The sequence below is a fragment of the Caulobacter sp. Root343 genome (assembly GCF_001425745.1).
In the GTDB taxonomy this organism is placed as follows: Bacteria; Pseudomonadota; Alphaproteobacteria; order Caulobacterales; family Caulobacteraceae; genus Caulobacter.
Map to the genome: position 1 here is coordinate 228,457 of NZ_LMDF01000007.1, position 53,336 is coordinate 281,792.

Consider the following 53,336-nt stretch of genomic DNA (forward strand, 5'->3'; position numbering starts at 1 on the left):
CGGGGCGATCATCGCGCCGCTGGACCTGGTCGAAGCCCCGGCCTGGCGGGAGCGGGTGCGGGTGATCCGACCGACCGGCTTGCCGCTCTGCCTCAATACCCTGCATCTGTTGGGTCTCGGCGCGATGCTGGCGTCGGCGGATGCTGACATGATCCGGTCCGCGGTTGGCGACAGTGCGCGTATGGAGGGAACCCGCGGATGACGAATACGATGATCGACCGACGCGGGGCGCTGGCCGGCGGCCTGGCGCTCGCCGCGCTTTCGTCCAAGACCCAAGCTCAGGAGAAGAGGCCCATGTACGGACTGATCGGCCAGATGCTCGCCGCCCCGGGCAAGCGCGATGATCTGCTGGCGATCCTCGGCGAGAGCACGGGTGGCATGCCCGGCTGCCTGAGCTACGTGATCGCCAAGGACCCGACCAACGCCGATGCGCTCTGGATCACCGAGGTATGGACCGACAAGGACGCCCACGCCGCCTCGCTGAAGCTGCCGGCCGTGCAGGCGGCGATCGCCAAGGCCCGGCCGATCATCGCCGGCTTCCCGCAGCATTTCGAGACCATCCCGGTCAGCGCCCACGGCCTGAAGAGTTAGTCAAAAAGAAAAAGGCCGGGGATCGCTCCCCGGCCTTTCCTGTCTCGGATCCGAAAGGTCCTAGAAGCGAGCGTCCAACGAGACGCCGATGACGCGCGGTTCGTTGACGAAAGCGGTCAGGTTGTTGAAGTCGATCGCGCCCTTGATATTGCTCTCATTGGTGATGTTGCGAGCAAAGGCCGCGACTTCCCAGCCGCCTTCCTTATTGGCGTAGCCCAGCTTCAGGCCGCCCTCGAAGTCGCCCTTCGAGTAGAACTCCTTCGATTGGTACAGGAACAGGTTCGTGTAGCCCTGGACCTTCCAGTCGGTGAAGGCGAACAACTCGCCCGAGGCGACCGGATAGGCATAGCGAGCGGTGAAGTCGAAGGTGTACTTCGGCGCGTTCGGGAACGGGTTGCCGTTCACCAGCGCCTGGCCGGCGGCGTTCAGAGGATCGGTGACGGTGCAAGCCGCGCAAGGTGCGACGGCCAGGGTGCTGTCCTTGATCTTGGTGTGGGCGTAGCTGTAGCCGGCGGTGACCACGAAGTTCGGGGTGACCACGAACTCGCTGTCCAACTCCAGACCGTAGGCCTCGCCCTTCTTGGCGTTGATCAGGCGGTTGGAGTTGCTGCCGCCGCCGACGGCGCTGAACTGCGGATCGTCGATGGTGTAAGCGAAGACCGCGCCGTTCAGGCGGACGCGGCGGTCCATCAGCTCGCTCTTCAAGCCCAGCTCATACGACATGATCGTCTCCGACTTGGCGGCCGAGGCCGGCGAGAAGAAGGCGATGTCGCGGCCCTGGATCGACGGGCCGCGGAAGCCCGAGGCGACCTTGGCGTAGACGCTGACGTCCTCGTCGACCTTGTAGAACGCCGACAGATCCCAGCTGACCTTGGAGTCGGAGACCGAGACCGGCGCGGCCGGGTTCGGGCCCGACACGACGTTCATGTCCTTGTCGTCGTCGGTGTAGCGCAGGCCGCCCGTCAGGGTCAGCTGGTCGCTGACCTTGTACGAGGCCTGACCGAACGCCGCCCAGGCCTTGTTCTTCTGGCGCAGGGTGGTGACCGGCGCGAAGAACGGGTTGGTGGCGATGTCGTACTTGGTGTCGAAGTAGAAGCCCCCGACCTGCCAGCTCAGCGGGCCGTCGGTGTCGCTGGCCAGCCGGACTTCCTGGGTCCACTGGAACAGGTTCTTGATGCCGTCGATGCTTTCCGACTGGAACGGGATGAAGCCCGGGCCGGTCGGGTTGCCGCCGTCGATGTCGCCGCGGCTGGAGCCGTGGGTGTTCTCGTAGGCGGTGATCGACGTCAGCTTGGCGCCGCCGAAGTCGTACTCAACGTTGGCCGACGCGCCGACGCCCTTGTATTTCTGGGGATTGCCGGCGCCGGCGTCGAAATAGACGGTGTCGCGGTCGTAGTTGCCGTTGAGCTTGTTCGAGCCCTTGGTCAGGATGTTGGCGCGGAACACGGCGGCCGTGCCGTCCAGGTCGCGGCCATGGACATTGAACAGGGCGCTCAACTGGTCGGTCGGGGTGAACAGCACCTGCAGTCGGGCGGCGCGTTCGTCGAAGCCGCCCAGGGCGTCGTTCTTCTTGGTGTAGGCGTTGTCGATCCAGTTGTCGCGATGCTGGATCAGAAGCGAGGCGCGCGCGGCGACCTTGCCCGGGACGATGGCGCCGCCGACGCCGCCGTCGAAGGTCATCGTATTGTAGCTGCCATAGGTGGCGCTGGCGCGGCCCTTGAACTCTTCGCTCGGCTTGGCGGTGTCGAACTTGACGATGCCGGCGGTGGTGTTGCGGCCGAACAGCGTGCCTTGCGGGCCGCGCAGGACTTCGACGTGGTCGAGGTCATAGATCGGCGAGCTCTTCAGGACGACGTTTTCGAGGACGACTTCGTCCTGGATGATCGACACCGGCTGCGAGGCGGCCAGATCGAAGTCGGCGTTGCCCAGGCCGCGGATGTAGAAACGCGGTGCGGCGCGGCCGTTCGAGGACTCGGCATAGAGGCCCGGCGCCTTGGCCGACAGCGCCAGGATGTCTTCGCCGGCGGCGAAGGTCGCCTGCAGGCGCTCGCCGCTGATGGCGGCGACCGAGACCGGCACGTCTTGCAGGTTTTCACTGCGCTTCTGAGCGGTGATGATCACTTCGCCGACCTTGGTCTCCTGGGCGAAGGCGGCCGGCGCGACGGCCATGGCCGAGGCGAGAGCGGTCAGGCCGCACGACACGGTCAGGGCGCGACGAAGGGAGCGGTTGAGCTGGGGCATGGAGAGATCCTGTTGTGATCTTAAAGCGCCGCGTCGCCGAATTGAGCAGGGCGTTGGCGGCGATTCCGTTTGCGCTGCGATAGGCCAAGTTTCGGCCTCGGCGATATCCCGCGCTACGCGATTCCAGCCGGAAAGGGGCGATTACGCCGGTTATGTTGCGAACTTGCGACATTTTTGTTCAGTCGCTGCTCGTAAGTAATAAGTCATTCCCAGGTTTCGCGTGGCGTTTCTTGTGCGGCGCAACGAAAAAGGGCCGGAGATCGCTCTCCGGCCCTCGTCCTCATCTAGCCGCTTACGCGATTAGCACTTGTAGTACATGTCGAATTCGACCGGGTGCGGGTGCAGTTGCAGGCGCATCACTTCTTCCATCTTCAGCTCGATGTAGCTGTCGATGAAGTCGTCGTCCATGACGCCGCCGGCCTTCAGGAAGGCGCGGTCCTTGTCCAGGTTCTCCAGGGCTTCGCGCAGCGAACCGCAGACTTCCGGGATCTTCTTCTGCTCGCGGGGCGGCAGATCATAGAGGTTCTTGTCGGCCGGAGCGCCCGGATCGATCTTGTTGATGATGCCGTCCAGGCCGGCCATCAGCAGGGCGACGAAGGTCAGGTACGGGTTGCCCATCGGATCGGGGAAGCGAGCTTCCAGACGCTTGGCCTTCGGCGAGTCGACGTGCGGGATGCGGATCGAGGCCGAACGGTTGCGCGAGCTGTAGGCCAGCTTCACCGGGGCTTCGTAGCCGGGCACCAGGCGCTTGTACGAGTTCGTCGTCGAGTTCGAGAACGCGTTGATGGCCTTGGCGTGCTTGATGATGCCGCCGATGTACCACAGGCATTCCTGCGACAGGCCGGCGTACTTGTCACCGGCGAACAGCGGCTTGCCGTCCTGCCAGATCGACTGGTGCACGTGCATGCCCGAACCGTTGTCGGCGAACATCGGCTTGGCCATGAAGGTGGCGGTCTTGCCGTAGGCGGCCGCGACGTTGTGGATGACGTACTTGTAGAGCTGCATCCGGTCGGCCATCACGACCATGGTGTCGAACTTCAGGCCGAGTTCGTGCTGGGCCGGGGCCACCTCGTGGTGGTGCTTTTCCGGCTTCATGCCCAGCTCGCCCATGACGGCCAGCATTTCGCCGCGCAGGTCCTGGCAGCTGTCGACCGGATTCACCGGGAAGTAGCCGCCCTTGGGGCCCGGACGGTGGCCCATGTTGCCTTCGGCGTATTCCTTGGCCGAGTTCACCGGCAGTTCGGTGGAGTCGTACGAATAGCCGGTGTTGTTCGGCGAGACCGACCAGCGGACGTCGTCGAAGATGAAGAACTCGGCTTCCGGGCCGAAGTAGACGGTGTCGCCCACGCCCGCCGACTTGACGTAGTTCAGCGCGGCCTTCGCGATCGAGCGCGGGTCGCGGTTGTAGGGGGTGCCGCTGTCGGGGTTCACGACGTCGCAGAACAGAGCCAGCGTGGTCTGCTGATAGAACGGATCGATGATCGCGCTCGACAGGTCCGGCCGCAGCTTCATGTCCGACTCGTTGATGGCCTTCCAGCCGGCGATCGACGAGCCGTCGAACATCGTGCCATCGTTCAGGAAGTCATCGTCGACCAAGTCGATGTCGAACGTGACGTGCTGCATCTTACCGCGCACGTCGGTGAAGCGGACGTCGACGTACTTGACGTCCTTTTCCTTGATCAGGTTCAGGATATCTTTGGCGGTGGTCATTCCGTATCCCCTTTGTAAGCTCTCGTAAGTGTTGACAGTCCGGCCTAGACGGCGGCGGGACCGTTTTCTCCGGTTCGGATGCGGATCACTTCCGTGATCTCCGACACGAAAATCTTGCCGTCGCCGATGCGACCCGTGCGGGCGGCTCGGGTGATGGCTTCCAGCGCGGGTTCCAGCTGGCTGTCCTCGACGACCACCTCGACCTTGATCTTGGGAAGGAAGTCGACGACGTACTCGGCGCCGCGATACAGTTCGGTATGGCCTTTCTGACGGCCATAGCCCTTGGCTTCGAGCACGGTCATGCCCTGGACGCCCATGTCCTGCAGGGCCTCCTTCACCTCATCCAGCTTGAACGGCTTGATGACGGCTTCGATCTTCTTCATCGGTTCCACTTTCGGGCCCGTCGGCGGCGAACCGCCTTCACTGAGCGCGCAACCATCACGCCGTCCGGAGGCTCGCAAGCGAGGGTCTGCGACAAACCTGACCGAACGATTGAGTTCGAGGCATGTGTTCGAATTTTAGGCGCCTGGCGCCCTCAGTATGTGCAGTTTCGGAATGGCCGCCAAATGGCCTTGCGATGCGCCGTTTCGCGCCTACGATCGCGCCCAACGATCGTTTGAACGGGGGTGGAGATGCGCGACGACACGCCGGTTTTGATCGGCGCGGGCCAATTCACGTATCGAGGCGATGCGGGAAATTCACCGTCTCCGCTGCAACTGCTGAAACTTGCGGCGGAACGGGCGGTTCTCGATGCGGGCTTGAAAGGGTCGGTTCTTGCCGACCTCGACGCTTTGGCGGTCGTGGCGTTCAGCATCGACGCGCCGGGAGGGCTTTCGAAGCTGCCCTTGCCCAGGCTGGCGGACCCGCCGGCCTCGCTGGCCCGGGCGCTGTCGGCCCGGCCGCGCTGGAGCGTCTATACCGAGACCGGCGGCAACAGTCCGCAGCAGGCGGTCAACATCGTCTGCGAGCGGATCGCCGGGGGCGAGTCGGACCTGGCGCTGGTGGCCGGCGCCGAGTTCCTCGGCTCGCTGATGAAGCGGATGAAGGGTGGCCTGGGCTTCGACGGCTGGGGCGACGACCTCGACAGCGCGCCCCAGCGGATCGGTGATCCACGTCCCGGCGTGACGGCGCAGGAGGCCGCCCATGGGCTGGGTTATCCGGTCAACACCTATCCGTTGTTCGAGAACGCGCTGCGGGCGCGTGATGGACGGTCGATCGAGGACCACCAGAACCAACTGGGCGCGCTGTTCACGCCGTTCACCAAGGTGGCCGCCGCCAATCCGCACGCCTGGTTTCCGACCGAACGCTCGGCCGAGGAACTGATCACGGTCACCGACCGCAACCGGATGGTCGGCTTTCCGTACCCGAAATACCTGAACGCGATCATGGAGGTCGACCAGTCGGCGGCGGTCCTGATCGCCAGTGTGCGCAAGGCCCGCGCGCTGGGCGTGCCGGAGGATCGCTGGGTGTTCCTGCACGGCTGCGCCGACGCCTCTGACCTCTGGTATCCGTTGGAGCGTCAGAACTATCATTCCAGCCCCGCCATGCGCCTGACCGGCGAGCGGGCGCTGGAGATGGCGGGTATCGGGCTCGAAGATCTCGCGCTGATCGACCTTTATTCCTGCTTCCCGTCCGCGGTGCGGATCGGGGCCGAGGAACTGGGCCTGGCGCTCGATGATCCGCGCGGCCTGACAGTGACGGGCGGTCTGCCGTATTTCGGCGGGCCAGGGAACAACTACGCCCTCCACGCTATCGCCGAAATGGCGGTTCAGCTGCGCGAGCGGCCCGGCGCCTACGGCCTCACGACCGCCAACGGCTGGTTCCTGACGAAGCAGTCGGTGGGAATCTATTCGACCAAGCCGGTCGAGGGCCGCTGGGAGCGCCAATCACCGTCGGTGATACAGGCACGGATTGACGCCCTGCCGCACCCCGAGATCGTCGAGCGGCCGGAGGGCAAGGCCACGATCGAGACCTACACCGCCGTCCACGGTCGTGAGGGCGTGCGGATGGGCGTCGTCATCGGCCGAGACGATCAAGGCCGCCGCTTCGTCGCTCAGACGCCCGATGATCCCGTCGTGCTGCGCGATCTCGAAAGCCGCGAGGGCGTTGGGCGAACCGGTTCGGTCGGGCTGCATCCCGACGGCGTCCGCAACCTCTTCGTCCCGGATCCCGCGTCATGAATAGAGTGCTTGTCATTCGCCACGGCCGTCCGGCCGCGACCTGGGGCGGCGAGGACGAGGATCCCGGTCTCGACGGCATGGGGCTGGCCCAGGCGATGACCGTCGCCCGGGAGATCCTGGCCCTGCCCGCCGATCAGAGGCCGACCCGGGTCGTCTCATCGCCCTTGCGCCGTTGCCGCGAGACGGCGGAGCCGCTGGCCGACGCCTTGGGCGTGCCGATCGAAATCGACCCGCGTGTCGGCGAGATCCCCACGCCGGCGGCATTGAGCGCGGCCGAGCGGCCAGACTGGTTGCGCCGAGCTTTTGGTGGTCGCTGGGACGAGATGATCGGCGATCTCGACTATATCGGCTGGACCCGAAGCGTCGCCGCCGCCTTGCGCGAGCACGCCGGCGCGGCGGTGTTCAGCCATTTCGTGGCCCTGAACGCGGCGGTTTCCGTCGCCACCGGCGCGGCCGAGGTCCTTGCGTTTCGACCCGACCACTGCTCGCGCACGATCTTCGAGATCGACGGCGAACGCTTGATCCTGGTCGAGAAAGGACGCGAAGCTCAAAGCCAAGTGCTTTGAGAGAGACCGCGTGGCCCGAGAGATCCTGACCGTCGCCGAAATGGCCGCCGCCGACCGCGCCGCCGTCCTGCGGGGAACGCCGACGCCCGTCCTGATGGAGCGAGCTGGCGAGGCCGTCGCGAGGGCGGTGCGGGCGCGCTACGCCCATCGGCCCGTGGTGATCTGGTGCGGGCCGGGCGACAATGGCGGCGATGGCTACGTCGCGGCGCGTCATCTGCGTCGGCGCGGCTGGCGGGTCGTGGTCGAGGCCGCGGCGCCGCCGGCCACCGACGCCGCCCGCTGGGCCGCCTCGCGCTGGAAGGGCGAGGTCCGGTCGCTGTCGACCGAGCTATCGATCGGCACGCTCTATATAGACGCGCTGTTCGGCGCGGGCCTCTCGCGACCGCTCGAGGGGGCGGTCGCGCAACTGGCGCGGGCCTGCCAGGAGAAGTCCTTGAGCGTGGTGGCGGTCGACACGCCGTCAGGCGTCCATGGCGACACCGGTCGTCCTATCGGCGATCTGGCCTTCAGCGCTGAACTCACCGTGACCTTCCACCGGCGCAAGCGGGCCCACGTCCTGGTCGAGGGCCGCAAGGCGTGCGGGGAGATCGTCGTCGCCGACATCGGCCTCTGGGCCACTGAAGACTCGGCGCTGTTCGAGAACGATCCCGAGCTTTGGGCGCGCCGTTTTCCCTGGCCGGTTCTCGACGCCCACAAGCACAGCCGGGGGCGACTGAAAGTGGTCAGCGGCGAGGCGTGGAATACCGGCGCGGCGCGGCTCTCGGCGCGCGGGGCTTTGCGGATCGGCGCGGGCGCGGTGACCTTGCTGTCGCCGCCGAACGCGCTGGCCGTGAATGCCGCGCATCTGGAAGCGGTGATGCTGGCGCCGTTCGAATCGGAGGCCGATCTCGCCACGGCGGCGGAGCAGGCCGACGCCGTGATCATTGGCCCGGCGGCCGGGGTGGGGGAGGCGACCGCTCGTAACCTGCAGGCCCTGGCCCGCACCGGCGCGGCCCTGATCGTCGACGCCGACGCCCTGACCAGCTTCCGCCACGATCCCGAGGCGCTTTTCGCCTGCCTGGACCGTGACGACGTGCTGACGCCGCATCCAGGCGAGTTCGAGCGGATCTTTCCCGGATTGCTGGCGAAGTCGCCCGAGCGGATCGCCGCCGCGCGCGAGGCGGCTGGGCTGGCGGGCGCCGTGGTTCTGCTGAAGGGCGCCGACACCGTGATCGCCGCGCCGGACGGTCGGGCGGCGGTGTCGTTGAACGGAACGCCTTGGCTGGCCACGGCGGGGTCGGGCGACGTGTTGGCGGGTTTCATCGGCGGCCTGATCGCCCAGGGGATGGAGAGCTTCGAGGCGGCCTGCGCCGGGGCCTGGATCCATGCCGCGTGCGGCGCCCGCCGTGGTCCTGGCCTGATCGCCGAGGATCTGCCGGGCCTGGCGCCCGGCGTCCTGGCCCAGCTGTACGCAAACCGCTGAGCGGGCTTGCGCGTCGAGGTCCGAGCTCGTAATCCCCGTCGAACGCGGATGTGGCGAAACTGGTAGACGCACTAGATTTAGGTTCTAGCGCCGAGAGGCGTGGAGGTTCGAGTCCTCTCATCCGCACCAAAATTAGTGAAGAAAATCAATCATTCACCGCTTTTTGGGGACAATTCGGGGACTTTTCGGGCTGATGTAGAGCCGCCATTTTGGCGGCCTCGCGACCGCCGTCGGCCGAGTCGATCCACTTCGAATAGACGTTGAAAAGCATCGCCGTCGTCGCGTGGCCCATCTGCCGAGCGATGTAGGCAGGGTTGACCCCGCCCATCAGCGCGGTCGTCGCATAGGTATGGCGAGTTTGCACCGCGCCCCGGTGGCGGATGCCCAGGCGCTTCAAGGTCGGCGTGAAATAGGTGGTCCGCTGGTACTCGTCCGTGGCCCAGGGCTGGCCGGTGGCCGGATTGCGGAAGATCGGCCCGTCGACACCCTTCATGAAGCTGATCGGCTTCATGGCGACCAGCGCGGCGACCGCCCGCGGGGTCAGGTCGACGTCCCGGATCGTGCTGGTCTTGGTGCCCTTCTCGCGGCTGTAGGTTCTGGCGGCGTCGATCCTGATCTGAGACCGGCCCCAGTCCACCTTGCCCCACTTCACCACGATGAGTTCGCTCGGGCGCAGGCCGGTGCAGAAGGCGAATTCGAAATAGGCCCAGACCTCGACGGGCTCTCGTTCCTTCAGCGCCGCCAGGATCGCTTCCATCTCCTCGACCGTGAAGGGATCGGGCACAGGCTTCTGATGCTTCTGGTTCTTGATCCGGACGGCCGGGCTGGCGGGGATCAGGCCATCGTCGACGGCTGAATCCAGGACCCCTCGGAGCGGGATCAGGTCGTTGTTGACGGTCTTGCCCGAGACTTCCTGGACGCGGGCGGCCACGACCTTCTTGATGTCCGACGGCAGCAGCCGCGTGAGCACCTTGGCGCCGAGCGCGGGCGTCCAGACGTTGTTGATGGCGCCTTTGTAGTGCTTGAACGTGCCGAAATCGACGGTCAGGGTTTCCAGCCACTGCTCGGCATAGACACCGAAGGTCAGCTCGGCCGCCGGCGCGCCGGGCGTTTCGAAGAAGTCTTCTCGGCGGTATACACCGGCGGTGATCGCCGCCTGGATTCGGGCTAGGAGCGTCCCGGCCGCCTTGATGTTGGCGGGCGTGGGCTTCAGGTCCAGCGTCTCGACCAGGCGCTCCCCGTGGTGCGTGAACTTCAGGCGGATGCAGTTCTGGCGCGGCTCGACGGTCCCCGTTGCCCTTCGACCCATTGTTCATACCCTTGCGTGTCGATGAGGATTCGGCCGTCGGGCGCCTTACGCCACTGCTTGTTTTCCAGCCAGACGCCCCGGTGGATCTTGGTCTCGATCGCGCGCTCCGTATAGCCGGTCTCGTCCGAGAACTTTTCGATGGTCACGTATCGGAGGCTCACGGGGCGCTCCATGGCTGGAATTTTGCGGAATAGGGCAGGTAGAGGGGATGGCCAGGCTGACCGCCAGGCAGCACCTTGAGACAGTGCAACTGGACGCCCAGTTCGGCCGCCAGGGCGGAGATCGTGCGGTCCTGGCCGACGATACCGCCGTCGACGCCCCAGCCCACGTAGACCAGGCCGCCGGCGTCGCGGATCATGCCCAGGCCGAGGCGCAGGTACGCCATGGTGTCGGGTCCGACGATGTCGAAACCTTGCTTCAGCCGCTTCTTCATCTCGGCCGGATAGGTCTCGACGTAGCCGTGGGCGTTGAACACCCACAGGCTGCCGTAACCGCCCTGGTGGGCGCGGGTCAGCTGCCGCGTGACCGTCGGATCGCTCTCGACCGCGCCGGCCTTGGACGGGTTCAGCATTACGGCGGCCAACGGCGGCCGGCTGCTATCCCAGATTCGCCACAGGGCCACGCGCCATGTCCCGCAGTCCGAGAAGAGGGCGCCGGTCTCGGTCAAGAGATCGCTCATCGCCACACGCTGACGCTGGGCCCGAGGAAGCCGCCGACGCAGACCTTGCCGCGCGCCTGGCGCGAGCGCCAGATGTAGGCGGTGCGGTTCTTGCCGCAGAAGCCGAAGGGGGCTTCCTGGAACTGCTGGACGACGTAGCCGCGTTGGGCGACGGCCGACCGCGCTTCCTCCATCCTGGAGGGGACGACGAGCGTGAAATAGCCGACAACGGCGACAGCGCCAAAGCAGCCGAACAGCACCATCTTTGCGGCCGTGTCGATGTCGTAGTCACGCATCGGCCTTCTCCGCCGCGGCCTGGATCGCGTAGAGGGGTGTCGATCCGGTCGCGACTAGGGTCCACTCCCGATCGTTCACGCCGCCGTTGACGCGGTGGACGCGCCAGGACCCCTCATCTTCGGGGTCGTCGTAGCCGTGGCTGAGCTCGTAGATCGGCCGCGCCGCCAGCCACCCCATGGCTTCGTCGGCAGTCAGGGTTCCTGGGCGATTTGCGGCCGTGAACCACCCAGCGGCGTCGCCGACGTCACAGAAGACCGTGATCGTCTCGACCAAGGCGTCGGCGTTGCGAAAGTCGTCATGACCCGCGTTGACGTGCCGCGCCATCAGCACCGCTATCGCCCATTCGCAGGTCCGCAGGAGCCGGTGCGCCTCGAGGCCGAATTGCACTGGGGACGCGGCCCAGGCCTTCCGCAATGCGGGGAGGGGGCGGCCGAGCCCACCTTGTGCGCCCCTCAGGTGCGAGAAATCCGGCCGGGCCGGGCGCGCGGTCAAGGTGTAGCCGGCCTCGCCGGCGAGTCGGACGGCGAGGTCCAGGACTTCCGGCGGCGACAGTCTCCGGATCAGTGCGTCGATCTCGGCGGCGCGTTCGGACGTGACGCTCATAGCTCGCCCTTCTCAAACTTGACCAGGCGCTGGGCGATAGCGGCAGGGCGCCGGTCGGGGAGCGTTTGGCACAGGCGGTCCCACTGCTCCTCGAGCACCCGTTGCTCCTCGGCGGACCAGTGGTTCCTGCCGCCGGTACGGGCGCTGTTGGCAATATCGGCGTCTCTCATCCGACGCCCCCGTCATCCGACGGCGCGAGCGCGCGGTATCGCTCGGCGTGTTCAGGTGAGTAGAAGCCGGCGCCGACCACCTCTTCGTAGAGCTTGCGCATATCGCCGATAGCGGAACGCATCCTGGCCTCGTGCCCGATGTTCTCGCCCCCGAAGATCGGCTGGTCGTAGTAGCCAGGCACGCCCAGGCCGTGGTCCTGCCGGATCGCCATCGACACCAGAAGTTCGACGGGAGGCTCCACCGGAACCAGCACCTGGGCCGGAGTGGTTACCGGGTCCTGCTTGGGTTGGATGTAGTAGGCGACGTGCTTCTCAGGGCCGCAGTGGCCCGTCGCCTCGTAGGCGTCGGCGCCGCTGTAGATCGCGGCGTTGGCTTGATCGGTGTACCCGGCCCTATCGGACCTCCACCAGCCGTTGTCCGAGTGAATCTTGACCCGCTCAGCTCCCAGAAGACGCATCTTGTCGTCGAGCGATATGCCCGTCAGACGGATGATGGTTTCAGCGTTCATCGCTGTTCTCCGAAGACATAGGCTCGCCAATGGACGAGCACGAAATCGATGGTGGTGGCCTCCCCAAGGGCCTTCAGACGGCGCTCGGCGGCGCTGATGCGCGTGATCCAGAAGCCCCACGGCGTGTCGTTGTGCGCGCCGCGCCAGACCAGGGTGATGATCTTGCCCGGCCGGACGGTGGGGATCTCGAAGCGGCGGCCTTCGACTTCCAGCATCTGGCCCAGGGCATAGCGGCCCAGGACCCGGTGAGCGTATTCCGCCGGCCGGAAGTGCGGCCGCCAGGCCCGGACCACGTTCAGGTACTTGAGGCCCGAGGTCGGGTCGAAGACCTCCTCAAGGTATGAGGTCAGCGGAAAGGTCCAGAACGACCACGGGTGCGTGTGGGGGTCGGGATCCTGGTCGCCTCGGTGGAAGACGTGAAGGCGGAAGCGGCCGAGCAGCAGGGCTGTCCGGTAGGGCTTGCCAAAACCGATCGTCTCGACGCGAAGAAAGCGGCGGAGCAGTTTCACGGCTGCACCCGCTTGAACTCGACCACCCAGACCCACGGATTGGCGTCCCAGGACTCGTCGCCGTTGATCGACCGCCAGAGGAATTCCCACAGCACCAGGGCCGGGGCAGTGACGCGGGGCAGGGGGCCGACATAGTCCGGGCTGATGACGTGGGGATCGCCCAGGCTGGCCTCACGGACGCCTTCGGCCTCGGCGTCGGCCTCGGTGATCGCGCGCAGGCGCTCGACCCGCAGGCCGGTGATCTCCAGCGTCAGGCGGCTGGCCCAGTGCGGCATGTGCATGGGCGGGCAGCGGTTGCCCTCCTTGTGATGCGCCCAGGCGACCATTTCCTTCGCGCGCGGGTCGGTGTGGCGCATTGAGATCGCCTGCTCGTCGGCGCCGTAGACCCAGTGGCCGATGGTGCTGCGCCGCAGCTCCTCGCGCACCCAGAGACGGTCGCCGACGTTGCCGTACGGGCACTTGACCCAGGTCAGCGGCCCGCCCTTCGGGTGCTCGAGCTGCGCGCCGACCCGGCTGTCGGCCGGGTTGACGGCCATGGTCGCCGTAGGCGCCCTCTGCAGCTTCTCCGGGGTCAGCCAAGCGGACTGCTTGCCGGGAGCCGGCTTCATGACCCGGCGGGTCTGGCCCTTGATGTCGGACTGGATGGCGCGGACCATCGGGCCCGAGAACAGGATCGGGCGGTCAACCATGGGCCATCTCCGGCATATCGTTGTGCTCGCGGCCGTCCAGGAGACGCCCGTTGCCGCCCTTCGACGCCTTGACCATCAGGCGCCAGGCGACGCCCTCCGGCAGGTTCAGGTGGTGCCCTCGAAAGGTGCGCCCGTCGGCGCTGACGAAGGCGGTCTCCCGACCGGCGAAGAGCGACATGATGCTGTCGGCTGCGTCGTCGTCAGCGTCGACGATGTCGACCTTGGGGCCGTCCTCGTCGTGGAAGGCTTCCTTGAAGGAGCCCCACTGTTTGAAGAAAAAGGCGACGCTGGCTCGCTCGCAGTCGGAGCGGATCTTGCGCGGCCAGTCGGGGTGCATCGGTCGGGAGTCAGCACCGCTTTCGCCGCCGACGATCACCTGGTCGAGCGGCGGCAGCCGTGTGGGACAGTAGTCGCCAAACATACCGCTCAGCTCGCCGGTCAGCGCGTTCAAAACCTCCGCGCCTCGGAAGCGCAGCGTCGAGATCCTGGTGAAATCCAGCCCCTCCAGCAGGGGTTCAGCCGACACGATACGCTTGGCTGCCGGCGTTTGGAGAAGGTCGACGACGCGGACGATCCGAGCCTGGTCTTCGACGGAGACTCCCAGCCAGACGTTCGGGAGCGGGCTGGCCAGCAGCCCGGCGTCGACCAGGTCGATCAGCTGGCGACGGCCGGTGGGATGATCGACCCAGGTAAAAAGCAAGCGGTCCAGGCCGACGGGCGTGAACAGGCCGGCGACGTACTCGCGCATGGCGTCCGCGCGCTTAGTCAGGATCTGATAGGTATGGTGCGGCGTCGCGGCCATGACCGCCCAGACCTTGTCGATCAGCGCGATCGGCACGCCTTCGGCGAACAGGTCGCTCATGCTGTTGACGAAGATCCTGCGCGGCCGGCGCCAGCGAAGCGGCTTGAAGACGACCTCGTCGGGCGCGGCGGCCATCTTGCCGGTCCAGACGAACCCGGCCTTGGTCTTCATGGTCGTGCCCGCGTAGTGCGGGACGCCGATCGCCTCGAGGCGGCCGGCCATCTTCATAGCGTAGCAGTGCTTGCAGCCCGGGCTGACGACCTGGCAGCCCACGACGGGGTTCCAGGTCTCGTCCGTCCATTCGATCTTGCTGGCCATCGGCGCAGGACTCCGGGGCGGCCGGCGTCTAGCGCCGGCCGCGGGGAAGGGGAGATCAGTCGATCTTGATGAAGGGCACGGCGCCCGAGGTGACGCGCGGCAACACACCGTCCCACTTGGCGATGGCCTGCTGCTGCATGATCTGCGGATTGGCGCGCAGGGCCTGGCCGCGGATGGTCAGCGCCTGGGCGTCACCCTCGGCCTCGGCGACCTTGCGGCGCTTCTCCGCCTCGGCCACAGCGGCCTCGGCGTTGGCCTTCTGAACGTCCTGGTCCGCCCGGGCCCGCGCCAGGATCGACGTCGTCACGACCTCGGGGAAACGCGGCGCGCCCGACCATTCCAGCCGGGTGATCTCGATGCCGTCGCCGCGCCAGCGGTTCGAGACCTCGCTGAAGGCGTCGCGGGCGATCTTCTGGTAGCCGCCGCCCAGCATCGACTCGACGGGCATGGTGGCCGCCGACCGCGCCACGGCCGTGCGGACCGCGTTGCGGATCTGGTTCTCCAGCAGGTAGTCCAGGTTGGCCCGGTACTTGGTGTAGACGCTGGGCGCGGCCGTCGGCAGGACGCGGACGCCGATATTGATGTCGCCCTTGATCTCCAGGCCGTTCTTGTCGACGAAGACCAGCTCCTCGTTTTCGCCGCCATCACCGTTGGTCTCGCGGGTGTAGCTGTATTGGCGTTCGATCACCGGATACTGGAAGATGCGCTCACCGGGCATGCGCAGGTGCCAGCCGGTGGCAAGGGCGTCGGCGGCCACGCCGGGCGCGCCGCCGGTCGGGAAGGCGCGGAACTTCACGCCGACACTGCCCGGCTCGACGGTCGTCGAGTGACATCCGACGAAGCCCAGCAGGGCCACGGCGCTGACGCCGATCAAGATGAAGCGCACCGCGCTGTTCGTGCTCATAGTGGTCTCTCCTGCGCCCGCCATCCCCCGGGCGCGTGGGGATGGGTGGGTCAGGCGGCCGGCGACTGCGCCAGGATCTCGGCGGCGCAGGCGTGATACTCGGTCAGGAAGACCTGGGCGGCTTTCGCCAGGCGCACCTTCACCTTGAATTGCGGGTCACGCTGAATGGCTAGGAACGTGCTGGGGTTCAGGACCGCACCCGCGCCTTCGGCGAAGTTCACCTGGTCCAGGAAGGCCTGCCAGTCGGTGACCCCCAACAGCATCGCGCTGGTCTTGATCGACGACATGCCCAGGGCAAAGTCGTGTTGGATCTTCATGACTTCATGTCTCCCCAGATGGCGTCGCTGGCCTGCTCGGCCGTGGCGTCGTCGTGCATTTCGATGATCAGGGCGGCGGACTGGTCGCCGTCGCGCAGGCGGACGGTCCAGGAGCCGGCGAGACCCAGGGCGCGGAGATCCTTCACCGCCCAGGCGAAGCGGTTGATGGCCGGCGTGGCGTTGGCCTCGCGGCGCTCGTCCGAGCCGGCGCCGATGCGGTCGCCGGCCTGGACGTCGGCCAGGGTGGTGTAGGCGGGCGCGGGTTTCATGCGCGGAACGCCTGCAGGGCGGTGACCTTCAGGCCCTTGCGGCCGTAGCGATCGGCGTGGGCGCGCCAGCTCTCCCACTCCTCGGGCGAGATCTTGTGCGCCCTGGTGATCTGGTCGGCCGACAGCTCGCCCCGGCGCTCGGCCAGCAGCAGCTCGTCCTTGCGCGCCGGCGTCCAGCGCGCGACCGGCAGCAGGCGCGGGTCAGGGTAGACGAGGCGGCGCTTGGCCATCACAGGTCCCCCAACAGCTCGGTGTTGGCGTTGCGGCAGCCGTACTCGACGCCGACCTCGACCAGCGGACCGTAGCCCTCGACGAAGGGGTTCGGCCCCATATCGATCAGCCCGCGCGCCGCCAGCTGAGCGATATGCTCCGCGTGCTGCTCGACGGTATCGAACTGGTAGTGGCTGGCCCTGAACTCGGCCATGAAGGCTTCGTCCAGCTTGCTGTCGTCGATCGTCACCTCGACGACCTGCGACACCAGCACCGAGAACTTGCGGACGGCCATGGTCAGGCCGCCTGCAGGGCGCTGCCCGAGGCGTCGCCCGAGAGGGCGCGGGCCAGGCCGATCAGGTGCTGGCGCGCGTGGCTGGGCGCGGCGACGAAGGCCTTGGCCATCTCGACTCCGCCGGCGACCGAGACCAGCTGCTGGGCGGGGTTGTCGATCGTCGCCGATTGCGCCGTCGACGCAGCGTCGTCCAGGCCTTCGAAGAAGTAGGAGATCGGGACCTGCAGGGTGCGGGCGATGTCCCAGAGCTTGGAGGCGCTGACGCGGTTGGCGCCGTTCTCGTACTTCTGGACCTGCTGGAAGGTCAGGCCGAGCGGCGCGGCTAGCGCGTCCTGGCCGAGACCCAGCAGGCGGCGCTGCATGCGGATGCGACCCCCGACGTGGATGTCGACCGGGTTTGGCTTGCGGGTTTCGTTGTTGGCGGTGTCGGTGGCCATAGGGGGCGTCCTTGTGGCGGTTGCGGAAAGAAAGGGCCCAGGCCGACAGGGTGCCGCCGTATCGGCCTGGGCAGGTGCGGCGCCGGCGGTGGGAGCCGGGCCGGGTGGGGCTAGCGCGCCGGCGGGTCGGCCTGGCGGCGAGGCGTTGCGCCGAAGCCAGCGGCGCTGTTGTCCAGGACGACCTTGTCCTTGTCCGCGATCACATCGAGGCGCTGTTCGTCGAACCAAGCGTCTTCGCGGGTCTTGCCATCGGCATCGACGGTCGGCGTCACGCCGACGCGGTTACAGCCGGTCAGGTAGGTGGTGTAGCTGGTGGCTACGCCCGAGAAGCCGGTGATCCGGTCCTTCACGGTGCTGCCAAGGATAGATTCAGCACGTTGCATCGGTACTTCTCCTTTGGTGGTGGATGTCAGGCGGCGGTGTCGCCGCGCTGGTGACTAGGCCGTCGGCTGAAGGCCCTGCAGGTGGCAGACGTCGGCCGGACGGAACACGCCGACCCTGTTCAGGCGGCGATAGCCCTCCTGGATCAGCAGAGCCTGCTCGCGGGCGTCGTCGAGCGCGTGGTGGAACACGCCTTCGCTGTGTTCGAGCTTCAGGCCGAAGAGGTCGTAGATCGTCCGGCAGTCGCGGCCGGCGTTGTAGCGCCAGGGCGGCTTGATGCCGGCGGCGCGGTAGGCCGCGCCCAGAAGGGTCTCGTCGTAGCTGGGCCCGTTGGACCAGAGGCGATCCGTCTCGTCAGCGACCGGCGCGTTGACGATGTAGAAGGCGCTGAACTCGGCCAGCACCTCCATGATGGGCCTGGTATCGACGTCGAGGGCCGCCCGGGCGACGGCGCGCTTGGGCGCATCCCACCACTCGACCGTGCCGGGATCTTCGATCAGGCCGATGGCCTTGGCGGATTCGCGGTCGATGGTCCGGTAGAACGTCCTGTCGGTCAGACCCGCGCCGGCGGGATCGAAGGCGACCGCGCCGATGGAGGCGATCGACGCCCCAGGGAAGTTCCCCCAGGTCTCCAGGTCGTGGCAGATGTGCAGCTTGATCACGCGGCGCTCCTTTGGGCGTGGATGTGGGCCAGCAGCTGGTGGCCCAGGTGTTCGGTGAAGGCGGGCGGGATCGCCTCGGACAGCTCGTCGAGCGTCATCCAGTCGATGCCCATGGCCTCGCTGGCGGCGGCGTTGTGGCCGCCCTCCCAGACGTCGCGCGTGCCCCGGCCGCCGCGCTTGGCGGCGCGGTTGCGGGCATGGCCGCCATAGACGCCGATGACCGGCTTGCGGTGGACGCACGGGCCTGGCGCGCTGATCGCGATGTTGCTCTCGAACAGGCGGTGACGCTCGAGGTGGTGGCCCTGGGCCCCGAGGCCGAACATCGAGCCGCACAGCTTGATCGGTTCGATCATGTCGAACGCGGCCATCTCGACGTTCTCGATGACGTAGGGCAGGCCCAGGCCCTGCAGGATCTTGCGGATGCGGCCGATTTCCTGGGGCCGACCCTTCGCGCCCTTGGCGTGGCGCAGGGAGCTGTACCCCTGGCACTCAGGGCTGGCGTGCACGGCGTCGGCCGCGGCGTAGAAGCCGGGCGCCAGGCCCCAGACGTCGGCCTGCATGAACTGGAACGGGTAGTTGGGCTGCGGGTCCCAATCGACGCCGATGACGTCGAACCCGGCCTGGTGGTAGCCCATGGCCACCCCGCCGGCTTTGCAGAAGAGGTCGATCAAGACGGGCCGGGTCATTGCACCAGCTCGAAATCAGGGGCCTCGAGGTAGGGCTGGTCCTCGGTGCGGACGGCCAGGGCCAGGGCCAGCGGCTGAACCCATATCGGCTCGTTCGACAGGATGAAGCTCGTCCCCGTCATCGCCATCAGCAGGGTCTTGCCCATGACGGAAGCGATCGCCGTCGCCGAGTCCGAGGGCACGGCGTTGCCGATGCGCTCGCGCTTGTCGGCGTCGCTCTTGCCCTCCAGCTGGAAGAACCAGGCGTCCTCGAGGTTGAAGAGAGACTGGAGCGCGGCCAGCTCGAGGGTGGTGAACGGGCGGTGCCAAGTGCCATCCAGCGCGCGGATCACCGCGACCAGGCGGTCCTTGGCGTCCGGCAGCGCCAGGGCGCGCATCACCTGGGCGTCGGGCAGCACGACCCTGGGGTCGCCGACGGACCAGAAGCCGTTGTTGTTCTTGGCGTAGGCCGGAACCGCGTTCGAGGCGTTGCGCCACGGCACGACCCCATAGTGGCCCTGGTTGGCGTAGGTATCGCGGTCCTTGTGCGCTAGGCCGATCGGCCGCGGGTCCGCGACTGACCAGCGGCCGTTGTCCCACGGGTGGGCGTTGGCCAGGACCGCGCCGGTGGTGTCGGTGTACTTGACCACGCCGTAGTGGTCGCAGCGCACGGTCTTGTAGGCGGTCAGCCCGATCGGGCGGGGATCGGCGACGCTCAACGCGCCCGAGCCGACTCGGTCGGAGCCCGTCACCGTCCCGGCCGATCCACGGTAGCCCACGACCCGCAGCTTGTTGCGGTGGCTGTTCTCGCCGAAGCCCGTGCGCGGGTCGGCGACCGAGAACATGCCCTGCAGTGGCGAACGGGCGGTCGTCAGGACGCCGGCGGTGTCGCGCCAGCGCATGACACCGGCCTGGCCGGTGGCCCACAGCTCAACGCGAGGGTCAGCGACCGCATAGGCGCCGTCGCCCGTGGTGCTGGCGCCGATCACCGTCCTGGACGCGCCCCTGTAGGGCGTGACGAGGTACTTGGTGTGGACGTAGTCGCTGCCGGGGTGTCGCGGGTCGGCGACGGCGGCGAGAGCCCCGCGCGCAGAGGTCACGACCGGGCCGGTGTTCTCCCAGGGCACGATCCGATAGACGTTGCTGAAGCGCGGTCCCGTGTCCTTGAAGCGAGGATCACTGATCGCGTAGGGACCCGTCCCGACCGAGACGTCGCCCTTGATGCAGGGCGCTGAACAGCTCCAGCGGCGCACGCCCAATTGAACGGACTTGTGGTGGCCGTCGACGCGGGGATCCGCGACCGAAAACACGCCCTGGCCTGGCCGCCCCTCGCGCACGACACCGGCCGTCGCGTTGAAGGCCTGAACGCCGTAGGCGCCGGGATGCCACTGGGCCGTCTCGCGCGGGTCCGCCACCGAATAGCGGCCGGTGGTCGCCTCGGCGTTGGCAGAGATCACGCCGGCGCTGGCGCCGTAGTGCAGGACGCCGAGCGTGCCGTCGCGCCAGGGGCGTTCGGGCATGATGCCGTAGTCGCGCAGGACGCCGTCCTCGACCACGAGATCCTTCAGTGACCGCCAGTCCTTGCCGGCCTCGACGAAAGCCAGGCGCACCCAGGTCTGCCATTGCAGCTTGGGCATGCGGTGCATGTCCGGGGCCCGGGGATCATCGGGCAGCGGCAGCTTGTCCAGGACTTCGCCGACGCCACGCAGGCGCTGCTTCGGCGGCTCGTACAGGAAGGGTTGCACCTTCGCGGCGTGGCGGGCCACCAGCAGGAACCGCTTGCGGCTCTGGGCCAGGCCGCCCAGCTCGCCGCAGTCATGGGTCGTCTCGGCCACGGCGTAGCCGTAGTAGCGAAGCATCGAGATGATCTGGTCGAGCAGGTGGCGGCCGCGCGTCGCGATCCGGGGCACGTTCTCGAAAATGATCAGTTCGATCGGGTCGTCCTGATAGGCCTCCAGGGCGAGCCATAGGCAGCGCAGCGTCAGCTCGTTCAGCGCCTGGTACTTGACCGTCTTACTGACTTCCTCGGCCAGCAGGCCCGAGAAGCCCTTGCACGGCGCCGAGATGAACAGGATGTGCGGGTGCTTGTGCTGGAAGGCGGCGTGCAGATCCTGGGGCGTCGCCTCGACGAAGTCGGCTGGCGGGGCCTTGTCGTGGAAGCGGCGATACTGGTCGACCGTGAACAGGTCGCGGACCGTACCGGGTGTCCCGGTCATGCGTCCGAAGTCACGGATCGCTGCCGGATCGACGTCGATCCCACCGATGCAGTTGAAGCGCGCGCGCAGGTTGCCGACGCGGGCTTGGCCGTTGTTGAAGCCCCGGGCCCCCGCGCCCAGGCCGCAGGCCAGGTGGGCGTGGTTGATGTCGACGTCGACGACGAGGGAGCTCAATGTGCGCCCTCCGACAGGGCGACGACGCCAGCGACCCTCACGCGCAGTTCCCTGCACATGGCAGGTCCAGTGTCGGGCTTGCCGGAGGCGTGGCCCAACGAAAAGGCGTCGGCGTCGAAGTGGCCGATCACCGCCTGCTGGCAGGCCAACGAGATCAGGTAGTCGGCGTGGACAACACCTGCTTCCGGGATCGTGAGCAGGTCGACGACCGGCGGCGCGTCGCCTTCGTCAGCGCGGATCCGCCGTTCGGCTTCCGCAAAGAGGTCCGCCAGCTGCGCGCGGGTGATCGTGAGCGTGGTGATGCTAAGGAGGGCCACTAGAGGAACGGTCCTTGAAGCCAGAGGGCGATGTGCAGGACGCCGGCGACGATCGCGGCGACCACGACGGGGATGGCCAGGGGGTGACCCCAGCGGAGCAGGGGCTTCACGAGCCGGCGGCGTGGTAGAGGTCGAAGACGGTCTTCCCGAAGAAGAAGGCTCCGATGACCCCGGTGGCAGCCAGGATGATCAGATCCTCGCCGAACCTCTGGACCAGGCCTTCGAAGACGCGGGCCCACCACGGCCGGCTAGGCTCGACCAGCTTCTGGCGCTCGAGGCGGCGCAGCAGCTCGGTCAGGCTGGGCTCGCGGGCGCTGATGCTGGTCGAGATGGAACGGGCTTCGACGTGGCCGACGTAGGGGTAGGGCTGGGGCCGCGCATCCGCTTCGCGGATCGCCGCCAGCTGCTCGCTGGTCAGGGCCCGGCCGCACAGATCCTCGGTGATGTCGGGATTGACGCCCCAGTAGACGAAGATCGATGCGGCCTCGGCGGGCGTCAGCTCGGTGATGACCTTCGCGCCGCTCTGGGTCGCCCAGACGATGCGGGTCGCGGGAGTCGGCGCGCGCGCGGCGCGCAACGGCACAGGATTGCCCAGCAGGGGCTGCTTGCGGGCCATGGTCACGCCCCCGTCCAGCGGTAGACGCGCACCATGTGGCGCTGCAGGCGGGCGAGCTGCGTGTGGATCTTGGGCGGTTCGGGCGCCCAGCACCCGGCGAGCAGGGCGCCGCGATCGTCGTTCGGTGGACTCACCAGAACCTCGGCCGTCGGGCCGACGCCGACGTGGACGATGACGTCGCCGCGCCGGAACTCGCGGTAGTCATAGCGGCCGACCTGGGTCAGCCCCCACTCCTCGAGCATGTTGGCGACGCGCTCGTTCCACGGCTCTTCGTCGGGCCAACCCTGGTAGCCGTAGAGGTCGTTCAGCGCGCTGTGGGTGGCGTGCTCGGCGCAGAGGCGGATGAAGCCGAAGCCGTCGACGCCGTCGGCGCCGCGCCCGCCCGGCTTGTAGCCGATGCCGGCCTTCACGACCGCCTCGGCGGCTTTGGCCATGATCGCGGCCCGCGATAGGCCGAGGCCGCCGAAGCTGGCCAGGTTCAGCGGTGTGAACTGGTCACGATCCGCACGCTCTTTGGTGGTGGCGTCCACGATGGTCTCCCCCGATGGTCGAGGAAGATCGTGAGAAATTCACGACGCCATGTCAATGCTTATCGTGAAAAAATCACGACATCGCTAGTTGAGGGTTGCTGACCGCACGGTGTAGGACCCGTTGGAGGAGGTGCACGACGCTTCGCCAGAAAAGCGGCTCCGGATCGGTACGCCGTAAGAGTTTTGAGCATCGACCTGGCCGATGATCAGGTACTCGTGCACGCCGGTTGTGATCGTTGTGACTTCGATAAATTTAGCTGTGCTCGGCGCTTTCAGTTGGCCGCGGATCGCGTCCTTGACCGCCTTTTCAGCGCCGATCGGCATGCATGCCAGGTCCGAGCAACCCGTCAGCATTGTCGCTCCCGCCAGTGCTGCGGCTAGAAAAACGGCGCGCATCAGGCGGCCGTATGGTCGAGGCGAATGATCTTCTCCGCCTGGTGTGGGGGCGCGATCCAAGCGATGTGTGCAACCCAGACTAGGCGCTGATCTTCGAGCGTCGGCGCCTGCAGCGATTGCAGGTCGTAGACGTCCTTGTTGCTGCCCTTCATCAGTCGCTTGAACACGATCTCGCCGCTCTCAAGCTGGCAGAATACCAGGCGATGAAGCATGTCCTTCGTCGGCTCAGGCAGGCGCTCGTCGTAGTAGATCAGCGATCCGTCATCGACGACGCTTCTATAGGCGTGGCCTTCGACCTTCAAGATCACGACGTCCTCGCTGGCCCCCGGCGGGATAGGGGCATACTCCCTGGCCTGGCCGGAGGTGAAAGCGACCGAGTCGTCCGGCATGGCGCCCAGCTTGCCGACGATGCGGCCCATGCGCTCGCTCGGCCCGAACATCAAAAACTCAGGCGTCGTGCGGAACTTCTTTGCGAAGACCTCGGCCTTCTTTCTAGAGAACGGACTCGTGCCGTTCTCATGCTGGATATAGGTGTTGCGGCTTAGCCCTAGGGCCTCGGCGGCGTCGGTCGCCGTCTCGTAACCGGCGCCCTCGCGGGAGGCCTTGAGCCTCGCTCCGGCCTCTCGGTTCTTCTGACGGGTTTTGGCGTCGGTCGTGGACATTTCACGATTTTACCGGCGCTGATCGTGAATGGTTCACGATCTGGGCTTGACCTTTCATCGTGAAAATTTCACGATGCTTGGCATGAGCGAGCGATCTCACCGACAAATCCTGGAAGACGCGGGCGGCGTGACGCCCGTTCGCAGGCAACTGGCGAGCGTCGGCATCGACCTGCCGGATCCGACGGTCCGTTCATGGCCGCTCGGCGGCGAAGGTGCAGGCTCGATCCCGCCCGAGTACTGGCCGTCCCTGGTCCAACTGAAGATCGCCACCCTCGAGGAGCTGGCGCGCGCCGCTGAGGCCCGCAAATTTCCCGAATTGGCCGCCGAGAGACGCGCCGTGATTTCCGAAGAAGGCGCCGCCGCATGAGCGCGCGCCTCGTCCCTTTCCCCGGTGGTGTCGAGCCCTCCCGGGAAAACAGCGCGGTCGGCATCCTCCCGCCGGCCGCGCGCCCACCTCAGAAGAGGTCGCAGGCCCGGCAATCGTCGCAGCGCCGGCGGATCCACATGCGTTCGATGGTGTCCGGGTGCAGCGCGAACCCGTCGCGGGCCTTGGGACCCTTGAGCGACTTTAGCCGCTTGCGGGTCTGCTTGCGGCACTTCTCCGGCTTGGCCGGAACGGACGCGGCCAATGGGGCCGGGCCCCTGACGCTTAAACTGGACACCTACGCGCTCCCCCGAACTCTGGTCGAGGGAATTCACGCACACAATCTTAAGGTACGCAAGTTCTACGTGTGCCGCTTTCGGGTATCGCGTTTTCGTTTGTGCCGCTCCTCGGCCCTGGCCCGCGCCCTCACGGACGCCTGGCGCAGCCATTTCACGGCGTCCTTGCGCGTTTCGCTGTCCTGTTCGGGCGCGGCGTTCGGTCGCAGCTCGGCCACGACCGAGGCGGCCTGGGCGAGCAGCTGGTCCATGACCTTCTGCACGTACCCCGGCTTGCGGATCTCGCCGACGGTCAGCATGGCCTCCAGGATCAGATCCTGGCGGGATGAGGGTAGCGAAAGCGGGGCTTTGGACTCGTGCGGCATGGGACTGATCGGTAACCCGACATGGTCGGGTTGTGGTACAGCCACCGGTTTCACTGCGTCCAAAAATCGCGATTTTCTCCCCGATATCAGTCATCTAGCCGTCATTCTTCGCGTGCGGCGGGAAGGTCCGTGCTGGAGCACGCTTCGCGGGCGCTCATTCGACGACCGTCGGGCGAGGGGGCAAGGGCGCGGCGCGCGCCCCGTCAGCGCCTCGGCGCAGCAGGCCGACCGCCAGCGCCAAACCGGCCTTGCTGTAGAGCCGCACGCCCGCGGCCTTGGCCGCCTGACGCATGGTCTGGATCGTTGTGGTCTTGCGCGTGGCCATGGCCCCCTCGGCTTGATTGCGGGGTCACGATGAGGCCCGCCGTCATCAAAGTCAGTCTCCTGGAAGGGAACGAAATCGGTCGCGATCCGGGCCTCGCCGGTCGCCTGCGCGACTTCCTCGTCCAGAAACACCCGCACCACACCGCCAAGTCGGTTCAACAGGCGCTTGCCGCCTTGGGCGTCGAGGTTGGGCTGGACGCGATCAAGAAATGGCTGACCGGCGCCTGGCCGTCCTGGCCCTCGCACGTCGAGGCCCTGCTGGGCGCCTACGGCCAGGATCTGGTCGAGGCCGTGTTCCTGCCGGCCGTGATGTCTGCCGAAGACCTGCAACTGGCGCGGATCGCCCGTGACGAAGCCGAACTGGCCATGCGGCGCGAGCGCCTGCTGGCCCACCAGCACCGGAGGCGGCTCCTTGCCCAAGCTCGCTAAGCGCATCGCCCTGACCGCCGTCCTGCTCGGCCTCGAGCTGGTCGACGGCGTCGCCCTCGTCCTGCGCTCGGTTCGCGCCAGCGACTGGGCCAACGACCGCTGGGAGCGGGCCTACCGACGTCTGGACGGGCTGGTGAACGGCCCCTCGTAGGCCGTCCGCCACCGTCAACGGGAAAGACCGCACCCAGAAACGCGGTCGGGGTTAGGTTTTAGGGGGATGGCGCGATGGCCAACCGGAATCCGTTGCAGGTGTTCTACGACAAGGTCGTCGAACTCTTCGCTGAACGCGACGAGATCAATCAGCGGATCGCTGAGACGAAAGCCGCCGCTGCCAAGCGCGGGTTCTCGAAGAAGGTGCTCAACAACGTGCTGCGACGCGCGAAGTTGACGCCCGAACAGCGCGAGGAAGAAGACGCGCTGACCCAGATCTACGAAGGCGCCCTGGGAATGTTGGGCGGAACGCCTCTCGGCGAGGCCGCTCTGCGCCGACTTTCCGAGGAGCGCAAGCGCCGGCCGGAAGGCGGTGACGATGAAGACTCCGAGCTGCCGTTCAGCGACGACGACGAACAGGAGCCGCCCGGCGGCGCCAGCGGTGACGTCGTTGCGGACGATCCCGTCGTCGAGGACAGCCAGGATGAGGCCCGAGCGAAGGGCGCGGCCGCCGCTCAGTCCGGTCAGCCGGTCCTGGCCAACCCCTACAAGCCGCGCACCAAGCAGCGCGGGTGGTGGGACGAGGCGTGGTGCCAGGCCAGCGGCTCGGACGGCATGGACATCCCCGAGGCCTGGCGTCCGACGCCGAAGCCGAAGAAGGGCGGGCCGAAGCCCGAGGGCGAAGGTGGCGAGGGCTCGGAAGGCGGTGACGCGTGAGCCGCGAAAACCGCACCATGAAGCCGACGCCGTTGAGCGACCTGCTGAAGCCCCCGTCGCTGGACGCCAAGCTTGAAGCGCTGAAGCAGTACGGCGACCTGCGGATGCCCGACGAAAGCGAGCCACCGATCCTGAACCCGCCGGTCCGCGAAGCCCTGCACCAGTTGATGCTGGAGCTTTCGACCCCGCCCGAAGAACTGGCGTTGGTTGGAGTGAAGGCACGCCTGCGCGGGATCTTCGACGGCCCGCCGGGCACCGGTAAGACGACGTTGATGCACCACATCGCCGCCCGCTTGGGTCTGCCGATGCTGGTCGTTGAGGCGGCCAATGTGGCGTCGAAATACGTCAACCAGTCGGCCGAACAGGTCGCGAAACTCTTCGCCTTGGCCCGTGAAGTCGACGTCGTGCTGTTCCTGGATGAGCTGGACGCCCTGGCGACCAATCGGTCCGACAACAGCGGCTCGGTCGGCCAAGAGGGCAACAAGGTCGTCATCGCCCTGCTGCAAATGCTGGACCGGCACGACGGGATGGTGTTCGCCGCGACCAATCGGCGCGATATCATCGACCCGGCCATTTGGCGGCGCTTCCAGGTCCAGATGACCGTGGACCTGCCTGAGCCCGAGCAGCGCTTCGCGATCGTGAAGCGCTACAGCAAGCCGCTCGACATCGACGACGAGACGATCGGCCGGATCTCGGCGGTGCTCGAGGGCGCGTCACCCGCGCTGATCAAGAACGTCATGGAGAGCGTCCGCCGCGACCAGATCATCGGTCCGAAGCTGAAGCAGGACATGTCGATCGTCGCGGTGTTTCGCCGGATTGCCGCCTCGTCGGCGCCGGCGGACGAGGGCGACCAGCCCCCGCTCTGGGCCCGGCCAGAGTCCGCTCTGGCTTATCTGGCCGACGCGCCCTGGCCGCCCGCTCTGCCGAAGGCCGCCTGATGCGCGTGCCGGCGTCCCATCCCCTGGCGCAGCAGGCGCTGGCTCAGCTGCGGGGCGGTCCCAAGGATCGCCGCGGCGACCGCGCGTTCGCGCTGATCGCGGGGGAGAAGACGCCGGCGCCCAAGCGCAAGAACAAGTACGGCGCGGTCCGGACCAAGTTCGACGGCATCTGGTTCGACTCCGCGCACGAGGCCCGGCGCTGGGGCGTCCTGAAGCTGATGGTGCGCGCCGGCGAGATCGACCAGCTGGAGCGCCAGGTGGTTTTCGAGCTGGGCGGTGACCCGCTGATCACCTATCGCGCCGACTTCCGCTACCGCGTGATCGCCACCGGCGCGGTGGTCGTCGAGGACGCCAAGTCCGAGGCCACGGCCCGCGAGAAATCCTACCGGCTGAAGAAGAGCCTGATGGCCAGCATCCACAACATCAAGATCAAGGAGGTCTGACGTGGCCGGTTTCCCGTGGACCGACGAAAACAAGCTTCTGGCCGCCGACTGGTTCGTCAAGGATGAGCTGTCGTGCTCGCAGATCGCCAGGAAGCTGTCCGAAAAATACAAGCATTCTGTCACGCGCAACGCCGTGATCGGCATGCTGTCGCGTAGGGGCATCACGACCGATAGCCGCGCGGCCAAGCCCGAGAAGCCCCGGACCTTCAGCCGATCGGTACCTGTCGCGCCTCGGCCGCCGCCGGCCCAGGCCAGTCTCGGCCCCAAGACCTATCCGGGCGGCCCCCGCGCGGTGCTGACGCCCGAAGCGGCGGCGCCTGACGTCGTTCCCATCGGCAAGCCACCCCTGCCCATGCCGCCGCCAGAACTGGTCGTGGTCGGCCAGGCGGTGCTGCTGGTGGACTTCGTGCGTGGCGATGACGGAGTCCTGGTCGATCGCGGCCTGAAGGCCTCGTGCTGCAAGTACCCGGTCGGCCCGACTCCGCCGATCGGCGAGATGCACCTGCAGCTTTTCTGCGCCGCGGGCACCGGCGACCCGATGCGGCCGTATTGCGACTGCCACGAGCGCGTCGCCTGGAAGCCGTCGAACCCCGCCAGCAAGGCCAAGGTCATCAAGGCGGCCATCGGCGCCGCACACCGCGACATGGTGGCCCGGAACCGCGTGCGCGGCCCGAACAGCTCGCGCGCCGTGATCTAGGCGATGGAGGGGGCGATGACCGAGACCACCAAGAAAATCTCCTGGTTGATCCCGACGGAAGCGGCTCGGGCCCTGGCCATGTCGCCGGGGATCGAAGCGATCGTCGCCCTCGAGCTGCGCCGCCGCGCGACCTTCCGTCCGCACGCCGAGCTGTCGCTGAACGAGACCGGGTTCTCGGCCGACCTCCAGTACGACGATCCGGCCTATCCCGGCCAGGTGCTGCACCTGGCGGTCCAGCTGTCGGCCGTGCCGAAAGAGAACGCCTTCATGCAGCCCCGCATGGAAGGGGTGCGGACGTGATCGGATCGACAGCAGAGCAAGCCGGCTACATCGCCGCCGCCGCCGTAGACAAGGCGTCTCAGAAGTTCGGGGTCGAGGTGGCGAAATCGCTCGCGATCGCGTTCTTGTGCGCCTGGGCGGTCGCATTGAAGCGCCTGCTCGGCCCGAAAGCCGCGAGCGAGATTGTCTACCAGGTCGCCGACCAGGTGGCGGCGCCGGAGGAAGACGTTTGACCGTCTCCATCCTCGTCGGCGACTGCCTGGCCCAGCTGCGCGCCCTACCCAGCAACAGCGTTCACACCTGCATCTGCAGCCCGCCGTATTTCCGGCTGCGCGACTACGACGTCAAAGGCCAGATCGGGCTGGAGAGGACGCCGGCCGCCTACATCAAGAAGCTGGTCGCGGTGTTCCGCGAAGTCCGCCGGGTCCTGCGCAAGGACGGCACGCTGTGGGTCAACATCGGCGACAGCTACGTCTCGGTCGGCGGAACAGCGGGCCGCCAAACCGGACAGAAGTTCGCCGATCGGCGTCGCGGCAAGGAAGACATCTGCAAGGGGGCGCGGATCAAGACTGCATCGCGGAAAGGCGCGGGGTTGAAGCCCAAGGATTTGATCGGCATCCCGTGGATGCTGGCTTTCGCACTGCGTGAGGATGGATGGTTCCTGCGCCAAGACATCATCTGGAACAAGCCGAACCCCATGCCCGAGAGCGTGGAGGATCGCTGCACCAAGTCGCACGAGTACATTTTCCTGCTGAGCAAGTCTCGCCGGTACTACTTCGACGCGGGTGCGATCGCTGAACCGATCACGACCGATCCGAAGGAGCGCTACGAACAGCGCGCGAGGGTGACCGGTCGGGGAGAACAGGCAGCCGCGGCAGCCCGGGGTCAGGATCGGGACAAGTCAGGTGGCTTTCCGCCAAGGCGCCGCTCAGGAAACCTGGCAAGGAAACCCGGTGCCGCACGTGGTTGTCCGGACGGAACTGGGGCCAATGTCTGCGGCTCTATTCCTTGGGAGGGGTCTGAGCGGAACAAGCGTTCGGTGTGGACCGTGGCTTCAAAGCCTCTGAAGGTCGCGCACTTCGCGGCCTATCCGCCTGAGTTGATCACCCCATGCGTGTTGGCGGGAAGTCCACGGGGGGGGGTAGTACTCGACCCGTTCGGCGGGGCCGGCACGACAGCGCTGGTCGCCGAACGGCTGGGGCGCGACTCCATCCTGATCGAACTCAATCCCGACTACGCGGCCATGGCCCAGCGTCGTCTGAAGAACGAGCTGGCGATGGTGTCTGGGGCGGACGACCGGCGCGGCCTCGAGCCGCTGCCGTTGTTCGACGGGGCTGCCGCATGACGGTCCAGCCCTTCCTGATCGGCGAAGGCTGGATGGAGATGAAAGATGGCGACGCATCGTGCCGCGCCATCTTCGACCGCCACTACAGCCGCTACGTCTATGCAGACGGCCGCCGACCGAAGCTGATCGTTGGCCCTGGCGAGAAGCTGGTTCTGATGACCGCCGACGGTGGGGCTCTGTGTGCCTGGCGCAAGTTCATCAACGACGCCGGTCAGGAAGGGGTGAATTGCGCCATCTTCCGGCGAGAGGGCGGCGACGTCGCCTCCGCGATGCTGACCTCGGCGATGGACCTGGCCTGGGATCGCTGGCCGGGCGAGCGGTTCTACACCTATGTCGATCCACGCGGCGTCGCGCCTACGATCAGAGCCTCGCGCCCGACATGGGGCCACTGCTTCTACCAGGCAGGCTGGCGGTTTGCCGGCTTGACCAAAAAGCGCCTGCACATCCTGGAAGTCCCCACGGCCGAAACTCGCGCTGCCGAGGCCGCTGCAGAAAAAGCGCAGCGGGAGGCCGCATGAGCCGCTTCGACGACCACTTTATCGACGAGCTGAAGGCCCGGCTGCGGCCCTCGGACGTGATCGGCAAGACGGTGAAGCTGCGCCGCGCCGGGCGCGAGTATTCCGGTCTGTCGCCCTTCACCAAGGAGAAGAGCCCGTCGTTCTTCGTCAACGACGAGAAGGGCTTCTACCACTGCTTCTCCAGCGGCAAGCACGGCGACATCATCGAGTTTCTGGTCGAGACCGAGCGCCTGTCGTTCCCGGAGGCGGTCGAGCGCCTGGCCGCCGAGGCGGGCATGGCCTTGCCGGCGGCCGACCCGCAAGCGGCCGAGATGGACCGGCGCCGCGCGAGCCTGACCGACTGGCTGGATCTGGCCACCACCTGGTTCGAGGCGCAGTTGCGCCGGCCGGTGGGGCAGGGCGCCCGAGCCTATCTCGAGGGGCGCGGCCTGCCCGAGAGCGAGTGGTCGCGCTTCAAGATCGGCTATGCCCCGGAAGGCCGCACGGCCCTGAAGGACTATCTGGTCGCCAAGGGCGCTCGCCCGGGCGAGCTGGTCGCCGCGGGGATCCTGGTCGACGAGGAGAACGGCACGGCGCCGTTCGACCGCTTCCGCGACCGGATCATCTTCCCGATCACCGATGCGCGCGGGAAGATCATCTCGTTCGGCGGCCGGGCCCTGAACCCGTCGGCGAAGGCCAAGTACCTGAACGGGCCGGAGACGGTGCTGTTCGACAAGGGTCGCACGCTCTACGGCCTGTTCGAGGCCCGGCGGATTCAACACGCCGGCGGCGTCGACGCCGACCTAGCGGTGGTCGAGGGCTATATGGATGTGATCGCCTGCCAGCGGGCGGGGATCGCGGCCGTCGCGCCGATGGGCACGGCGCTGACCGAGGGCCAGATGCTGGCGCTGTGGCGCTTCCATCACGAGCCGACCCTGTGCTTCGACGGCGACGCCGCCGGCCAGCGCGCCGCCTGGCGCGCGATCGAACGGGCGCTGCCGCTCCTGGAGCCGCGGCGGACGTTCAAGTTCACCCTGCCCGTGGGCGGCAAGGACCCCGACGATGTGCTGCGCGAGCAGGGCGTGGCCGCGCTTGTCGCCCAACTTCGCCAGACGCGGCCGCTGGTCGAGCTGCTGTTCGAACACGAGCGCGCCGTCGACGCCTTGGCGACGCCGGAGCAGCGCGCCGGCCTGCGCGGGCGCCTTCGCCTCGCCGCGCGGACCATCCAGCACGCGGACCTCTCCAGCGCCTACATGCGCGACCTGATGGGCCGCTATGACGCCCAGTTCCAGGATCTGCGCCGGGGCCAAGGCCCGCGCGGGCGTTGGGCGGCGCCGAAGGCCGGCGCCACGCCCGAGCTGAAGGTCGCCGCGTCCACCCTGGCGAGCGGTCGGCCGACCATCGACACGATCCTGGCCAAGTCCGAGGTCTCGCCGGCGGAGTCGGCGCTGTTCGACCTGCTGACCGAGCAGGAAGACGTCGATCGCCGCATCGCTGACGCCCGCGCGCGCCTGGCCGAGCCCGGCGCGCTGGACGAGCTGGTGGCGCTGAAGGCCGAGCGCGGGCGCGTGGCCGAGGCCGTGAAGGCCGCGAGATTTCAAGATCAGGGAGCAGCCGCATGATCTTCTCGGATGCGGAAGAACGCGTGCGCGCCGCGACGGTAGCCATGCTGCGGGCCGAGTTCCCAGCCGCCAGGATCATTCACGAGCTGGAGATCGGCGGCGCCAGGCTGGATGTCGCCGCGATCGACCACGACCGGATCGTGGTCTGCGAGATCAAGTCCGAGAAGGACAGCCTGAAGCGGCTGGCGCATCAGTCAAAATTCGCGCTGTCGGTCAGCGACGACTACCGCGTGATCTGTACGTCGAAGCACGTCGACCAGATCCTGGGCTTCCGCGAAATCTACGTGACGGTCGATGGGCGCCAAGTCGTCAACAAGAACTTCAATGAGCACTTGCGCGCTGCGACGGTCTGGCTTGAGAGCGGCGGCCAGCTCCAGAAGGTGAGCAAACCGCTGAAGTGGTACGGCCGCCGCCGCATCCTGGCCGAGTCCGTCCTGAGCCTGATGCACGTCCATGAGGTGAAGGCGGCGTTGCGGCATCTGGGCGCCAAGTCGCGCTGGACCGGCTCCGACCTTTGCACCTTCGCGATGGAGCACATGTCGGGTGGCGATATTCGGCGCCTGGTCTGCGCCAGCCTCCGCGCCCGCCGGTTCGCGCGCGCTGACGACCCCTTCACCATCGGAGAAGTGTCGATGAGTTTCAGTACTGCCGTCGTCCATGGCTGACGGCTCGCAATCCTTCCCCGCGGCGGTCCTGCCGCACAACGTCCAGACCGAGATGGCCCTGGTGGGCATGCTGCTGGCCGACAACCAGGCGGTCGAGCGGATCGACTGGCTGACGCCCGCAGCATTCCACGACCCGTTCCTGGAGCGCCTGTTCACCCGCGTGGTCACGACGATCCGCAAGGGTGAACTGGTCGAGCCCCGCCTGGCCCACGACTGGCTGGTCGGCGATCCCGCGTACGAGGAGCTGGGCGGCCTGGCCTATCTGGCCCAGCTGGTCGAGTTCGCCCCGCCGGCGTCGATGGTGGTCAGCTATGCCCGTCAGTTGCGCACCCTGCTGCGCCGCCGGGAGATGATCCGGATCGGCAACGAGATGGTGCTGGCCGCTGGCCAGGCGATCGACGAGGACGAGGTCGACGGGGAGCTGGAGCGGGCCCAGCAGGGGCTCTACAACCTCGCCGAACACGGCGACGTGCGCGGCGGCTACGTGGCCTTTGGCGACGCTCTGCGCGGCGCTGTCGAGATGGTGGCCAAGGCCTACGGCAGCGCCGGCGGGGTGGTGGGCGTTTCGACCGGGCTGTCGGACATCGACCAGAAGCTGGGCGGCATGCACCCGTCCGACCTGATCGTCCTGGCCGGCCGCCCGTCGATGGGCAAGACGGCCCTGGCCACCAACATCGCGTTCAACGTCGCCAAGCGCTACGCCTACGAGGTGCAGCCGGACGGCTCGCGCAAGACTATCCAGGGCGGCGTGGTCGCCTTCTACTCCCTGGAAATGAGCGCCGAGCAGCTGGCCCTGCGGATGCTGGCCGACGCGTCCGGCGTTTCGGGTGATCGCCTCCGGAAGGGTGAGATCAACGCCAGCGAGTTCGGGCGGGTCCGCGACGCGGCCATGGAGATCCAGGAAGCGCCGCTCTACATCGACGCGACCGGCGGCCTTTCCATCGCGAAGCTGTGCGCCCGGGCGCGCCGGCTCAAGCGCCAGGTCGGCCTGGACCTCGTCGTGGTCGACTACCTGCAGCTGGTCACGGGAACGGACCTGGGCCCCAACAGCAATCGGGTGCAGGAAGTCAGCCAGATCACCATGGCCTTGAAGGCGCTGGCCAAGGAACTTGGCTGCCCGGTGATCGCGCTTTCGCAACTGTCGCGGATGGTCGAGCAGCGCGCCGACAAGCGGCCGATGCTGTCGGACCTGCGGGAGTCGGGGTCGATCGAGCAGGACGCCGACATCGTCGCGTTCGTCTACCGCGAGGCCTACTACGCCGAACGCACCGAGCCGCGCGAGGGCACCCCTGAACACCTCGAGTGGCAGCGGCTGATGGAGGAGGTGATCGGCCTTGCCGAGGTGATCATCGCCAAGCAACGGCACGGTCCGATCGGCACCGTCAAGCTGGCCTTCGACGCCGACACGACGAAGTTCTCAGACATTCAGAACAGACGCCACCAGTAGCGGGATCACGATGACGCACGCCCAATTGCCCGACCCGCTTACCTCGACCGACTGCGATCTGCGCGGCCTGCCGTACATGCCGTTTGAGGTGCAGAACATCCTGATCTCCGACCTGGTCCTGCTCTCGACCGGAGACGAGTTCAAGGCCGCCATGCTGCTGCGCGCGGCCTCGTGGAGCCGGATCCCGGCCGCATCCCTTCCGGACGAGCCGCGCGCCTTGGCCAAGCTGGCCGGCGTCGACTTCTGCGATTGGGAGAAGGTCAAGGATCGCGCCCTTCATGGCTGGGTCAAATGCTCGGACGGGTTCCTCTACCACCCGGACGTCGCGGATCGGGCGATGAACGCCCTGCCGGATCATCAGGTCTTCCAGGAAAAGCGGTCGGGCGACGCGGCCCGCAAACGGCGCGAGCGCGACGATCGCCGGCGCCTGTTCGAAGAAGCTTCGGGTCTGAACCTGTCGGTCGCCTTCAACACCAAGACGAGCGACCTGCGCCGGTTGGTGGCGGACGCCATGGTCACGCGTGACCAGCGTGACAAGTCACGCGTGACAAGTCACGGCGAACAACGTGACCAAGACCGTGACCGTCCCCATGACATGTCACGATCTGAAGCTGTGACGGGTCACGAAAAAGTCACGGCTAGAAAGGGAAAGGGAAAAGAAGATTCCCCCCAACCCCCCACGGGGGGCGATCGTGACAGGTTCGACGAGGCATGGTCGGTCTTGCACGACAAATCCCGTGGTCCGGCGGACATGGGCATGGCGCGGACCTTGTGGCGGGAGTTCATCGCTAGCGGCGAGATCGACGCCGACGGGCTGTTCGCGGCGACGAAAGCGGTCTCCGACGTCGTCTTCGCCTCGGGCGGTAAGCAGCCGATGAAGGCCTTCCACCGTTGGCTCAAGCTGCGCGAATGGCAGAACTGGGCGCCGACGGGCGGGCAGCCGAAGAGCCACTGGACGGGGCCGGATCACATCCGTGACGCGATCATCGCCCAGGTCGCCAAGACCCGCTGCAGCCGCAAGGAAGGCGAGGCCTTCGCCGCCAGCTGGCTCGACAGCGTGACGACGTGGAGCGACGTGCCTGCGGCGATCGTCTGCCTGGCCACAACGGTCGAGAAGAAGCTGCGGACCACGGTCGGCAAGATGCTGGTCGACGAGTTCGGCGTGCAGGTGATCGTCAAGGCCGCCGGGGAGGCCGCCTGATGGGTTGGTTCGAGTTGATCATCGGCCTCCACGTCATCGTGCTTGCTGTTGGCGCTGCGTTTTTGGCGCGTCGAATGCGGCGAGCGAAGCGTCTTGATCGTGCCCTTTTCGAGATTCGGCGCGACGAGATGAAGCGTCGGAACGCTGAGCTGTTCGCGCGCTACGACCGGAAGGTGGGCCGCTGATGGCCACGATCACATGGAGCGTCGAGGACTTCCGGACCGGCAAGCGCTGGGACGGCGCTGCCGAGAACGTCATCACGGCCAAGTACGAAGCGCAGATGGCCATAGACGCCACTGGCCGGAAGGCTCTGGCCGGCATCAAGGCGACGGTCGTTCGGTCGCCCAGAACTGGGGCGCCGACCCTGTGGCACGCCCGGTCGATCGCGCAGCGGTTCGGCCCCGACAAGCTGACATGGGATGAGGTAAAGGCCGATGCGTGAACCGACGATCACCTGCGGGGTCCTGGACTGCCGGATCACCGGCCGGCCGACCTTCGGGCGCAAGGCCTTCTTCTGCACCAAGCACGTCGGCCTGGCCTGCGATGACAGGTCCCTGAACGAGTACACCGGCCTGGCCGGAGAGCGGCGGCGCCTCGAGGCCCGCTGTACGGCCAAGCCGCACCTGGGCGCGGCCTCGTCCAGCCGGGGTCTCGGCCGCGCGACCTTCCTGGAGACCAACAGCTGGTCCCGCCTGGTCGACCAGATCAAGGCGAAGTTCGAATTGAAGCCGGGCGTGGAGTTGGGGTGATGGCGAAGTCGGGGGCGAGACGAGGCATTTTCAAGCCGGGCTTTGACGGGCCAAGGGACGAGACCCTGGGCCTGCCGGGCCGCGGCCAATCCGTGCCGGACGAGGGGGCGATCGACGCGCTGGAGGCGCGACTCCACCGGGCCATGCTGACCCTGACCACGCTGAGCGGCGACGGGCCGTCGGCGGTGCGCAGCGGCTGGCCGGACCATGTGATCGAACTGGCCGACCGGATCGAACGCGAGAAGGACGGCGACAAGCCGAAGCGGAAGTTCCGGCCCACCGGCGCCGACGTCGACGACCTGCTCGGCGCCCTGGCGCTGTTGGAGGGGCTGCGGACCGAGATCTACCAGCTGGTGCGCTACAAGGCGCTCGACGACTTCTACCTCGAGGACGGCGCGTCCTGGACCGACCTGGGCGACCAGTTCGGGCGCAGCGACAACTGGGCCCGCGAAACCTATCGCCGGGCCATGCTGCAGGCCGCCAAGCGGACCGGGATCGTGTTCTCGGCGCCGGAGGGTTACGCGGTCGTGGCGATCTGCACGATGGTCGAGGGCACGCTGTTCACGCACCTGTCGATCAGCGCCGACCCGCGCCAGGCCCTCTACGACATGAAGGCCCGGAACCCGACCGACATCGTCGACAGCTTCGCCGTCTGGACCAACGATCGGGCCACGGCGAAGGTCGTGCTGGACCAGGTGAAGGCCCACCACCTGGCGCAGCGCAAGCATGGCGGCTGGCACTACCTGAACCCGTTCGACGCCGAGTTCACGATCCTGGAGAAGGCCGAGGCCCTGGGGGCGTCGGTCCGCCAGCAGTACTTGGCCGGCGAGCCGCTGGAGGCGCCGGTGCGCCAGGTGGTCGTCGATCCCGTCGAAGAGATGCTGATCGCCATGGAGGTCGAGGCATGACGGCGCGCGGGGTCACGGTGGCGGAGTTCGCGGACCGCTGTCGCGTCGTGCACCCCTCCCAGCAGCTGGGCAAGACCGAGTTGGCCCGCTGGGAGGCGCGGGCCGCGCCTTGGGCGCGGGACATCCTGGCGACGGTAATGGCTCCCGATGTCACGCACCTTCGGACCAAGCGTCTCGGGGACGGCGACGATCGCCGAGGATGGTACCAACGGGCCTTCGGAGAGCCGTTCAGCGACGAGGACATCACCATCGTCAAGCCGTCCTGCTGTGGCTTGACCGAGATCATGATGAGCCGAGCGCTGGAGGCCTACGACAGGCTCAACAGGTTCAGGGCGGCCAAGCACTGGTGGCGCATTGACGATCACGCGCTCGACGCCGGCCCGATGGTGATCGGCGTCGACTGGGCTGCCGACCGTGTCGAGTGGGACGTCGCGGACTGGGGAAGCGACAGCTGGCGGACATGCAATCCCGCGCCGACGATCGACCTGACACCGCCAGCCCGCATGACGAGGCGAGACCTTCTCGCCACTTCGGCGAACGTCGATATCAACAAAGTCAAATCTGTTAGATCGACAAAACCCGTGAATCAGGTGATTCGGTCACTAGTGGTGCAGAAACGCGCGCCGCTCCCAAACATCGTCCGGAAGCGAGGCCATGGCCCCGCGTAAGACGACGAAGTCTTCTCGTAAATCCAGGGCCACACCGCTTCGGCGCGCCGACGACGTCACGTGGGTGACGGCCGCCGAGTACGCGCGCCGCGTCGGCATCACCAAGCCTCGGATGAGCGAATTCTTCAACAAGGGCATGCCGTTCGAGAACGGCAAGGATCCCGAGGGGCGCCGCGACTCCAAACTGGTGAACATCCACGAGGCTGATGCCTGGCGGATGGCCAACACCGAGGTGCGGGTTGCATCTGACGGAAGTCTACGCGGGCTGAACATGGCGGGAGGCGCGGAGCCGCCCGCCGGTTTGTCCCACGCTGGGAACGATCGGGGCGAGGGCGTCACTCCGGTCGATCCCAAGGCGGCGGTTCCCGACCCTCCCCCGGGGCCGCCGCCAACCCCATCGACATCGGCCCCGCCCGCGGCTTCCACGCCGCCGGACTTGAGCCCCCAGCAGTTGGCCATGGCGCGGATCGCCGAGGCCAAGGCCGCGGGGGTCGAGGCGGACACCCGATGGAAGCAACAGCGCCTGGCCGCCGCCCAAGGCCTTCTGGTCGACCGCGAGGCCGCCGTCGGCGCCCATCGTGCCTTTGTCCAGAAGGTCGGCTCGTCGATCGACCGCATGCCCGCCAACTTCGCCGGCGTCGTCGCCGCACGCCTGGGGGTCGCGGAGCACGAGGTGTTCCTGGCCCTGGATGAAATCGTCGCCGTGCAGATGAGAGAAGACCTTGCCAGCGACGCCCGCAGCCACGCCGCCGCCGCTGCCCAGCGGCGAGGGGGAAAACGATAACTGGCCCGAGCTGCTGGGCGCGGCCGCTCTGCTCGACGCCGAAGCTGACGAGATCTCGCCCAAGGAGCGGCTGACGCCGCTGAAGTTCGGCGAAGAGCACCGGACGTACACCAAGGAAGGCAAGGACTCGCGCTGGCGGTCCAGAGCCACCCCCTGGGCCCGCGAGATCCTGGAGACCCTGGATCAGAAGAGCCCGTTTCAGCGGGTGGTGGCGCCCAAGGGCACCCAGCTCGGGTTCACGGAACTTGGCCTGATCTGGGCCGGGCAGGGGGTCACGCAGGGCCAGTCCCTGTTGATGATCCTGCCCAGCGAGGCGGTCGCCAAGCGGATCGTCAAGACCAAGTTCAAGCCGATGCTCAAGACCACGTCGGTCTTGAAGCAGTGCTTCCCCGGCCGGTCGATCGACACCGCCGGGCTGCACTTCAGCAACGACAACGTCGACCTGATGTTCGGGGGCTCCAACAGCCCCAACAACTTCGCCTCGCTGACCGTCCAGCGCTTCATGGGCGACGAGGTCGATCGCTGGTCGCCGGAGCTGCTGAAGGAAGGCGACCCGGTCGACCTGGCCGCCAACCGCATCGCCGAGTACGGCGTGCTGGGGAAGATGTTCCTGCCGTCGTCGCCGACGGTCGAGGGCGCGTCGATCGTCTGGCGCGAATGGCTGCAGTCTGACCAGCGGGTGTTCGAGTGCCCCTGCCCAGGGTGCGGGACCAAGCAGCAGTGGCTGTGGGAAAACATCAAGTGGGACAACGGCGAGCCTGACACCGTCAAGCTCCAATGCGTGGCCTGCGAGGAGCAGTTCACGGAAGGATCCTGGAAAGGGATCTGGAACGACGGGGTCTGGCGGGCGACCGAACTGAACCCGATCCGAAAGGACACGGCGGGCTTCCACCTGTCGACCCTGTACGCCCGCCTCGGACAGCGCACCTGGGCCCAGCTGGTGCAGACCTGGGAGGCGGTGGTCGCCTCCGGCCTGTCGTCGCGGATGCAGGTGTTCCAGAACACCATCCTGGGCCTGCCCTGGAAGATCAGCGAAGACGCCATGCAGGCGAGCGAGCTGCGCCAGCGGCTGGACGACACCATGGAGAAGGGCGTCGTCCCGGCCGGCGGACTGCTGCTGACGGCGGGTGTCGACTACCAGAAGAACCGGATCGAAGTGTTCGTCTGGGCTTGGGCCCGGGATCGCGAGCGCTGGCTGGTCGACAAGGTGGTCGTCGAGCGCCTGGACGCGGATCGCAAGCTGCGGCCGGCGAAGGACATCGCCGCCGACTTGGACGCGATGGCGCTCGACAAGGACTGGCGTCACGAGCTGGGCGGATGCCTGCGGGTCGAGATGGCCTTGCATGACGCCGGCGACCGGCCCTCGGATGTCTATGACGTCCTCGAGCACCTGGCCAAGTCCCGCAACGTCGGCTCCAAGGGGGCCGAGGGCTGGGGCAAGATCGTCCACTTCTCGGCGCCGAAGGTCATCGACGTGACCCGCGACGGTAAGGTCGTGATGGCCGGCCGCCGGCAGATGTGGGTTTACACCGCCGAGGCGAAGCGGGCCTGGTACGACGACCTGCGTCGCGGCCCGTCCGCCGAAGGCCCCTCCGAGCGTTTCGTGCACCTGCCGTCGTGGATCGACGAGGAGAAAGACCTCCTGGAGGGCTTCGTCTCCGAGGAGCTGCGCAAGAGCAGCCGCGGCAAGCTGAAGTGGGAAAAGCTGATCGAGCGAAACGAGCCGCTGGACTGCGCGATTCTGGCGGAGGGCGCGCGCTGGCAGCTGAAGTCGCACCGCTGGAAGGAAGACGACTGGAGGCGTCGCGAGGCGCGGGTCACCAGCGAGGCCGAACCGCCCAAGGAACAACCCAGTCCGCCCCCAACCCCACAGGGTGGCGATGGCGACTGGATCAAATCACAGAAGGACTGGCTTTGATGACGGACGAGACCGACGCGGCCGCCGGCCTGGCGCGCCTGCGCAAGATCCGCGACTCCGGCGTCGTCCGCCAGCGCCAGTCCGACGGCAAGGAGACCTTGTTCGCTGAAGGCGCGGATCTGCAGACGCGCATCGATTCAGCCAAGGCCGACGTGAAGGAAGCGAGCGGTAAGACAACGGCCCGTACCGGCTACGCCGGTTTCGATCGGAACTGACATGGCGCTCTCGCTCAGCTGGATGATCGACCGCACCGTCGAATGGTTTTCGCCGTCCTCGGCGCTCCAGCGCACACGTTCGCGGCTGGCCCTGGATGAGATGAAAGCGGGCGCCCAGGAGCTTGAACGGCGCCGATACGAGGCGGCCCAGCGTAGCCGTACCTCCGGTGACTGGCGCGGCAACGGCCTGTCGGGCAACGCCAACCTATCGCCCGACCTGTCGTGGATCCGAGCCCGTGTCAGGCACATGGAGCAGAACCAAACCGAAGTGGCGACGGCGGTTCGAAACCTTACCGTCGACCTGACCGGGCTGGACATTCGCGCCGCGCACCCGACGAAGCAGGTCGTGGCAAAGGCCCAGAAGGCCTGGTCCGCGTTCCATGAACTCCTCGACTATGTGGTCAAGGAGAAGGTGATCGTCCGAGAGGTGATCCTGGGCGGCGAGGTGCTGATCGTCCTGCGCCCGCGCGGCAAGAAGCCCAGCCAGCGCATTCAGATTCTTCCGGGCGAGCAACTGGACCAGTCGAAGACTGAGATCCTGGCCAACGGCAACACCGTGGTCATGGGCGTGGAGCGCGATGCCGAGAGCGACGTCGTCGCCTACTGGATCTTCCCGAACCACCCCGGCGACATGATCGGGACGATGGCATGGGCCTCGGAGCGTATCGAGGCCCGCTATGTTCTGCATGTCTTCGAAGAGCTGTGGCCCGACCAGGCGCGGGGCGTTCCCTGGTTCTATGCCAGCGTTCTGACCGACGATGAAATCGAACAGCTGCGCACGGCCCTGCGGGTGAAGCGCCGCGTCGAAGCTTGCCTTTCTATTCACGTCACGCCGGGCGAAGGCGGCCGCGAGGGCGACCTCTTGGGTAGCACTTCGAAGGATGATCGCGGACGGCAAATCGACAAGCTGGCGCCGGGCATGGTGCTCTATGGCAAGGCTGGGGACAAAGTCGAGGTCATCAACCCCTCGGCGTCAGGCGGGGCGGACGCCTTCGTGAAGTCCGAGGTGATGCGGGCGTCGGCGGCCAAAGGTGTGCCGCACCACATCGTCAGCGGCGACGTCAGCAACGCCAACTATTCGTCGCTGCGCGCCGATATCGTGCCTTACCACAGACGGCTGGACGACTGGATCTACACGGTCTTCGGCCCGAAGCTCCTGAAGCGCCTGTTCAAGGTCTGCATGGAGCTGGCGGTCCTGGAGACCGGCGACAAACGGCTTCTGGATGTTCGGGGCGAGATCGCTGTTCCCGAGCGTGCCTGGGTGGATCCCTACAAGGACATCATGGCGCTTAAGGAACGGCTGCGACTGTTCCCCGGCCAGTTGCCAGAAGTCATGGCCCGCATGGGGATCGACTGGCGCGAGGCGTTCGCCCTGCAGGCCGAGGTCAACGAGGTGGCGGACGCCGACAAGCTCATCTACGACGCCGATCCCCGCCTGACGGCTGGTTCCGGCGCGATCCAGGCGGGGCTGATGCCCGCCGACGGACAGGACAAGTCCAAGGCCGCCTAGTGGCTGGCCGCTAACCCGAGAGGTTCCACATGAGGAAGGCCCTTATGGCCGGCGCCGCGCTCGCGGCGGCGGTCACGATGACGCGCGCCGATGCGCCGGCGACCGGTGATCAGGTGCGTGGCGCGCCGCCGCCATCGCGCGGCGTGCGCTATGTGTCGTTCACCGGCTCGTCTTACGACGCGGCCACGCGTGAGTTTGACGCCACGTTCGCGACGGGTTCCACGGTCAACCGCCGCTGGTACACCGAGACGCTGCAGATCGACGACGCATCGGTCGATCTCGCCCGCGTCGCCCTGAACCAGGTCTGCCTGCTGTTCGGGCACAACATGGACGAGCCGATCGGCAAGGTGCTGTCGGCCGAGATCCGCAATGGCCAACTGGTAGGCCGGGTCAAGGTCGCCGAGACGGCCGAGGGCGACCAGTACGCGGGGATGATCCAGCGCGGCGAGCTGACCGGCATCTCGGTCGGCTACAACGTCAGCCAGTGGACCCGCATCATCGACGACACCAAGGAGAAGGACGACTGGGTCGCCACTCGTTGGGAGCTGATGGAAGTCAGCCTCGTCCCCGTTCCCGCTGACCCGCTAGCCGGGGTCAGGTCGGCGGAAGAATCCCCCGGTTCACAGACCGTCGTCGACCCCGGCGCCGGCCAACTCTCCCAAGAGGAAGAAGACATGCAGACTCGTTCCGCCACCGGCGCCACGCCGGGCGGCGCTTCGGCCGTGGCCGTGCTGGCCGCTCTGGGCGCCACCGACGTCCTGGCCTTGCGCTCCCAAGCCCTGACGCTCGGCCTCACCGGCGATGCCGCTGACGCCATCCTGTCCCGTACGGGCATCACCAAGGAGACCGCGCAATCGGAGATCCTGGCCGCGGCCACCCAGGCTCGGGCCTCGATCACCGCCGCCGGTACGACGGCCGCCGCTACCCAGGAAATCGAGCCGGGGTCGACGGGCGGTCTGACCGCCGGCCAGGTGATCACTCTGCGCTCGCAAGGCGTCGGCCAGGGTATTCCGGAAGCCGATGTCGACGCGATCCTCTCGCGGCCGAGCATCAGCCGCGCCGCTGCTTCCGAAGCGATCCTGGAAGCCGCCGCGACCCGGCAGGCCGAGCAGACCCGACCCGCGGCTGGCGGCGCGATGCGGGTGGGCGTCGAGGCCCAGGACAAGCAGCGTACCTGCATGATCGACGCGTTGTCGGCGCGCATGTCGAGCACCACGCCGACCGAGGCCGGTCGCGAATTCATGGGCTGGCGGATGCTGGACATGTGGGGTCACCGCATGGGCATCAACGAGCGGGATCCGGTCCGCATCTATGATGCCGTGACGGCGCGCATGAGCGGCATGGAACTCTCGACCCGCGCCGGCGGCATGATGTCCACGTCGGATTTCCCGCTCCTCCTGGAAGCGGCCGCCAACAAGAATCTGCTGGCGGCGTACAAGCTGCAGGAACCGACCTATCGGGAGATGTGCACCCGCAAGTCGTACAACGACTTTAAGCCGCAGAAATTCCTGCGCGTCGGCGACTTCCCCGAGCTGCTGCCGCTGGGCGAGGGCGGCGAGATCAAGGCCGGCAAGTTCAACGAGAGCCGCGAAGAGTCGCAACTGGCCACCTCGGCCCGTCTGGTCAACATGACGCGCCAGATGCTGATCAACGACGACATGGGCGCCTTCGGCGACTTCGCCGCCGGGGCCGGCCGTTCGGCGGCTCGCCGCGAGAACCTGATGTTCTATCAGCTTCTCCTGGCGAACGCTGTCCTGTCGGACAACGTGGCCATGTTCCACGGCACGCACGGCAACCTCAACAACGCCGCCGCCGTGATCAACAAGGACAGCCTGGCCATCGCGCGCAAGGCCACGCGTAAGCAGAAGGACATCGACGGTCACCCGTTGAACGCCAATCTGCCCATCCTGCTGGTCGGCCCCGACAAGGAAACCGAAGCCGAGGTCGCGCTGGTCGAGGTCACCGCGACGAAGGTCGAAGACAAGAACATCTTCGCCGGCAAGCGTCGCATCATCAGCGACGCGCTGATCGCCGACGACAGCTGGTATAACCTCGGCGACGCGACGTCGGGCACCAACTTCGTCTACGGCTACCTGCGCGATCAGGAAGCGCCGCAGATCAAGCAGGACAAGCCGTTCAACTACGACGGCATGGCCTTCGCCACGATCCACGATTTCGGCGTGGGCGTGATCGACTACCGCTTCGGCTACAAGTTCCCGAAGACCTAACCGGCGTCACCGCCTCCCACTGAGCCTGCGAAGGCCGCCCTGGTTTCGACCCGGGCGGCCTTCGCCGTTTCGAGGGCCGCGCTGGCCCGACCAAGGATTTTTCCATGGCTAAGAACTACATCAACAGCGGCTCGGTCCTCGACGACCTGGTCGCCCCTTCCGGCGGCGTCACGTCGGGCAAGGGCTATCTGATCGGCGGCATGTTCGTGGTCGCCCTGACCTCGGCCGCCGCCGCTGAGCTTTTCACCGGCCAGAACGATGGCAACTGGGAACTGGACGCGGCGACCCACGCCTCGAACCAGGGCATCGCCCAATGCGGACCGGTGTACTGGGACGTCGCCAATGCTCGATGCACGAACGTGGCTACGGGTAATCTGCTCATCGGTTCGGCCACGGCCGCGAAGGTTTCGACCGACGCCACCGTGAGCGTGAAGCTGTGGCCGCGCGCGGCGGCTCCCGTTGCCGCGATCACGAAACCGGCGGCCACGGGCGCGTCCAACAGCACCCCCTATGGGTTCACGACGGCCCAGCAGGCGAACGACTTGATCGCCGCCGTTCGTGCTCTGGTGGACTCCGCGGGCCTGACTGGCGTCGCGGTCCCGAACTGATCCGCGTGATCTTCTAGGAGCCGGCACGGTGGACCCCGACGACATGGACGACCTGGTCGTCGACGTAGCCTATGAGACCCATGGGCTGCGCGCGACCTATCAACCGTCGTCGGGCGACGCCGTGCCGGACATCCTGCTGGTCATGCACCAGCCGCCCGCCGACCAGGTGCGGACGGCGGGCTTCGACCTGTCGCAGGGCCTGAGCGTCGCCGAGAACTACCTGACCATGCTGGTGCGCTCGTCCCAGGTGGAAGCACCTGCGGAAGACGAGACGATCACGTTCGTCGGCGGTCGCCTGGGCGGCAAGGTCTTCCGGATCGGCGAGGCGCCGACCGACCACGACATGCAGGGCCGCGAGTGGCGGCTGAAGCTGCAGAAGCTGAGCTGATGGCCGACCCCAACCCCAACCGCCTGCGGGCCGCGCACGACGCGCTGTGGGCCCTGGTCGGCACGCTCTTCGCCGGTGACACGCTGCACCGGAACCCCTCCGGTCTGAAAGCGCCGGCCGCCAAGACGGACGGCCTGGCTGGGTACGTGGCCCAGCACGACGACAATCTTCCCGAGACCGTGGGCGTGGTCTGCGGTCCGATCTACGACCTCAAGGCCACGGCCGAGGTGACGATCGCGTTCAGCGGCAAGACCAAGGACGATCGCCAGGCGGCGGCCTACGTCAAACTCGAGATGCTGAAGACGGCCATCGCCGCCGACCGCCAGCTCGGCGGCGCGGTCGACTATGCCGACATCGCCGGCGCCCAGCCCACCGACGTTCCCGACAGCGACTGGATGGCCGGCGGACTCTACGTCCAGATCGGCCTGCTGTTCGGCGCCCCGACCCCCGCCGGCTGAGCCGGCCAACCTCCCGAGGACATGATGACCAAGACCACCCCGACCCGCGTCCCCTCGGACGCGGGCGCCGCCGTCGGTGCGCCGATCTCGCAGGATCCGGCCGTCCAGAACCAGGACTCGGCGCCGACCCATCAGGATCCGGCCGTCACCCATGGCGAGAAGAAGCCGTACCTGTCGACGCGCGACCACGCCGAGTTCGGCGGCGCTGGCCTGTTTCGCGACCTGACCGACGCCGAACTCGCCGCCACCCCGGAAGGCCTGTTCGCCACGCCGACCGCCGACCAGCTGGCCCTGCGTCGCTACTGACGCGCGGCCCGCTATCCCGTTTCAGCCCCTAAGATCAGGAGAGCCGCATGCTCGGCCTTGAAACTACCGTGTCGATCGGCCAGCAGGCCTCGGCCGCCGATCCGACCACGCTGGCCCGCCAGTCGCTGAACGTCTATTCGATCACCGGCGGCCAGGGCGAGAACTTCGTCGACGACGAGATCCTGGGCGGTGGTCTCAACAACGCCTCCGACCCGACCGCGCCGGCGCCGGGCCTCGACGATCACAAGATCACGATCAAGTTCCCACTCTGCATCGCCCAGGCCCCATGGTGGATGGCCGCCTTCTTCGGCGCCGAAGTCGCCTCGGGCACGACCCCCGACTACGAGCACCTGTGGGCCTCGGGCCAGGCGCTCCCCTACATCTTCCTCGAGCACAAGATGCAGACCGGGCGGTATCGCCGTCACTTCGGTCTGGTCGGCGAGAGCCTGACGATCGACCTGGATTCGGAGCGCGAGGGCTTCGCCCAGTGCGAGGCGACCTTTGTCGGTCTGAAGGAGGTCAAGAACTCGGCCGCCCTGACCGGCGTGGTCACGGCCGCGCCGACCCTGGACCGGCCCGCCGCCAAGCTGTGCAGCGTGATCTACAACAGCGTGGCCGGCGGTGATCTGATCGGCGGCAAGTTCACCTTCGCGCGCAAGCTGAAGCGCTACCGCGCCGCCGACGGCACGGGCACGCCCTACAGCGTCGAGCAGAGCGGCAAGAGCACGCTCACCGGCACGCTGCGCACCCGCTGCCGGGCCGACACCTTCTATGACGACGGCGTGGGCCAGGTGGAGCGGGCCCTGCAGCTGAAGCTGCTGAAGTCGTCGGTGCGCGGGATGAAGTTCGACCTGCCGCACATGCGGATCAACCGGACGCCGATCGACATCAACGGCGCCGACGAGATCGAACAGAACTACGAGTTCCGCGCATGGCAGACCACGGCCGACGCGGTGCTGTCGGCGACCGCCCTGAGCGGTTCGGCCACGATCGCCTTCAGCTAATGGAAGGCTTCGCGCCCGCGGTGTTCACCCCCCGAAAGGCGGGCGAACACCGCATCGCCGTCCTGCAGCAGGGCGACGACAAAAAGCCGGTCCTGGCCGTCGAGTTCATCACGCCCGACTTCCTGGAGCTGTCGAAGGCCGAGGCGGCCGGCGCCCGCGCCATCCAGGCCGTGCGTGAGAACAGCGAGGTGGTCGAGGCCTATGGCTTCCCCGCCCGCCGGTTCGAGAACGACGAGCTGCCCGGCCTGTCGCGCCTGATCATCAGCGTTGAGACCGCCTTCCACCTGTGGCGGGACTGGAACTTCGCCGAGGTCGACCCTGCCACCAAGCAGCCGGTGGTCCTGGAGTTGAACCGCACCAACATCGCCCGCCTGCTGGAGGACCAGCAGGTGAGGGCGGTGTGGGGCGCGCACCTCGAGGCCGCCTCGCCGCTGGAGCGCGACGAGGGAAACGGCTCAGCCGCCTCGCCGACTGGAACCACGGCGAAGGCGGCGACTTCTGCGCCCAATGTCGAAAGCTCGACCGACCCTGCGCCAGCGGGGGGCGAAACCACGCCGGAAACCTCTGCCCCCGGCTGAAGCATGCGCCGCTGACGGCGGAGGGCCTGCTGGCGGTGGATATCGCCAATCGCCCCGGCATGTGGATCCGGGCCGGCCAGATCGCCTTGATCACCGGCCTGGACTGGGCCGCGATCATGGCCGTGATCCCGGACACGGCCGATCGCGAAAAGGTCGAGCACCTGGTCAAGGCCTATGAGCGGGGCCTGGTGTCCGGTTCGTCCAAGCTGGCCGCCAAGGCGGCGTCCAAGGCGCCGAAGGAATAGCCGATGTACGGGATGAGCGTGCGGGGCGACGACCTGGCGTCGTTCGTTCGCGGCACGATGGAAGACAGCGCGGCGGCCGCCGAGGCTGTTCCGCGCATCTCCGCCTTCCGCTCGGCGCGCGACTGGCGCGGCCAGATCCGCCGGGGGTTCAAGTCCGGCCGGTTGTTCCAGAACCGCGGCTGGATGAAGGGCGTCGTCGTCCGGAAGATCGGGCGGGGCACGTACGAGGTCTCGGACAAGGCCCGCTACAGCAAGGGCCGCACGGCCCGGGTGGCGCTGTCCTGGGTGTTCGACAACGCGCCGACCATCCGGGGCCGCAAGGGCTGGGTGGCCGTGCCGATCGAAGGCCGCGCGCCGGTCGCCCCCAGCGGGCGCCGGTACATGTGGCCCAGCGAGGCGGCCGCCGCCGGGTGGGAGCTGGAAATCGCTCCGGTCATGGGCAAGCGCTACAAGCTGATTCTGGGTCGCCGGGGTCCGCGCGATCCCTGGACCCCGCTCTGGTACTACATCCCGCCCTATCGGGCCCGGAAGGGCCTGGACCTGGACGCGATCCATCGCCGCCACGGCGACGTCCAGGACGAGGTGTGGGGCGAGGAATTCGACAAGCGGTCGGCCAAGCGCGCCCGCCGCCGTCTCTAACGATCACAACACTCTAGCTGAGGAACTTCACGGTCATGGCGACGCGTGAGAGCAAGATCGTCTATTCCGAATCCGGAACCCAACAGACGACCGCGCGCGTCATCAGCCTGACCCAGGCGCTGGACACCCAGACCCGCAAGCAGCGCGAACTGGTGGCGCTTATGCCGAAGTCCACGGCCGGGATCGGCCTGGTCGGTTCGGTGTCGCAGAGCGCCAGCGCCAAGATCACCAGCCTGACCAACACCATCGGCCCGTTGGGCGCGGGCCTGGGCGCCATCGCACGTTCGGCCAACCCCGCCGCTCAGGGCCTGCTGGCCTGGGCCTCGGCCGCCGAGAAGGCCAGCACGGTCTCGCGGATCATGAACGCGACCCTCAACGCCGGCGTCATCGGGTCGATCGCGGCCGGCGCGGTGCTGACGGCCTATGCCGACGACGTCCTGCGGGCGGCCGACAGCTATTCGACCCTGCACGCCAGGATCCGCACTTTCTCGGACGGCCAGATCGCCGCCGCCCAGAACGAACGCGCCATCTATCAGGCGTCCAAGGACAGCCGCGTCGCGGTCGCCGACCTGACGACCCTCTACACGCGTCTCGCGCCGGCGGTGAAGGACTATGGCCGCAGCCAGCAAGACGCCCTGACGATCACCCAGCTGACCAGCAAAGCGCTGGCCATCCAAGGCGCCGACGTCCGCGAGCAGGCCGCCGCCACGGTACAGTTCAGCCAGGCCATCGCCTCCGGCGTGTTGCGCGGCGACGAACTGCGCAGCTTGCTCGAAAGCTCGCCCCAGCTGCTGCGCTATGTCGCCCAGAACCTGGAGGTGAACGGCAAGGTCGGCGTCGCCTTCTCGTCGCTGCGAAAGCTGGGCGAGGCTGGCGCGCTGACGACCGACAAGCTGATCTCGGCCCTTCTCAAGGCGCAACCGGCTATCGAACGCGACTTCATCAACGCCCCCAAGACCGCCCAGCAGGGCTGGATCGTGATGAAGGACGAGATCACGCGGGTGATCGGCACGCTCGACAAGACGGTCGGCGGCCAAAAGGCGGTGGTCGACTGGCTGGGCCGGATGTCGAGCGAGGCCGAGGCCTGGCGCCAGAAGATGCTGCTCGACCCCCACGCCCTCGACGGCCTGAAGCAGGCCGGCGACTTCGTCGGCGGCGCCGTCGGGTCGATCGCCACGTTGGGCAAGGTGGCAGCCGAGAACTTCGACATGATCGTCTCGGCCGGCGAGGCGGTGCTGGCCCTGAAGCTGGGCTCGGTGATCTCCACATGGTTCGTGGCGGCCGCCCAGGCCTCGCGCGGCGCCATCGCTGACCTGCAAGAGTTCCAGAAGACGGCCCGCTTCCAGGCCGGCGCCGTGCAGCAACCGGTTCTGGCCCAAGCGGCCGTCGCCGCGCGGTCGGGAGCCGTGGCCGCCGATATCACCGCCACCGACCGAGCGGCGGCCGCCGACCTGGCCAAGGCGCGCGCGACCGGCGTCCGCAGCGCCGCCGACAAGGCGGCCGCTGTGGCCGAGGCCGCGCGCCGCACCGAAGCCGAGGCGCAGACCCGCGCCCAGGCGGCGCTAGCGAAGGTTGAGACGGACGTTGGCCGTGACGTCGCTGCCGCGCAGCGCCTGAAGGGCGAGGCCGCCGAGATCCGCGCCCGCCTCGAGGAAGACGCAGCCCGGCGCAGCGCCGCCGCGGCGAAGTCCGCGAACGCCGCCGCCGCGTCGGGCGACCTGTCGAAGGCCGGTATCGGCACCGCGGGCACGTACTATGCTCGCCTGGCGCAGCAAGACGCCAAACAGGCGATGCTGCTGACCGACGAGCAGCGCGCCCAGCAACTGGCGCGGTTGCGCGAAATCGAGGTCGCCGAAGGCCGCGCGGCCGCCACGGTTGCCGCCGCCGAGGAGCGCAAGGCTGTGGCCGTCACGGTCGCCGAGGCAGAAATCGCGTCGGCCCGAACCGCCACCGTCGCGCGGGCGACCGCCGAGGCCGAAGCGTCGGCCCTGGTGGCGGCCGCCGAGCGCGCGGAGACCCAGGCCAAAGGGGCCAACGTCGCCGCCACGAACGCCGCCGCCGCCGCCGCAACGCGCAACGCCGTGGCTCAGGAAGCCGAAGCCCTCGTCAGCGCCAACGTCACGCGGAGCATGGTCTTCCAACAGGTCGCGATGAAGACCTTGACGGGCCTCTACAACCTGCTGGGCGGCGGCATTGGGATCGCGACCTTGGCGATCGGTGGTCTGATCTGGGCCTTCATCGAAGCCGACAAGGCGGTCAAGGCCCATTACAGCGCGCTGCGCGACACGGTCGACATCACCGATCGGCTTCGGGCAGCCACGGATTCGATGGCCGCTGCTACTTGGGCGGAGATCCCAGGCATCCTCGCCAAGACCAAGGCGCTTCGGGATCAGGCGGCGGCGCAGGAGAAGGTCATCGCGACCCAACTTCGCACCAAGGAAGCCGAGCTTGCGGCGGTCAAGGAACAGTTGAAATCGCCTGGCACGGGCGAGGCCGCGCAGGGATTGCTGAACGCGGCGGCCCGGCTTGAGCGCGAAGTGACGGCGCTCAGCGGAATCGCCGGCGGGGCCAAGGTGCGCGCTTCGGCGGCCCAGGACTCGGCCTACCGCGACGGCATCATCGCCGCCGCCAAGGAAAAGGCGGACGCCCAGTCGCAGATCACGCGGGGCACGGACGCTGCCGGACGGCCCCTGACCGCTGACCGCAAAGACCAGCTGCAATCGGTCGTCGACGCCAAGACCAAATATCTGCAGGCGCAGGTCGACAAGGTTACGGCGGACATCGCCATCGTCGACGCCAAGATCAAGACCGCCAACGCCCAGGACCGGGTAGGGCTTGGGTCGCTCCGGACGCAGCTGGGCAAGACCTTGGCCGACGCTTCAGAGGGGCTGCTGTCCGGCGCGCCCGGCACGCCGACAACGGTGACGCCGAAGGCGAAAAAGGTAGCGGTGCCGGGCGGCGTGTCGGCCGCCTATGAAGACCTGCTGAAGTCGGGCTTCCTCAACCTGACCGGCGGGAAAGGCTTCGCGGCCTCGGACGGCAAGGTGACGCTGAATGGCCAGCAGGTGTCGGCGCGGTCGGAGGACGAGGCCACGGCGCTCGCCAAATACGTTCGGGTCGTGGAGAGCCTGAACGACGCGACCGACGCGCAGCTGAAGAAGAAGGCTGACCAGCTTGGCGTATCGGTCAAGTCCCGCGAGGAGCTGAAGCTGGCGGCCGGCGCCATGCTGGCGCAGGAACTAGCGACCAGCACGGCCGCGCGCGCTGGCGAACGCTGGAGCGACATACAGGACGAGATCGAGGGCAAGTCCCGCGCGGTGACGAAGGCCGAGAAGGACTTGGCCGACATGATCCGGGACGGTCTCCAGCCCAAACAGGCTGACGTCGATAAGTACAAGGCCTGGATCGCCGCCAAGGAAAAGGCCGCGAAGCTGGCCGAGCAGCTGCAGCTGGCCCAGCCGGTGGTGCAGCGCGGGTTCGAGAACGCGCTGGCCGGCACGGTGAAGCCGACGGACTCGCGCGGCGTCGTCGATCAGGTGGCCGCCGTGCGCCAGGTGGAGGACGCGAAGGCTGCCGTCCTGCTGGACGCGCAGCGCGCTGTCGACGAGGAGATCGAACGTCGGCGCAAGACCGGGCAGGTCAACGAAGTCGAGCTGCAGCGCCAGCGGGCCGACATGCTGGCCGGCTACCAGGTGGCCGCGGAGATCGAAGCCCAGGACAAGATCGTCGAGATCAAGCGCCAGGCGCTCCAGGAAAGCGCTCAGGCGGCGGAGCAGCAGGCCCAGGAATCGGCCGACGCGATCGTCGGCGCGCTGAAGGATGTCACCTTTGGTGGTGATCTCGCCGATGTCGGCAAGCGGCTAGGGATGGACCTGCTGTCGGCGATCTATGACGAGCTGCTGGGAAATCCGCTCCGCTTGCTGATCAAGAACGCGATCCACGACCTCATGTCCTCCCCCGCCGCCGGGAGCGGTGGTGGGCTCTGGAAGCGGCTGCTGAACGTGGGGATCTCGGCGGCGAAGAGCTTCGGCCCCGCCGGAGCGACGCCGGGGGTCAGCATCGGCCCGGGGACTTCGCTAGCCGCCGACGGCCGCATCCCTGGCTTCGCGGACGGCCGCATGGACGGGCCGATCTTCCGGGGGCGCGGTGGTCCGCGGGGCGACGACAACGTGGTGCGGATCAGCGATGAGGAGGCGATCATCAACGCCAAGTCGACGCGGATCTATTCGCGGATCCTGCGCGAGATCAACGAGGGGACCTATAACCCCTATCCGAACATGCGCTACCTGGACGCGCCGGGCCACGCCAGCGGCTACATGCCGACCTCGGCGCCGATGTCGCACATGCCGGCCACGTCGGTCACGCGGCGCGAAGGCGACGTGATCCTGAACAACAACACCGGCCAGGCCATGACGGCGACCCGGAACACCGACCGGGACGGCAACACCCACATCGACCTGCGACCGCTGGCCGACCAGATGGCCGGCAGCGCCGGGCGCTCTGGCGCCCTGCGGCGCGGTCTCGACCAGTCTCCACGTCCGACGAAGAGGGCCTGATGGCCGGCAACGACCTGACGAACGCCAGTTTCCTCGACGGGACCGGCGGCTGGACCGCCGTGGGCGGCACGCTGAGCGTGGACGAGGGCCAGGCAGGCCGGGGCGGCAAGGGCCGCGCGGTCCTGGTCGC

71 protein-coding genes and 1 tRNA gene (2 of these 72 only partly in view) are annotated in these 53,336 nt (G+C 67.5%); 41 read left to right on the forward strand and 31 right to left on the reverse strand.

The window, feature by feature from the left end; translation table 11 throughout:
- Positions 1–202, forward strand: partial view of a LysR family transcriptional regulator gene (locus tag ASC70_RS13640; protein WP_056050924.1) — the final stretch only. It extends 695 nt beyond the left edge of the window; only the last 202 of its 897 coding nucleotides appear in the window; the start codon falls outside the window, past its left edge; it ends in the stop codon at positions 200–202.
- Positions 199–591 carry a putative quinol monooxygenase gene (locus ASC70_RS13645; protein WP_056050926.1) on the forward strand — a complete coding sequence of 131 codons (393 nt, stop codon included), beginning with the start codon at positions 199–201 and terminating at the stop codon, positions 589–591. The genes ASC70_RS13640 and ASC70_RS13645 overlap by 4 nt, the downstream gene beginning before the upstream one ends.
- A 60-nt stretch (positions 592–651) precedes the next feature.
- Here ASC70_RS13645 and ASC70_RS13650 read toward each other — a convergent pair whose 3' ends face one another.
- The 3 genes from ASC70_RS13650 to ASC70_RS13660 form a co-directional block, all read right to left on the reverse strand.
- Complete coding sequence (locus tag ASC70_RS13650; RefSeq protein ID WP_056050927.1) at positions 652–2,832, reverse strand: TonB-dependent receptor; 2,181 nt, start codon at positions 2,830–2,832, stop codon at positions 652–654.
- Positions 2,833–3,132: 300 nt separating this feature from the next.
- A complete protein-coding gene (gene glnA, locus ASC70_RS13655; protein ID WP_047405923.1) occupies positions 3,133–4,542 on the reverse strand; it encodes a type I glutamate--ammonia ligase in 1,410 nt (469 codons plus the stop codon).
- Positions 4,543–4,586: 44 nt separating this feature from the next.
- Entirely contained in the window at positions 4,587–4,925 is a 339-nt protein-coding gene (locus tag ASC70_RS13660; protein WP_047405922.1) for a P-II family nitrogen regulator, read from the reverse strand.
- Between the two features lie 249 nt (positions 4,926–5,174).
- On the opposite strand from ASC70_RS13660, the gene ASC70_RS13665 reads away from it, so the two are divergent.
- The 4 genes from ASC70_RS13665 to ASC70_RS13680 all read left to right on the forward strand — a co-directional run bounded on the left by ASC70_RS13665 (position 5,175) and on the right by ASC70_RS13680 (position 8,879).
- Positions 5,175–6,722, forward strand: a complete 1,548-nt coding sequence (locus ASC70_RS13665; protein WP_056050930.1) for an acetyl-CoA acetyltransferase — start codon at positions 5,175–5,177, stop codon at positions 6,720–6,722.
- A complete protein-coding gene (locus ASC70_RS13670) occupies positions 6,719–7,288 on the forward strand; it encodes a histidine phosphatase family protein (RefSeq protein ID WP_056050932.1) in 570 nt (189 codons plus the stop codon). Before ASC70_RS13665 ends, ASC70_RS13670 begins: the two co-directional genes overlap by 4 nt.
- Positions 7,289–7,298: 10 nt before the next feature.
- Positions 7,299–8,750 (forward strand): bifunctional ADP-dependent NAD(P)H-hydrate dehydratase/NAD(P)H-hydrate epimerase, encoded by a 1,452-nt coding sequence (locus ASC70_RS13675; protein ID WP_056050934.1) that lies wholly within the window; start codon positions 7,299–7,301, stop codon positions 8,748–8,750.
- Between the two features lie 44 nt (positions 8,751–8,794).
- Positions 8,795–8,879 (forward strand) — tRNA-Leu (locus tag ASC70_RS13680).
- 16 nt (positions 8,880–8,895) lie between these two features.
- Here the strand turns inward: ASC70_RS13680 and ASC70_RS13685 are convergent.
- From ASC70_RS13685 to ASC70_RS13800, 25 genes are all read right to left on the reverse strand, one after another.
- Positions 8,896–10,059, reverse strand: coding sequence for a site-specific integrase (locus ASC70_RS13685; protein ID WP_056050937.1), 1,164 nt, complete (start codon positions 10,057–10,059; stop codon positions 8,896–8,898).
- Positions 10,005–10,220 (reverse strand): excisionase, encoded by a 216-nt coding sequence (locus ASC70_RS25195; RefSeq protein WP_200940386.1) that lies wholly within the window; start codon positions 10,218–10,220, stop codon positions 10,005–10,007. The genes ASC70_RS13685 and ASC70_RS25195 overlap by 55 nt, the downstream gene beginning before the upstream one ends.
- Positions 10,217–10,738 carry a DUF1643 domain-containing protein gene (locus ASC70_RS13695; RefSeq protein WP_056050940.1) on the reverse strand — a complete coding sequence of 174 codons (522 nt, stop codon included), beginning with the start codon at positions 10,736–10,738 and terminating at the stop codon, positions 10,217–10,219. The genes ASC70_RS25195 and ASC70_RS13695 overlap by 4 nt, the downstream gene beginning before the upstream one ends.
- Entirely contained in the window at positions 10,735–11,013 is a 279-nt protein-coding gene (locus ASC70_RS13700; protein ID WP_056050942.1) for a hypothetical protein, read from the reverse strand. Before ASC70_RS13700 ends, ASC70_RS13695 begins: the two co-directional genes overlap by 4 nt.
- On the reverse strand, positions 11,006–11,617 hold the full coding sequence (locus ASC70_RS13705; protein ID WP_056050945.1) for a hypothetical protein: 612 nt from the start codon (positions 11,615–11,617) through the stop codon (positions 11,006–11,008). Before ASC70_RS13705 ends, ASC70_RS13700 begins: the two co-directional genes overlap by 8 nt.
- A complete protein-coding gene (locus ASC70_RS24990; protein ID WP_156396204.1) occupies positions 11,614–11,787 on the reverse strand; it encodes a hypothetical protein in 174 nt (57 codons plus the stop codon). The genes ASC70_RS13705 and ASC70_RS24990 overlap by 4 nt, the downstream gene beginning before the upstream one ends.
- Positions 11,784–12,296: a hypothetical protein gene (locus ASC70_RS13710; RefSeq protein ID WP_056050947.1), complete on the reverse strand. Its 513-nt coding sequence runs from the start codon at positions 12,294–12,296 to the stop codon at positions 11,784–11,786. The genes ASC70_RS24990 and ASC70_RS13710 overlap by 4 nt, the downstream gene beginning before the upstream one ends.
- Positions 12,293–12,805 carry a hypothetical protein gene (locus ASC70_RS13715; protein ID WP_056050950.1) on the reverse strand — a complete coding sequence of 171 codons (513 nt, stop codon included), beginning with the start codon at positions 12,803–12,805 and terminating at the stop codon, positions 12,293–12,295. Before ASC70_RS13715 ends, ASC70_RS13710 begins: the two co-directional genes overlap by 4 nt.
- A complete protein-coding gene (locus ASC70_RS13720; RefSeq protein ID WP_056050951.1) occupies positions 12,802–13,494 on the reverse strand; it encodes a hypothetical protein in 693 nt (230 codons plus the stop codon). The genes ASC70_RS13715 and ASC70_RS13720 overlap by 4 nt, the downstream gene beginning before the upstream one ends.
- Entirely contained in the window at positions 13,487–14,614 is a 1,128-nt protein-coding gene (locus ASC70_RS13725; protein WP_056050953.1) for a phage Gp37/Gp68 family protein, read from the reverse strand. Before ASC70_RS13725 ends, ASC70_RS13720 begins: the two co-directional genes overlap by 8 nt.
- Before the next feature lie 55 nt (positions 14,615–14,669).
- Positions 14,670–15,518, reverse strand: coding sequence for an SPFH domain-containing protein (locus ASC70_RS13730; protein ID WP_056050956.1), 849 nt, complete (start codon positions 15,516–15,518; stop codon positions 14,670–14,672).
- 50 nt (positions 15,519–15,568) lie between these two features.
- Positions 15,569–15,835: a hypothetical protein gene (locus ASC70_RS13735; RefSeq protein ID WP_056050958.1), complete on the reverse strand. Its 267-nt coding sequence runs from the start codon at positions 15,833–15,835 to the stop codon at positions 15,569–15,571.
- On the reverse strand, positions 15,832–16,104 hold the full coding sequence (locus tag ASC70_RS13740) for a hypothetical protein (protein ID WP_056050959.1): 273 nt from the start codon (positions 16,102–16,104) through the stop codon (positions 15,832–15,834). Before ASC70_RS13740 ends, ASC70_RS13735 begins: the two co-directional genes overlap by 4 nt.
- Entirely contained in the window at positions 16,101–16,334 is a 234-nt protein-coding gene (locus tag ASC70_RS13745) for a DUF1153 domain-containing protein (protein WP_056050961.1), read from the reverse strand. Before ASC70_RS13745 ends, ASC70_RS13740 begins: the two co-directional genes overlap by 4 nt.
- A complete protein-coding gene (locus ASC70_RS13750) occupies positions 16,334–16,609 on the reverse strand; it encodes a hypothetical protein (RefSeq protein WP_056050963.1) in 276 nt (91 codons plus the stop codon). Before ASC70_RS13750 ends, ASC70_RS13745 begins: the two co-directional genes overlap by 1 nt.
- A 2-nt stretch (positions 16,610–16,611) precedes the next feature.
- The gene (locus tag ASC70_RS13755) at positions 16,612–17,046 is read right to left on the reverse strand and encodes a helix-turn-helix domain-containing protein (protein ID WP_056050964.1); all 435 of its coding nucleotides are present in this window, start codon (positions 17,044–17,046) and stop codon (positions 16,612–16,614) included.
- A gap of 110 nt (positions 17,047–17,156) precedes the next feature.
- A complete protein-coding gene (locus ASC70_RS13760) occupies positions 17,157–17,429 on the reverse strand; it encodes a hypothetical protein (RefSeq protein ID WP_056050966.1) in 273 nt (90 codons plus the stop codon).
- A 54-nt stretch (positions 17,430–17,483) separates the two neighbouring features.
- On the reverse strand, positions 17,484–18,089 hold the full coding sequence (locus ASC70_RS13765; RefSeq protein WP_056050967.1) for a 3'-5' exonuclease: 606 nt from the start codon (positions 18,087–18,089) through the stop codon (positions 17,484–17,486).
- Positions 18,086–18,775, reverse strand: a complete 690-nt coding sequence (locus ASC70_RS13770) for a DNA cytosine methyltransferase (protein WP_056050969.1) — start codon at positions 18,773–18,775, stop codon at positions 18,086–18,088. The genes ASC70_RS13765 and ASC70_RS13770 overlap by 4 nt, the downstream gene beginning before the upstream one ends.
- Positions 18,772–21,144, reverse strand: a complete 2,373-nt coding sequence (locus ASC70_RS13775; RefSeq protein WP_056050970.1) for a DNA cytosine methyltransferase — start codon at positions 21,142–21,144, stop codon at positions 18,772–18,774. Before ASC70_RS13775 ends, ASC70_RS13770 begins: the two co-directional genes overlap by 4 nt.
- Entirely contained in the window at positions 21,141–21,461 is a 321-nt protein-coding gene (locus ASC70_RS13780) for a hypothetical protein (protein WP_056050971.1), read from the reverse strand. The genes ASC70_RS13775 and ASC70_RS13780 overlap by 4 nt, the downstream gene beginning before the upstream one ends.
- Positions 21,462–21,567: 106 nt before the next feature.
- Positions 21,568–22,077, reverse strand: coding sequence for a hypothetical protein (locus ASC70_RS13785; protein WP_056050973.1), 510 nt, complete (start codon positions 22,075–22,077; stop codon positions 21,568–21,570).
- 2 nt (positions 22,078–22,079) lie between these two features.
- Positions 22,080–22,607 (reverse strand): hypothetical protein, encoded by a 528-nt coding sequence (locus tag ASC70_RS13790; protein ID WP_056050975.1) that lies wholly within the window; start codon positions 22,605–22,607, stop codon positions 22,080–22,082.
- Between the two features lie 84 nt (positions 22,608–22,691).
- On the reverse strand, positions 22,692–22,961 hold the full coding sequence (locus ASC70_RS13795; RefSeq protein WP_156396205.1) for a hypothetical protein: 270 nt from the start codon (positions 22,959–22,961) through the stop codon (positions 22,692–22,694).
- A 41-nt stretch (positions 22,962–23,002) separates the two neighbouring features.
- Complete coding sequence (locus tag ASC70_RS13800) at positions 23,003–23,665, reverse strand: helix-turn-helix transcriptional regulator (RefSeq protein WP_056050979.1); 663 nt, start codon at positions 23,663–23,665, stop codon at positions 23,003–23,005.
- A 28-nt stretch (positions 23,666–23,693) separates the two neighbouring features.
- On the opposite strand from ASC70_RS13800, the gene ASC70_RS13805 reads away from it, so the two are divergent.
- A complete protein-coding gene (locus tag ASC70_RS13805; protein ID WP_156396206.1) occupies positions 23,694–24,032 on the forward strand; it encodes a hypothetical protein in 339 nt (112 codons plus the stop codon).
- A gap of 88 nt (positions 24,033–24,120) precedes the next feature.
- On the opposite strand, the gene ASC70_RS24995 is transcribed toward ASC70_RS13805, so the two are convergent.
- The 3 genes from ASC70_RS24995 to ASC70_RS25000 all read right to left on the reverse strand — a co-directional run bounded on the left by ASC70_RS24995 (position 24,121) and on the right by ASC70_RS25000 (position 25,015).
- Entirely contained in the window at positions 24,121–24,294 is a 174-nt protein-coding gene (locus tag ASC70_RS24995) for a hypothetical protein (RefSeq protein WP_156396207.1), read from the reverse strand.
- Positions 24,295–24,390: 96 nt separating this feature from the next.
- Entirely contained in the window at positions 24,391–24,690 is a 300-nt protein-coding gene (locus tag ASC70_RS13810) for a hypothetical protein (protein WP_056050982.1), read from the reverse strand.
- Positions 24,691–24,844: 154 nt separating this feature from the next.
- On the reverse strand, positions 24,845–25,015 hold the full coding sequence (locus tag ASC70_RS25000; RefSeq protein ID WP_156396208.1) for a hypothetical protein: 171 nt from the start codon (positions 25,013–25,015) through the stop codon (positions 24,845–24,847).
- Positions 25,016–25,044: 29 nt separating this feature from the next.
- Between ASC70_RS25000 and ASC70_RS13815 the strand changes: the two genes are divergently transcribed.
- The 34 genes from ASC70_RS13815 to ASC70_RS13975 form a co-directional block, all read left to right on the forward strand.
- Positions 25,045–25,443, forward strand: coding sequence for a hypothetical protein (locus ASC70_RS13815; RefSeq protein ID WP_056050984.1), 399 nt, complete (start codon positions 25,045–25,047; stop codon positions 25,441–25,443).
- Positions 25,427–25,594 carry a hypothetical protein gene (locus tag ASC70_RS25005; RefSeq protein ID WP_156396209.1) on the forward strand — a complete coding sequence of 56 codons (168 nt, stop codon included), beginning with the start codon at positions 25,427–25,429 and terminating at the stop codon, positions 25,592–25,594. Before ASC70_RS13815 ends, ASC70_RS25005 begins: the two co-directional genes overlap by 17 nt.
- A gap of 74 nt (positions 25,595–25,668) precedes the next feature.
- Complete coding sequence (locus tag ASC70_RS13820) at positions 25,669–26,310, forward strand: GapR family DNA-binding domain-containing protein (RefSeq protein ID WP_056050993.1); 642 nt, start codon at positions 25,669–25,671, stop codon at positions 26,308–26,310.
- Positions 26,307–27,248 carry an AAA family ATPase gene (locus tag ASC70_RS13825; protein ID WP_156396210.1) on the forward strand — a complete coding sequence of 314 codons (942 nt, stop codon included), beginning with the start codon at positions 26,307–26,309 and terminating at the stop codon, positions 27,246–27,248. Before ASC70_RS13820 ends, ASC70_RS13825 begins: the two co-directional genes overlap by 4 nt.
- Positions 27,248–27,691 carry a DUF1064 domain-containing protein gene (locus ASC70_RS13830; protein ID WP_056050997.1) on the forward strand — a complete coding sequence of 148 codons (444 nt, stop codon included), beginning with the start codon at positions 27,248–27,250 and terminating at the stop codon, positions 27,689–27,691. Before ASC70_RS13825 ends, ASC70_RS13830 begins: the two co-directional genes overlap by 1 nt.
- 1 nt (position 27,692) lies before the next feature.
- Positions 27,693–28,388, forward strand: a complete 696-nt coding sequence (locus tag ASC70_RS13835; protein ID WP_056050999.1) for a GcrA family cell cycle regulator — start codon at positions 27,693–27,695, stop codon at positions 28,386–28,388.
- 15 nt (positions 28,389–28,403) lie between these two features.
- Entirely contained in the window at positions 28,404–28,688 is a 285-nt protein-coding gene (locus tag ASC70_RS13840; protein ID WP_056051001.1) for a hypothetical protein, read from the forward strand.
- On the forward strand, positions 28,685–28,900 hold the full coding sequence (locus ASC70_RS13845) for a hypothetical protein (RefSeq protein ID WP_056051003.1): 216 nt from the start codon (positions 28,685–28,687) through the stop codon (positions 28,898–28,900). The genes ASC70_RS13840 and ASC70_RS13845 overlap by 4 nt, the downstream gene beginning before the upstream one ends.
- Complete coding sequence (locus tag ASC70_RS13850) at positions 28,897–30,012, forward strand: site-specific DNA-methyltransferase (protein WP_056051005.1); 1,116 nt, start codon at positions 28,897–28,899, stop codon at positions 30,010–30,012. The genes ASC70_RS13845 and ASC70_RS13850 overlap by 4 nt, the downstream gene beginning before the upstream one ends.
- On the forward strand, positions 30,009–30,530 hold the full coding sequence (locus tag ASC70_RS13855) for a hypothetical protein (RefSeq protein WP_056051007.1): 522 nt from the start codon (positions 30,009–30,011) through the stop codon (positions 30,528–30,530). Before ASC70_RS13850 ends, ASC70_RS13855 begins: the two co-directional genes overlap by 4 nt.
- Positions 30,527–32,131, forward strand: coding sequence for a DNA primase (dnaG, locus tag ASC70_RS13860; protein WP_082547419.1), 1,605 nt, complete (start codon positions 30,527–30,529; stop codon positions 32,129–32,131). The genes ASC70_RS13855 and dnaG overlap by 4 nt, the downstream gene beginning before the upstream one ends.
- Entirely contained in the window at positions 32,128–32,796 is a 669-nt protein-coding gene (locus ASC70_RS13865; protein WP_056051009.1) for a hypothetical protein, read from the forward strand. The genes dnaG and ASC70_RS13865 overlap by 4 nt, the downstream gene beginning before the upstream one ends.
- Positions 32,789–34,243 carry a replicative DNA helicase gene (locus ASC70_RS13870; RefSeq protein ID WP_056051012.1) on the forward strand — a complete coding sequence of 485 codons (1,455 nt, stop codon included), beginning with the start codon at positions 32,789–32,791 and terminating at the stop codon, positions 34,241–34,243. Before ASC70_RS13865 ends, ASC70_RS13870 begins: the two co-directional genes overlap by 8 nt.
- A gap of 10 nt (positions 34,244–34,253) precedes the next feature.
- Positions 34,254–35,444 (forward strand): DUF1376 domain-containing protein, encoded by a 1,191-nt coding sequence (locus tag ASC70_RS13875; RefSeq protein ID WP_056051014.1) that lies wholly within the window; start codon positions 34,254–34,256, stop codon positions 35,442–35,444.
- Positions 35,444–35,629, forward strand: a complete 186-nt coding sequence (locus ASC70_RS13880) for a hypothetical protein (RefSeq protein WP_056051016.1) — start codon at positions 35,444–35,446, stop codon at positions 35,627–35,629. Before ASC70_RS13875 ends, ASC70_RS13880 begins: the two co-directional genes overlap by 1 nt.
- Positions 35,629–35,886: a hypothetical protein gene (locus tag ASC70_RS13885; RefSeq protein WP_056051018.1), complete on the forward strand. Its 258-nt coding sequence runs from the start codon at positions 35,629–35,631 to the stop codon at positions 35,884–35,886. The genes ASC70_RS13880 and ASC70_RS13885 overlap by 1 nt, the downstream gene beginning before the upstream one ends.
- Positions 35,879–36,193: a hypothetical protein gene (locus ASC70_RS13890; protein ID WP_056051020.1), complete on the forward strand. Its 315-nt coding sequence runs from the start codon at positions 35,879–35,881 to the stop codon at positions 36,191–36,193. The genes ASC70_RS13885 and ASC70_RS13890 overlap by 8 nt, the downstream gene beginning before the upstream one ends.
- Positions 36,193–37,101 carry a hypothetical protein gene (locus ASC70_RS13895; RefSeq protein WP_056051021.1) on the forward strand — a complete coding sequence of 303 codons (909 nt, stop codon included), beginning with the start codon at positions 36,193–36,195 and terminating at the stop codon, positions 37,099–37,101. Before ASC70_RS13890 ends, ASC70_RS13895 begins: the two co-directional genes overlap by 1 nt.
- Positions 37,098–37,769 carry a hypothetical protein gene (locus tag ASC70_RS13900; RefSeq protein WP_056051022.1) on the forward strand — a complete coding sequence of 224 codons (672 nt, stop codon included), beginning with the start codon at positions 37,098–37,100 and terminating at the stop codon, positions 37,767–37,769. Before ASC70_RS13895 ends, ASC70_RS13900 begins: the two co-directional genes overlap by 4 nt.
- Complete coding sequence (locus ASC70_RS13905; RefSeq protein ID WP_156396211.1) at positions 37,756–38,553, forward strand: hypothetical protein; 798 nt, start codon at positions 37,756–37,758, stop codon at positions 38,551–38,553. The genes ASC70_RS13900 and ASC70_RS13905 overlap by 14 nt, the downstream gene beginning before the upstream one ends.
- Entirely contained in the window at positions 38,492–40,471 is a 1,980-nt protein-coding gene (locus tag ASC70_RS13910; RefSeq protein ID WP_056051025.1) for a terminase gpA endonuclease subunit, read from the forward strand. The genes ASC70_RS13905 and ASC70_RS13910 overlap by 62 nt, the downstream gene beginning before the upstream one ends.
- Complete coding sequence (locus ASC70_RS13915; RefSeq protein ID WP_056051028.1) at positions 40,471–40,686, forward strand: hypothetical protein; 216 nt, start codon at positions 40,471–40,473, stop codon at positions 40,684–40,686. The genes ASC70_RS13910 and ASC70_RS13915 overlap by 1 nt, the downstream gene beginning before the upstream one ends.
- A 22-nt stretch (positions 40,687–40,708) precedes the next feature.
- A complete protein-coding gene (locus ASC70_RS13920) occupies positions 40,709–42,196 on the forward strand; it encodes a phage portal protein (protein ID WP_162247221.1) in 1,488 nt (495 codons plus the stop codon).
- 29 nt (positions 42,197–42,225) lie between these two features.
- The gene (locus tag ASC70_RS13925; RefSeq protein ID WP_082547420.1) at positions 42,226–44,424 is read left to right on the forward strand and encodes an HK97 family phage prohead protease; all 2,199 of its coding nucleotides are present in this window, start codon (positions 42,226–42,228) and stop codon (positions 44,422–44,424) included.
- 104 nt (positions 44,425–44,528) lie between these two features.
- On the forward strand, positions 44,529–45,032 hold the full coding sequence (locus ASC70_RS13930) for a DUF2190 family protein (protein WP_056051034.1): 504 nt from the start codon (positions 44,529–44,531) through the stop codon (positions 45,030–45,032).
- 28 nt (positions 45,033–45,060) lie between these two features.
- Entirely contained in the window at positions 45,061–45,420 is a 360-nt protein-coding gene (locus ASC70_RS13935; protein ID WP_156396212.1) for a hypothetical protein, read from the forward strand.
- Positions 45,420–45,878, forward strand: a complete 459-nt coding sequence (locus ASC70_RS13940; RefSeq protein WP_056051038.1) for a hypothetical protein — start codon at positions 45,420–45,422, stop codon at positions 45,876–45,878. Before ASC70_RS13935 ends, ASC70_RS13940 begins: the two co-directional genes overlap by 1 nt.
- A gap of 24 nt (positions 45,879–45,902) precedes the next feature.
- Positions 45,903–46,184: a hypothetical protein gene (locus ASC70_RS13945; RefSeq protein ID WP_156396213.1), complete on the forward strand. Its 282-nt coding sequence runs from the start codon at positions 45,903–45,905 to the stop codon at positions 46,182–46,184.
- A gap of 47 nt (positions 46,185–46,231) precedes the next feature.
- Positions 46,232–47,188, forward strand: coding sequence for a phage tail tube protein (locus tag ASC70_RS13950; protein ID WP_056051042.1), 957 nt, complete (start codon positions 46,232–46,234; stop codon positions 47,186–47,188).
- A 20-nt stretch (positions 47,189–47,208) separates the two neighbouring features.
- On the forward strand, positions 47,209–47,766 hold the full coding sequence (locus ASC70_RS13955; RefSeq protein WP_156396214.1) for a hypothetical protein: 558 nt from the start codon (positions 47,209–47,211) through the stop codon (positions 47,764–47,766).
- A 35-nt stretch (positions 47,767–47,801) separates the two neighbouring features.
- Positions 47,802–48,011, forward strand: a complete 210-nt coding sequence (locus ASC70_RS13960; RefSeq protein WP_156396215.1) for a hypothetical protein — start codon at positions 47,802–47,804, stop codon at positions 48,009–48,011.
- A gap of 3 nt (positions 48,012–48,014) precedes the next feature.
- Positions 48,015–48,650 carry a hypothetical protein gene (locus ASC70_RS13965; RefSeq protein WP_056051048.1) on the forward strand — a complete coding sequence of 212 codons (636 nt, stop codon included), beginning with the start codon at positions 48,015–48,017 and terminating at the stop codon, positions 48,648–48,650.
- Between the two features lie 35 nt (positions 48,651–48,685).
- Positions 48,686–53,206, forward strand: a complete 4,521-nt coding sequence (locus tag ASC70_RS13970; protein WP_056051051.1) for a tape measure protein — start codon at positions 48,686–48,688, stop codon at positions 53,204–53,206.
- On the forward strand, positions 53,206–53,336 hold the start of the coding sequence (locus ASC70_RS13975) for a hypothetical protein (protein ID WP_056051053.1). The gene runs 757 nt beyond the window's last position; only the first 131 of its 888 coding nucleotides appear in the window; it begins with the start codon at positions 53,206–53,208; the stop codon falls past the right edge of the window. Before ASC70_RS13970 ends, ASC70_RS13975 begins: the two co-directional genes overlap by 1 nt.

Bases quoted from the DNA above. Each gene is read 5' to 3' on its own strand.
- ASC70_RS13870 (WP_056051012.1), top strand. From the start codon at position 32,789: ATGGCTGACGGCTCGCAATCCTTCCCCGCGGCGGTCCTGCCGCACAAC.
- ASC70_RS13800 (WP_056050979.1), bottom strand. From the start codon at position 23,665: ATGTCCACGACCGACGCCAAAACCCGTCAGAAGAACCGAGAGGCCGGA.
- ASC70_RS13785 (WP_056050973.1), bottom strand. From the start codon at position 22,077: ATGGCCCGCAAGCAGCCCCTGCTGGGCAATCCTGTGCCGTTGCGCGCC.
- ASC70_RS13920 (WP_162247221.1), top strand. From the start codon at position 40,709: ATGATCGACCGCACCGTCGAATGGTTTTCGCCGTCCTCGGCGCTCCAG.
- glnA (WP_047405923.1), bottom strand. From the start codon at position 4,542: ATGACCACCGCCAAAGATATCCTGAACCTGATCAAGGAAAAGGACGTC.
- ASC70_RS13915 (WP_056051028.1), top strand. From the start codon at position 40,471: ATGACGGACGAGACCGACGCGGCCGCCGGCCTGGCGCGCCTGCGCAAG.
- ASC70_RS13880 (WP_056051016.1), top strand. From the start codon at position 35,444: ATGGGTTGGTTCGAGTTGATCATCGGCCTCCACGTCATCGTGCTTGCT.
- ASC70_RS13685 (WP_056050937.1), bottom strand. From the start codon at position 10,059: ATGGGTCGAAGGGCAACGGGGACCGTCGAGCCGCGCCAGAACTGCATC.
- ASC70_RS13760 (WP_056050966.1), bottom strand. From the start codon at position 17,429: ATGCAACGTGCTGAATCTATCCTTGGCAGCACCGTGAAGGACCGGATC.
- ASC70_RS13650 (WP_056050927.1), bottom strand. From the start codon at position 2,832: ATGCCCCAGCTCAACCGCTCCCTTCGTCGCGCCCTGACCGTGTCGTGC.
- ASC70_RS13885 (WP_056051018.1), top strand. From the start codon at position 35,629: ATGGCCACGATCACATGGAGCGTCGAGGACTTCCGGACCGGCAAGCGC.
- ASC70_RS13895 (WP_056051021.1), top strand. From the start codon at position 36,193: ATGGCGAAGTCGGGGGCGAGACGAGGCATTTTCAAGCCGGGCTTTGAC.
- ASC70_RS13875 (WP_056051014.1), top strand. From the start codon at position 34,254: ATGACGCACGCCCAATTGCCCGACCCGCTTACCTCGACCGACTGCGAT.
- ASC70_RS13770 (WP_056050969.1), bottom strand. From the start codon at position 18,775: ATGACCCGGCCCGTCTTGATCGACCTCTTCTGCAAAGCCGGCGGGGTG.
- ASC70_RS24990 (WP_156396204.1), bottom strand. From the start codon at position 11,787: ATGAGAGACGCCGATATTGCCAACAGCGCCCGTACCGGCGGCAGGAAC.
- ASC70_RS13810 (WP_056050982.1), bottom strand. From the start codon at position 24,690: ATGCCGCACGAGTCCAAAGCCCCGCTTTCGCTACCCTCATCCCGCCAG.
- ASC70_RS13720 (WP_056050951.1), bottom strand. From the start codon at position 13,494: ATGGTTGACCGCCCGATCCTGTTCTCGGGCCCGATGGTCCGCGCCATC.
- ASC70_RS13670 (WP_056050932.1), top strand. From the start codon at position 6,719: ATGAATAGAGTGCTTGTCATTCGCCACGGCCGTCCGGCCGCGACCTGG.
- ASC70_RS13805 (WP_156396206.1), top strand. From the start codon at position 23,694: ATGGTTCACGATCTGGGCTTGACCTTTCATCGTGAAAATTTCACGATG.
- ASC70_RS13695 (WP_056050940.1), bottom strand. From the start codon at position 10,738: ATGAGCGATCTCTTGACCGAGACCGGCGCCCTCTTCTCGGACTGCGGG.
- ASC70_RS13705 (WP_056050945.1), bottom strand. From the start codon at position 11,617: ATGAGCGTCACGTCCGAACGCGCCGCCGAGATCGACGCACTGATCCGG.
- ASC70_RS13730 (WP_056050956.1), bottom strand. From the start codon at position 15,518: ATGAGCACGAACAGCGCGGTGCGCTTCATCTTGATCGGCGTCAGCGCC.
- ASC70_RS13950 (WP_056051042.1), top strand. From the start codon at position 46,232: ATGCTCGGCCTTGAAACTACCGTGTCGATCGGCCAGCAGGCCTCGGCC.
- ASC70_RS13710 (WP_056050947.1), bottom strand. From the start codon at position 12,296: ATGAACGCTGAAACCATCATCCGTCTGACGGGCATATCGCTCGACGAC.
- ASC70_RS13725 (WP_056050953.1), bottom strand. From the start codon at position 14,614: ATGGCCAGCAAGATCGAATGGACGGACGAGACCTGGAACCCCGTCGTG.
- ASC70_RS13735 (WP_056050958.1), bottom strand. From the start codon at position 15,835: ATGAAGATCCAACACGACTTTGCCCTGGGCATGTCGTCGATCAAGACC.
- ASC70_RS13820 (WP_056050993.1), top strand. From the start codon at position 25,669: ATGGCCAACCGGAATCCGTTGCAGGTGTTCTACGACAAGGTCGTCGAA.
- ASC70_RS13830 (WP_056050997.1), top strand. From the start codon at position 27,248: ATGCGCGTGCCGGCGTCCCATCCCCTGGCGCAGCAGGCGCTGGCTCAG.
- ASC70_RS13665 (WP_056050930.1), top strand. From the start codon at position 5,175: ATGCGCGACGACACGCCGGTTTTGATCGGCGCGGGCCAATTCACGTAT.
- ASC70_RS13900 (WP_056051022.1), top strand. From the start codon at position 37,098: ATGACGGCGCGCGGGGTCACGGTGGCGGAGTTCGCGGACCGCTGTCGC.
- ASC70_RS13740 (WP_056050959.1), bottom strand. From the start codon at position 16,104: ATGAAACCCGCGCCCGCCTACACCACCCTGGCCGACGTCCAGGCCGGC.
- ASC70_RS13925 (WP_082547420.1), top strand. From the start codon at position 42,226: ATGAGGAAGGCCCTTATGGCCGGCGCCGCGCTCGCGGCGGCGGTCACG.
- ASC70_RS13940 (WP_056051038.1), top strand. From the start codon at position 45,420: ATGGCCGACCCCAACCCCAACCGCCTGCGGGCCGCGCACGACGCGCTG.
- ASC70_RS13970 (WP_056051051.1), top strand. From the start codon at position 48,686: ATGGCGACGCGTGAGAGCAAGATCGTCTATTCCGAATCCGGAACCCAA.
- ASC70_RS13865 (WP_056051009.1), top strand. From the start codon at position 32,128: ATGATCTTCTCGGATGCGGAAGAACGCGTGCGCGCCGCGACGGTAGCC.
- ASC70_RS13905 (WP_156396211.1), top strand. From the start codon at position 37,756: ATGGCCCCGCGTAAGACGACGAAGTCTTCTCGTAAATCCAGGGCCACA.
- ASC70_RS13965 (WP_056051048.1), top strand. From the start codon at position 48,015: ATGTACGGGATGAGCGTGCGGGGCGACGACCTGGCGTCGTTCGTTCGC.
- ASC70_RS13890 (WP_056051020.1), top strand. From the start codon at position 35,879: ATGCGTGAACCGACGATCACCTGCGGGGTCCTGGACTGCCGGATCACC.
- ASC70_RS13795 (WP_156396205.1), bottom strand. From the start codon at position 22,961: ATGCTGACGGGTTGCTCGGACCTGGCATGCATGCCGATCGGCGCTGAA.
- dnaG (WP_082547419.1), top strand. From the start codon at position 30,527: ATGAGCCGCTTCGACGACCACTTTATCGACGAGCTGAAGGCCCGGCTG.
- ASC70_RS13930 (WP_056051034.1), top strand. From the start codon at position 44,529: ATGGCTAAGAACTACATCAACAGCGGCTCGGTCCTCGACGACCTGGTC.
- ASC70_RS13700 (WP_056050942.1), bottom strand. From the start codon at position 11,013: ATGCGTGACTACGACATCGACACGGCCGCAAAGATGGTGCTGTTCGGC.
- ASC70_RS13815 (WP_056050984.1), top strand. From the start codon at position 25,045: ATGAGGCCCGCCGTCATCAAAGTCAGTCTCCTGGAAGGGAACGAAATC.
- ASC70_RS13855 (WP_056051007.1), top strand. From the start codon at position 30,009: ATGACGGTCCAGCCCTTCCTGATCGGCGAAGGCTGGATGGAGATGAAA.
- ASC70_RS13645 (WP_056050926.1), top strand. From the start codon at position 199: ATGACGAATACGATGATCGACCGACGCGGGGCGCTGGCCGGCGGCCTG.
- ASC70_RS13750 (WP_056050963.1), bottom strand. From the start codon at position 16,609: ATGGCCGTCCGCAAGTTCTCGGTGCTGGTGTCGCAGGTCGTCGAGGTG.
- ASC70_RS25000 (WP_156396208.1), bottom strand. From the start codon at position 25,015: ATGGCCACGCGCAAGACCACAACGATCCAGACCATGCGTCAGGCGGCC.
- ASC70_RS13755 (WP_056050964.1), bottom strand. From the start codon at position 17,046: ATGGCCACCGACACCGCCAACAACGAAACCCGCAAGCCAAACCCGGTC.
- ASC70_RS13660 (WP_047405922.1), bottom strand. From the start codon at position 4,925: ATGAAGAAGATCGAAGCCGTCATCAAGCCGTTCAAGCTGGATGAGGTG.
- ASC70_RS13745 (WP_056050961.1), bottom strand. From the start codon at position 16,334: ATGGCCAAGCGCCGCCTCGTCTACCCTGACCCGCGCCTGCTGCCGGTC.
- ASC70_RS13840 (WP_056051001.1), top strand. From the start codon at position 28,404: ATGACCGAGACCACCAAGAAAATCTCCTGGTTGATCCCGACGGAAGCG.
- ASC70_RS13945 (WP_156396213.1), top strand. From the start codon at position 45,903: ATGACCAAGACCACCCCGACCCGCGTCCCCTCGGACGCGGGCGCCGCC.